Below are 56,098 nucleotides of genomic sequence, written 5' to 3' on the forward strand. Positions count from 1 at the left end.
TACCACCGGGGGCACCACCCGGACGCGGAGCGCCGGCCTGCGGACGGGGCATGCCGCCCGGAGTCGGACGGGCGCCGCCCTGACCACCCTGCGGACGCGGGGCGCCACCGGGGCCGCCCTGCGGACGCGGGCCGCCGGGGCCGCCCTGGCCGCCGCCGGGACGCGGGGCACCGCCGGGACGGGGCGCCTGGGGGCGCGCCATGCCGGTGGAGCCACCAGAGGTGAACGGGTTGTTACCGGGACGCGGGCCGGCGGGACGACCGCCGGGACGCTGGCCCTGACCCTGGCCGCCGGGGCGCGGGGCACCCTGACGGTCGCCACGGTCGCCGCGCTCGCCACGGCCCTGGCCCTGAGCACCCTGGCCGGGACCGGCCGGACGGGCGCCACCGGGCTTGGGGGCACCGGGACGGGCACCCGGACGCGGACCGGCTGCCGGGGAGGCCGCGGGGGCCTGGGCAGCGGGAGCGGCCGGAGCCGCGGGCGGCGCCGTGAACTCGGGCGCGGCCGGGGCCGGAGCCGCGGGACGCGGAGCCGGCTTCGGGCCGGGCGTCGGACGCTGACCGGCGGCCGGGGTCACCGGGGCGGCGGCAGCGGGCTTCTCCGCGGCGGCGGCAGGCTTGGGAGCCGGCGGGCGCGGAGCAGCAGGCTTTGCGGCCTGCGCCGGAGACGGGGTCGGACGGGCCGGCGAGGGCTTCGCGGGCGCGGCCTTGCGGGCGGCGGGCTTGCCGCCGCCACTGCCCTGCTGGAGGGCGTCAGTCAGCTTGCGTACTACAGGCGCCTCGATCGTCGAGGACGCCGAACGGACAAATTCACCGAGTTCTTGGAGCTTGGCCATGACGACCTTGCTCTCCACCCCGAACTCCTTGGCGAGTTCGTATACCCGGACCTTAGCCACTTCGCTCCTTTTAGGTCCGGGTTACGCCGGACCGTCGCTACTTCATGGGCGTACTCATCGCGTGCTCATCGAGTGCTCATCGCAATCTCGACCTACTTCCAACTCGCGGGGGTACCAGGACCGCACGGGGTCCCGTACGGCACGTTCTACGGTGTTACCTGCTCGACGCGGTGGCGCAGGGCCTCCGTATCGAACGGTCCAGGGGCTTTGAACGCCCGCTGGAACGCCCGGCGGCGGACCGCCAGGTCGAGACAGACCAGGGCGGGATGCACATACGCACCCCGGCCGGGCAGCGTACCGCGATGATCGGGGACACATTCACCCTCGATCACCACGATGCGCAGCAGATCGCTCTTGGCCGTTCGCTCCCGGCATCCCACACACGTGCGCTCTGGGCATGCACCGGCATGCGTCCGGCCAGACACGCTTAAGTCTACCTCCCCGCACCGACCTCACCCCTTTGGGGCAAAAATCGAACGGTTGTTGTCGTGATCTTTGTGGTGGCTACTCCGCCGACTGCTGCTCGGTGTCCGGACGGATGTCGATCCGCCAGCCGGTGAGGCGCGCGGCGAGGCGGGCGTTCTGGCCCTCCTTGCCGATGGCGAGCGACAGCTGGTAATCGGGCACGATCACCCGCGCGGAGCGGGCGGCCATGTCCACGACCTCGACCTTGGACACGCGCGCCGGGGACAGGGCGTTGGCCACCATGTCCGCCGGGTCGTCGGACCAGTCGACGATGTCGATCTTCTCGCCGTTGAGCTCGGCCATGACATTGCGCACACGGCCGCCCATCGGGCCGATGCAGGCGCCCTTGGCGTTCAGGCCGGAGCGGGTCGAGCGGACCGCGATCTTCGTGCGGTGCCCGGCCTCGCGCGCGATGGCGCAGATCTCGACGGAGCCGTCGGCGATCTCGGGGACCTCGAGCGCGAACAGCTTCTTCACCAGGTTCGGGTGCGTGCGCGACAGGGTCACGGAAGGACCGCGCACACCCTTCGCGACGCGCACCACGTACGAGCGAAGGCGCAGGCCGTGCTGGTACTCCTCGCCGGGGACCTGCTCCTGCACCGGCAGGATGGCCTCGAGCTTGCCGATGTCGACGAGCACGTTCTTCGGGTCGCGGCCCTGCTGGACCACGCCCGTCACGATGTCGCCCTCGCGGCCGGCGTACTCGCCGAGCGTCGCGTCGTCCTCGGCGTCGCGCAGCCGCTGCAGGATGACCTGCTTCGCGGTCGTCGCGGCGATACGGCCGAAGTCGGACGGGGTGTCGTCGAACTCCCGGGCCTCCTGGCCCTCTTCGAGGTCCGCCGGGTCCTCCTTCGCCCACACCGTCACATGGCCGCTCTCACGGTCGAGGCGCACGCGCGCGTGGCGACGGCTTCCCTCGGTGCGGTGGTAGGCGATGAGGAGGGCCGACTCGATCGCTTCGACCAGCAGGTCGAAGGAGATCTCCTTCTCCCGCACCAGACCCCGCAGGGCACTCATGTCGATGTCCACGGCTACGCCTCCTCTGCATTCTCTTCGTTCTTGTTCTTACGGTTGAACTCGACCTGGACACGCGCCTTGGCGATGTCGTCGAAGGTGAGCCTGCGGGCGGTGGGCTTGCGCCCCTTCACGCCGGGCACCTCGAGGTCCAGGCCCTCGTCGTCGACCTTCAGGATCCGCGCGACGAGCTCGGTGTCGGCGCCGTCGGCCAGCTGGAACTTCACCAGGCGGTCGACCGCGCGCACGTAGTGCCGGTGCTCGGTCAGCGGCCGCTCGGCGCCGGGGGTGCCCACCTCGAGGTCGTACTCGCCCTCACCCATGGCGTCCGTCTCGTCGAGCTTCGCCGAGAGCGCGCGGCTCACATCGGCGACCTGGTCCAGATCGGCTCCGGAATCGGAGTCGACGACGACTCGCAGCACTCGCTTGCGTCCGACCGATGCCACTTCGATCTCTTCGAGATCGAGGCCCTGAGAGCTCACGAGCGGTTCCAGTAGTGACCGCAGCCTCTCGCTCTGGGTGGTGCTCATCCGGGTGACTCCTCGGCCGCGTGTGCTGTTGTGGTCTCGTCGTGTGTCAGGTCAAAGGGTATCCGGTCCAGGGGGGTGTTGCCGTCCACCCGACATGGGCCGAAGGTACGGTGATCACCGGGCCTGCCGCCCGCCGCTCCTGCTGAATCCTTCCTGCCATCCTTCCTGCCGAGGACGTCTGCCGTGCCGTTGACCACTGGGGCCCCCGCGGGGCCGCGTAGAAGGAGCCTGCTGGCCTCGGTGGCCGGGGCCGCGCTCCTGACGGGCTGTTCCGACGGCGAGGACCCCGCTTCGGACGGTGCAAGGGGCGCGCACAGCGTGTCCGCCGCGCAGCGGATCAAGGCGCGCGCGGCCCGCGACAGCGGCGCCCTCCTCGACCGGTACGAAGCCGCGCTCGCCGCCCATCCGGCCCTGGCTACGCGGCTCGGCCCGCTGCGCGACGAAGTGGCCCGGCACGCGACGGGCTTCGGTGCGCCGGCGCGCCCGGCCGCACCGGCCTCGGCCTCCCCGTCGCCGTCCCCGTCGCCGTCGCCTTCCGCCTCACCGGCCTCCGAGAAGGACACCGTGCGGGCGCTGGCGGAGGCCGAGCGGCAGCTGGCCGACCGCCGTGCGGCGGCCCTGGTCGACGCCCCCGCCGAACTGGCCCGCCTGCTCGCCTCGGTGGCCGCCGCGGGTGCCGGACACGCGTATCTGCTGACGAAGGACTGACATGGCCGACAAGGACGACAGCGACAAGCAGCTCCTCACCGCGGTCCAGGCGGCACTGGCCGCCGAGCACGCGGCTGTGTACGGGTACGGCGTCGTCGGCGGCCGGATCGGCGAGAGCCGCAGGCCCGAGGCGCGCACCGCGTACGACTCCCACCGGGCGCGCCGTGACGACCTGCGGCGCACGGTCCGCGACCTCGGCGGCGAGCCCGAGCCGTCGGCAGGCGCCTACGCACTGCCCTTCCCCGTGCCGGACTCGGCGGCGGCGGCGCGGCTCGCGGCGGACATCGAGGACCGCGTCGCCGGCGTCTACGCGGACCTTGTGCGGGCCTCCGAGGGCGCCCGGCGCAGTGGCGCGGCGGACGCGCTGCGGGAGGCGGCGGTGCGCGCGGTGCGGTGGCGCGGCGGCAGCGTAGCCTTCCCTGGTCTCGCCGAGCGGTCCGCGGCGCCCCGGGCGTCCGCGACACCGCAGGCGTAGCCGCCACGGTCACACGTACCGTCCGCCGTCACGGGGACGCTCACGGGGAAGGGAGTTACTCGCACATGTCTTTCGAACCGCCGAAGCGGCTGGTCAACGCGCTCGGCGAGGTGCGGGACGACGGAGCGTCCGCGTGGCTGGCGAGGGTGCCGGATATTCTTCAGGAGGCCGTGGAACGGCTTGAGTTGACGGTCGAGCGGGTGCATGTGCCGGGCGGGCGCAGCAGTCTCGTCGTCCTGGTGCGGCGGGCCGACGGCACGCCCGCGGTCCTCAAGCTGGCCCCGGAGCGCTTCCGGCCGGAGGCCGAGCACGCCGCTCTCACGCACTGGAACGGGTTCGGGGCGGTGCAACTGCTCGGCGAGGGCGGCGACCTGCTCCTGGAACGGCTGCACCCCGAGGTGTCGGTGCGCTCGCTGCCCGAGGCGAAGGCCCTCCTCGAGGCGGCCGGCACGCTGCGCAGGCTGTGGGTGGAACCGCCGTCGTGGCGTTCCTGCGAGACGGTCGCCGACCGGACGGGCCGCCAGGCCGAGGCGATGCGCGCCACCGCCGCCGTGGAGCCGGATGTCGTGCCGCTGGTCGACGCGGCGCTCACGGCGCGGGACGAGCTGCTCGTGGCGCCGCCTGAACTGCGGCTGCTGCACGGGACGTTCCGGCAGAGCAAGGTGCTGGCCGGGGAGCGGACGCCGTGGCTCGCGGTCGGTCCCGACCCGGTGGTCGGCGAGTGCGCCTTCGACCTCGCGCGGCTCGTCAGGGACCGGGTGGAGGACCTGATCGCGTCGCCGTCCGGCGCGGCGACGACGCGGCGGCGCGTGAAGCGGCTCGCGGAGTCCCTCGACGTGGACCAGGAGCGGCTGCGCGGCTGGACGCTGTTCCGGGCGGTGGAGTCCGGTGTACGGGCACTGCGCGTGGGGCGTGAGCGGGACGCGGAGTTGTTGCTGGAGTTTGCGGGCTGGCTCTGACGGTGCTCGCGTGCGGGCCGGACGGGCCCGTCGCCGAACATGACTGAGGGCCGGGACGAAGCGTCCCGGCCCTCAGTGCTTGCGGATCAGGCCGTGAGGCGCGCGATGGCCTCTTCGACCGTCACTTCCTCGCGCTCGCCGGTCTTGCGGTCCTTCAGCTCCACGATGCCCTCGGCCGAGCGGCGGCCGGCGACGAGGATCTGCGGGACACCGATCAGTTCGGCGTCGGTGAACTTCACGCCCGGCGAGACACCGGCGCGGTCGTCGACCAGGACGCGGACGCCGGCGGCGCCCAGCTTCTGGGAGACGTCGAGCGCCAGCTCCGTCTGGAGGGCCTTGCCGGCGGCGACCACGTGGACGTCGGCCGGGGCGATCTCCTTGGGCCAGCACAGGCCCTTGTCGTCCGCGGTCTGCTCGGCGAGGGCGGCCACCGCGCGGGAGACGCCGATGCCGTACGAGCCCATGGTCACGCGGACCGGCTTGCCCTGGTTGCCGAGGACGTCGAGCTGGAAGGCGTCGGCGTACTTGCGGCCGAGCTGGAAGATGTGACCGATCTCGATCGCGCGGTCGAGGCGCAGGCCGGTGCCGCACTTGGGGCAGGGGTCGCCCGCCTCGACCACGACGACGTCGAGGTAGTCGTCGACCTCGAAGTCGCGGCCCGCGACGACGTTCTTCGCGTGCTTGCCGGGCTTGTTGGCGCCGGTGATCCACGCGGTGCCGGCGGCGATGCGCGGGTCGGCGATGTAGCGGACCTTCTCCAGGCCCTGCGGGCCCACGTAGCCGCGTACGAGGTCGTCGCGGCCCTCGAAGTCCTCGGCCGTGACGAGCTCGACGACGGCCGGGGAGAGGTGCTCGCCGAGCTTGCCGAGGTCCACCTCGCGGTCGCCGGGCACGCCCACGGCGACGATCTCGCCGTCGACCTTGACCAGGAGGTTCTTCAGGGTCTGTGCGGCCTCGACGCCGAGGTGGGCGGCGAGGGTCTCGATGGTCGGGGTGTCGGGGGTGTCGAGCTCCTCGACGGCCGGGTGCTCGGCGCTCGCGGGGGCCGGGGCGGCGAAGGTGACGGCCTCGGTGTTGGCGGCGTAGTCACAGGCAGGGCAGTCGACGAAGGTGTCCTCGCCGGCCGGGGCCGGGGCGAGGAACTCCTCGGAGGCCGAGCCGCCCATCGCGCCGGAGACGGCGGAGACGATGCGGTGGTCGAGGCCGAGGCGCTCGAAGATCTTGATGTACGCCTCGCGGTGCAGGGCGTACGACTCGGCCAGGCCCTCGTCGGAGGTGTCGAAGGAGTACGAGTCCTTCATGAGGAACTCGCGGCCGCGCAGGATGCCGGCGCGCGGGCGGGCCTCGTCGCGGTACTTCGCCTGGATCTGGTAGAGGATCACGGGCAGGTCCTTGTAGGACGAGCACTGGTCCTTGACCAGCTGCGTGAAGATCTCCTCGTGGGTCGGGCCGAGGAGGTACTCCGCGCCCTTGCGGTCCTTGAGGCGGAACAGCTCGGGGCCGTACTCCTCCCAGCGTCCCGTCGCCTCGTAGGGCTCCTTGGGCAGCAGGGCCGGGAGCAGGACCTCCTGGCCGCCCATGTCGTCCATCTCCTCGCGGACCACGCGGGCGACGTTCTCGAGGACCTTCTTGCCCAGCGGCAGCCAGGACCAGATGCCGGCGGCCGTGCGGCGCACGTACCCGGCCCGGACGAGCAGCTTGTGGTTGAGCGTCTCGGCGTCGGCCGGGTCGTCACGCAGTGTCTTGACCATCAACCGGGACATGCGCTGGACCTGGGCCATGATTTTGACTCCTGCTGCGAAAGATAGGGATGTGCAGGAGGTTAGCCGGGTCCGTCCCGCGCCCGGAAATCGGCTGCCTTCAGCGACGCAGCGGGAGCGGTGCGCCCATGACCGCGTAGGGCCGGGGAGCGCTGGGGAAGAGCACCTGCCGGGCGAGGTCCTCGTAGCCGAGCGAGTGGTACAGGCCGCGGGCCGGGCTGTCGAAGTCGATGGCGGAAAGGATCGACCTGGGCTCGGCGGCGCTGTCCGTGATGGTCGTGATGAGGGACCGGCCGATGCCGCGGTTCTGGTAGCGGGGATGGACGTGCAGCTCGGTGATCACGAAGGAGTCGTCGAGCCATCCGTCCAGCGAGCGCGAGCGCAGATAGGGCTCGACCACCGTGGACCACCAGTGGGCGCGGTCATTCGGCATGCCGTACACGAAGCCGACGAGGCGCCCGCCCGGAGTGTGGGCGCCCAGGGCGCGCGCTCCGGGGTAGGTGAGGTGCCGCAGCACGATCTGGCGGCGCACGGCGATCTCGTCGTCGCTCAGGCCGAAGGCGTACGCCTGCACGGCCAGTGCCTCGTCCACGTGTTCCGCGAGGTCGAGAGGCCCGATGGTGACGACATCGTCCTGGGTCATGACGGGGAGACTACAGGGCCGTCCGGCGGCGTTCAGCTGATCAAACAGGCAGCCTGGGGACGCTGTCGAGCAGCCGCCGCGTGTAGGGGTGTTCGGGCGATCCGAGCACGTCACGGGTCTGGCCCTGCTCGACGACGCGTCCGCGTTCGAGTACGGCGGTCCGTTCGCACAGGGCGGCCACCACGGACAGGTCGTGGGAGACCATGACGATGGTCAGGCCCCGCTCCTGCTTGAGTTCGCCGAGCAGGTCGACGACCTTGACGCGGGTGGTGACGTCGAGCGCGCTGACGGGTTCGTCGGCGAGCAGGACACGTGGGTCGCACACCGTGGCCCGGGCGATGGCGATGCGCTGGCGCTGGCCGCCGGAGAACTCGTGCGGGTAGCGCGATGCCGCGTCCGCCGGGAGTCCGACCTGTTCGAGGGCCTCGGCGACCTTCGCGTGCACGGCGGCGCCGGTGGCCACGCCGAGCGAGCGCAGCGGCTCCGCGACGATGCGGCTGACGCGCTGGCGTGGGTCGAGGGAGGCGTACGGATCCTGGAAGACGCACTGCACGGAGCGGCGGAAGCGCCGCATCTGCGCGCGGTCGCCGAGCCGCAGCGGTTCCCCGTCGAAGCGGACGGTTCCGGTGGTGGGGCGGGCGAGGCCGAGCAGCAGCCGGAGCAGGGTCGTCTTGCCGGCTCCTGACTCGCCGACGAGCGCGAGGCTGTGGCCCGCGTCGACGGTGAGGGAGACGTCCTCGACGACCGGCGCCGCGGCCCCCCGGTAGGTGTGTCCGACCGAGTCGAGTTCGAGTACGGCGGTCATCGGGGCTCTCCCAGGTCCAGGGCGGATTCGAGCTGCCGCGCGCTGTCGACGAGCGCCTTCGTGTACGCCTGCCGTGGCGCGCGCACCAGATCGCGTACCGTCCCGTCCTCGACCGCGCGCCCGCCCTTCATCACGAGGACGCGGTCGGTGACGCGTGAGACGACGGCCAGGTCGTGGCTGACGAAGAGGACGGCCATGCCGCGCTCGCCGACGAGGGTGTCGAGCAGGACGAGCATCTCGGACTGCACGGTCACGTCGAGCGCGGTGGTCGGCTCGTCGGCGATGAGCAGGTCGGGCTCGCAGGCGAGCGCCATGGCGAGGGCCACGCGCTGGCGCTGGCCGCCGGAGATCTCGTGCGGGAACGCGCGGGCGATGCGCCCGGGTTCGGGCAGCCTGACCTGTTCGAGGGCTTCGGCGACGGCCTTGCGGAGCGCGTCGCCCCTGAGGCCGCGGCGGCGTCGCAGCGGTTCGGCGAGCTGTCTGCCCACGCGCATCAGCGGGTCGAGCGCGGTCAGCGGCTCCTGGAAGACGATCGCGGCGGCGCTGCCGCGGACGCCGGCGAGCCGCTTCTCGCTCGCGCCGACGATCTGGGTGCCGTCGAGTTCGACGCTGCCCGTGGCGGTCATCCCGTCGGGGAGCAGGCCGAGCACGGCGAGGGTGGTGAGTGACTTGCCGGACCCGGACTCGCCGATGAGGCCGAGCCGTTCACCCCTCTCGACGGAGAAGCTGAGGTCGCGGACGAGGTCGTGGCCGTCGCCGGTGCGGATGGTGAGGTCGCGTACGTCGAGCAGGCTCATGCCGCCGTCCTCCTGCGCCGGGCCGGGTCGAAGGTGTCGCGCAGGCCGTCGGCGACGAGGTTGACGCCGATGACGAGCAGGACGAGGAGGATGCCGGGCGCGAGCGCTCCGGCCGGCGCGGTCGTGAACGTCGCCTGGGCCTCCTGGAGCATGCGTCCCCACGAGGCGTTGGGCGGCGGGGCGCCGAGGCCGAGGTAGGACAGGCTCGCCTCGGCGAGGACGGCGAGGCCGAACTGGAGCGCCAGGTTGACCACGAGCGTCGGCCAGATGTTGGGCAGCACGTGCGCGCCGACGATCCGCGGCCAGGAGGTGCCGGAGGTGCGGGACGCGGTGATGTAGTCCTGCGCGAGGACCCGTTTGACCAGGATCCGGGTCAGCCGCGCGACAATCGCGCTCTGCGCGATTCCGATCGCGAGGACGGCCGAGGTGAGGGTCGCCGAGCGGGCGGAGACGATCAGCATGGCGAGCAGCAGCGTGGGGAACGCGATGAGGATGTCGAGCAGGGCCGAGACGGTGTCGTCGAACCAGCCCTGCGCGAACGCGGCCATGAGGCCGAGCGTGATGCCGACGACGGCCGCGATCACGACGGAGCCGAGCCCGGCCGCGATCGCGATCCTGGATCCGGTCATGAGCTGCGTCAGCAGGTCGCGGCCGAGTTTGTCGGTGCCTATCAGGTGTCCGCCGCCGGGTCCGGCGAGCCGTCCGCCGGAGGTGTCCGAGGGGTCGTACGGCAGCCAGAAGAGGGAGACGAGCGCGATGAGGGCGATGAGTCCGGCGAGGACGCACCCCGTCCACAGGGTCGCGGAACGCTTCATCGGGCGCCTCCCGAGAGCCGGTGGCGCAGCCGTGGGTCGATGAGCCGCTGCATGAGGTCGGCGACGAAGCCGATGAGCAGCACGGCGAGGGTGGAGACGAACAGGACGCCCTGGATGACGGGGTAGTCGTGCTGGGCGATGCCGGTGGCGAGCAGGGAGCCGAGTCCCGGCAGCGCGAACACGGACTCGACGACGACCGCGCCGAGCAGGGTCGACGCCAGTTCGATGCCGAGGATCGAGATGACCGGCACGGAGGCGTTGCGCAGTCCGTGGCGCCACATGGCCTGTCCGAAGGAGGAGCCGAGGGCGCGCGAGGTGCGCAGGAAGTCGCTGTCGAGGACGTCGAGCGTCGCCGATCTGACATAGCGGATCAGGGACGCCGACATGACCAGGGCGATGGTGACGACGGGGAGCACGAGGGAGCGGATCGCCTGTGCGGGGTCGGACCAGCCGTCCTGCGGGAAGCCGCCGGACGGCAGCCAGCCCGCGTTGAGCGCGAACACGGCGATGAGGATCATGCCGAGCCAGAACACCGGGACGGCGATGCCCAGTTGGGACACTCCGCTGAGCAGGGCGCCGTACCAGGTCCGGCGCTTGTACGCGGCGACGAAGCCGGCCGGGACCGCGATCAGCACGGCGAGCACGAACGCGGACAGGGTCAGCGGCACGGTGACGCCCAGACGCTGGGTGACCTCGGGTCCGACGGGCAGGGAGCTGACGAAGGACGTGCCGAGGTCGCCGGTCGCGAGCTGCCCGATCCAGTGGGTGAACTGCTCGGGCAGCGGCCTGTCGGATCCGATGGAGTGCCGTGCCGCCGCGATCTGCTCCGGCGAGGCGCCCACGGAGGTGAGCGCGTTCGCCGGATCGCCGGGCAGCATCCTCAGGAGCACGAAGAGGACGACGCTCGCGAGCGCCAGGGAGACGACGAGGAAGGCGAGGCGGCGCAGGAGATAGCCGGTCATCAGCCCTTCTTTATGTCGTACGCGAAGAACTGCGAGTTCAGGCCGTTGAGCGGGTATCCGGACAGCTTGCTGCTCGCCACCACGATCTGCGGGTACAGGTACAGCCAGTCGCTGGCGGCGTCCTCGGCGGTCTTGCGGTTGACCTTCTTGAGGAGGTCGGTCTGCTGCCGGGTGGACGACGCCTTCTCGGCGTCCTCGACCCACTGGGTGACCTGCTTGTTGTCGTAGCCCCAGTAGAAGTCGGGGTTGCCGTACCAGACGACGTCACGGTCGTTGACGTGCTCCTGGAGCGTGGCCGAGAAGTCGTGGTTCTTGTAGACCTTCGTGTACCACTCGTCGGGCGTGATCGTGTTGATCTTGACGGTGATGCCGACCTTGGCGAGCTGCGACTTGATGAAGGTGGCGGCCGTCGGGTGCGGGTCGTAGTTCGGGGCGTCCAGCGTGAAGCTGAAGCCCTTCGCGTAACCGGCCTCCTTGAGCAGCTTCTTGGCCTCGGCCGGGTCGTACGCGTTGACCTTGGTCAGGTCCTCGTACCAGGGGTCGGTGGGCGGCACCATCGACCCGATCTCCTTGCCGTAGCCGCCCCAGACGGACTCGAGGAGCTTCTTGTCGTCGATCGCGGACGAGACGGCCTTGCGGACCTTGACGTCCGTGAAGGGCTTGGCCTTGTCGTTGAAGGCGAGCAGGAGCTTCGTCGTCGAGTTGCCGTCGTTGACCTTGTAGTTCTGGTTGGCCTTGAACTGGTCGAGGGCGTCGGGCGACTGCTCGCTGGTGACGACGTCGACGGCGTTCGTCAGAAGCGCGTTGTTCAGCGCGGTCGCGTCCTTGTAGTAGTGGAAGACGGCCTGCTTGTTCTTGGCGGCGGTGCCCCAGTAGCCGGGGAAGCGGTCGAGGCCGAGCGCGGAGCCGCGCGTCCACTTGCCCAGCTTGTACGGGCCCGTGCCGTCCTCGGTCGTCTTCAGGTTCTTCGCCTGGTCGTTGATGATCCAGACGTAGGACAAGTTGTAGACGAAGGAGATCGACTTCTGCTTCAGCGTGACCTTCACGGTCTTCGCGTCGGGGGTGTCGACCGCCTTGATGACCTCGAGGTTGCTCTTGCGCGCGGACTGCGAGTCCGGCGCGAGCACCTTCTCCAGGCTGTACTTGACGTCCTTGCTGGTCAGCGCCTTGCCGCTGTGGAACTTCACGCCGTCGCGCAGGGTGAAGGTGTAGGTGAGCCCGTCGCCGGAGACCTTGTAGTCCTTGGCGAGGAGGTTCTCGACCTTGCCGTCGTCGGTGAGCTTGAACAGGCCCTCGTAGACATTGCCGTTCAGCGCCTCGGTGACGCCCTGGCCGCCGCCCCCGGTGTTGTCCAGGTTCTGCGGCTCGTACAGGGAGCCGATGTTGACCGTGGCGTTCTTGTCGTACGCGCCACTGCCGCCGGCGCTGTCACTGTTGTCGGCGGAGCCGCCGCACGCGGCGAGGGTCACGGCGAGGGCGACGGTGAGCACACCGGCGGACAGGGGCTTCTTGGGGAGGTTCATGGGGCTGCCTTCGTACGGGCGCGGGAAGGGGAACGCGGGAGATCAGTGCTGGTCGGCGAAGCCGGCGCGGAAGACCGGGAGCTTCTCGCCGGCTTCCACCGGCAGATGGAAGCGGTTCTGCCGCGGCGGCATCGGACAGTTGTACTGATCGGAGAACCCGCAGGGCGGGACGAACGCGCGGTTGAAGTCGAGCCGCACCCGCCCCTCACCGGTGTGCTCGACGAAGAGGAACCGGCCCGCGCCGTAGGTGGCCGTCCCGTTGGTCGGGTCGCCGAAGACGAGCAGCAGCGTGCCGTCGTCGTCGAAGGCGCTGAGCGTGTAGTCGGTGCCGTCGACGGTGAGCGCGATGTCGCCGGGGACGGCGAGATCGCGGGTGCCGCCGTTGTCCCGGATGTGCTCGAAGGCGACGCGGCGGCCGTCCTCGACGGGGGTGTACGTGGCGTCCAGGACCCAGGCCGGGTCGAACGGGAACGCGTCGGTGCGCTCGAAGTTCCGTATCGCGGGCGACTCGGCGTCCCAGAAGCGCAGTGCGTACTCGGGCTCGCCGGTCACCAGGTCGGTGCGCTCGACGGTGGTGACGGTCACGCTGTCGCGCTGTCCGGCGCGGGCCGCCGTGAGGTCGGGGCGCTCACCCGCGGGCAGCCAGCGGGTCTCGACGAGGGCGAGGTTCCCGGTGGGGCCGGTGACGGAGCGGTGCCGCTCGGCACGCCACTCCTCCCAGGCCTGGGAGGGGTCACTGGCACGGTCGGGCATGGCGGCACTCATTCGCTTAGAAACTCATCAGCATCCACGCCGGTGTGCACACGGAGGTTGTTCACACTGGGTGAAGCTTGAACCAAAGGAGCTTCTTTATCTTCCATAAGGGGCGCTAATGTCAACTGGCGCCAAATATGTGAGACAGGTGCCACAGCGAGCGCGTGAGCGCGTCAGAACAGGACGCTCATGAAGGCGCCGACTTCCTCGAATCCCACCCGGCGGTACGCGGCCCGCGCCGGGGTGTTGAAGTCGTTCACGTAGAGGCTGACCAGCGGCGCGACATCCGCGAGCGCATAGCGCAGGACGGCCGCCATGCCAGGGGCGGCGAGGCCGCGGCCGCGGTGTTCGGGGGCGATCCACACGCCCTGGATCTGGCAGGCCCGCGTCGTCGCGGCGCCGATCTCGGCCTTGAAGATCACCTTGCCGTGCTCGTCGAGCCGGGCGAACGAACGCCCGGAGCCGACCAGCTCGGCCACCCGTGCCTGGTACAGCAGGCCCCCGTCACCGGCCAGCGGCGAGACGCCGACCTCCTCCGTGAACATCGCCACACACGCCGGCATGATCGTCTCCATCTCGTCCTTGCGGACGCGGCGGACGTACGGATCGGGGGCGATGTCGTCGGGGAGCCGGTCGGTGACCATGAGGGGCTGCTGGGCTCGTACGTCCCTGGCCGGGCCCCAGTTCGGTTCGAGCAGCCGCCACAGCTGGGCGGTGGGCCCGGCGGGGCCGACGATGGAGGAGCAGCGGCGCCCGGCCCGGCGGGCCCGGTCGGCGAACCCGCGCACGGCCCTCGGGGTGGCACAGATCGGGACCAGGTTCGCGCCCGCGTAGCAGAGGGACTCGAGCATCCCGTCCTCGTACCAGCCCCACATCTCGCCGCCCAGGCGCCACGGGTCGAGGCCCGCGACCTGGACGCGGGACGCGACGAAGGCATTGGTAACCGGCTCGCGGTCGAGCACGGCGAGCGCGGCGTCGAGGTCACTCGGTTCGAGGACCCGGGTGGTGGTCTGAGTCAACACGTGCGGGGGCCTCACCAAACGGTCTACTGATCTCCGCACCTTACCTGCCGGAATTGTGCGGCGCCTCTGCCTCTGCGGCAGCGGCTGTTTCAGGGGGCCTGCCCGCGGCGGCCCTGCGCCTTCCCGGCCGGCGGGGTGCTGTGTCGTGCGGGTGCGGGCGGTGTGGGGTTGCTCGCGCAGTTCCCCGCGCCCCTTCGACATGGGGCTGCGCCGCTGCCTCATCGATGAGCGACCGCACACCGTCCGCACCCGCACGACGACAGAGGCCCGTCGTCCCCGGAGGGGCGACGGGCCTCGAGGTCATCACATGGGTCAGCCGGCGACGGCCACCGTGGGCTCGCCGGAGGCGACGCCGTCCCGTTCCATCTGCTCGGCGATCTTCAGAGCCTCTTCGATGAGGGTCTCGACGATCTTCGACTCGGGGACGGTCTTGATGACCTCGCCCTTCACGAAGATCTGGCCCTTGCCGTTGCCGGAGGCGACGCCGAGGTCGGCCTCGCGGGCCTCGCCCGGTCCGTTCACCACGCAGCCCATGACGGCGACGCGCAGCGGGACCTCCATGCCGTCGAGGCCCGCGGTGACCTCTTCGGCGAGCTTGTAGACGTCGACCTGGGCGCGGCCGCAGGACGGGCAGGAGACGATCTCCAGGCGGCGCGGCTTGAGGTTGAGCGACTCCAGGATCTGGTTGCCCACCTTGATCTCCTCGACCGGCGGGGCCGAGAGGGAGACGCGGATGGTGTCGCCGATGCCCTCGGAGAGCAGCGCGCCGAACGCGACGGCGGACTTGATGGTGCCCTGGAAGGCCGGGCCCGCCTCGGTGACGCCGAGGTGCAGCGGGTAGTCGCACTGGGCGGCGAGCTGGCGGTAGGCGTTCACCATCACGACCGGGTCGTTGTGCTTGACCGAGATCTTGATGTCCTGGAAGCCGTGCTCCTCGAAGAGGGACGCCTCCCACAGGGCGGACTCGACGAGCGCCTCGGGCGTCGCCTTGCCGTACTTCTTCAGCAGCCGGGCGTCGAGCGAGCCCGCGTTCACGCCGATGCGGATCGGGGTGCCGTGGTCCTTGGCCGCCTGCGCGATCTCCTTGACCTTGTCGTCGAACTGCTTGATGTTGCCCGGGTTCACCCGGACCGCGGCGCAGCCCGCCTCGATGGCGGCGAAGACGTACTTCGGCTGGAAGTGGATGTCCGCGATGACGGGGATCTGCGACTTCCTCGCGATGGTCGCGAGCGCGTCGGCGTCGTCCTGCGTGGGACACGCCACCCGCACGATCTGGCAGCCGGACGCGGTGAGCTCGGCGATCTGCTGCAGCGTGGCGCCGATGTCGGACGTACGGGTCGTCGTCATGGACTGCACCGACACCGGTGCGTCTCCGCCGACCGCCACGGTGCCGACCTGGATCTGCCGGCTCCTGCGGCGCTCGGCGAGCTTGGTCGGAACGGACGGCATGCCGAGAGAAATCGCAGTCATCTGCTGTGCAACCCCAAGGTGTGGAATCGAGACCCGAGAAGAAGACACGGATCGGGGTCCCGTGGTGAGCGGGCTCCAGGCTTCGAGATTACGGCACCGGCCCGGCGTCGAGCACATCACGTCCGGAAGTCCACCCAAAGGCAGGCGGCCGGGCACAGAGCATGCCCGGCCGCCATGAACAGTCGGTAACTACGAGATTTTGACCGGGTTGACGACGTCCGCGATCAGTACGAGGACGGTGAAGCAGACGAAGATTCCGGCCACGACGTAGGCGACCGGCATCAGCTTCGCCACATCGAACGGTCCGGGGTCGGGCCGCTTGAAGACCTTCGCCACGTTCCGTCGCAGCGACTCCCACAGGGCGCCGGCGATGTGCCCGCCGTCCAGGGGCAGCAGCGGCAGCATGTTGAAGAGGAACAGCGACAGGTTGAACCCCGCGACGAGCATCAGGGCCATTCCGAGCTGCTGGGTCGCCGGGATGTCCAGGTTGAAGATCTCCCCGCCGACGCGGGCCGCGCCGACCACACCCATCGGCGAGTCCGGCTCACGCGGGCCGTCCCCGAAGGCGGCGTCCCACAGGGCCGGGATCTTGCCGGGCAGGGCGGCGAGCGAGTTCACGGCGTCGCCGACCCGGTCTCCCATCCAGGTCACGGAGTCGCCGAAGTCCTGGCGCACGACCCCGGTCGAGGCGCTGAAGCCGAGGAATCCGGCGTTGACGTACTCGCCCTGGACGATCTGCCCGCTGCTGTCCTTCTTCGCCACCTGGTTGGTGGCGATCTTGGCATGCAGGACCTTCTCCTGGCCGTCGCGGCGGACGACGATGTCGACCGTCCTGCCGGGGTTGGCGCGAATCTCGTCGGAGAGGGTGTTCCACTTTTCGGTCTTCACGCCGTTGAACGAGACGATCTTGTCCTTGGCCCGCAGTCCGGCCGCGGCGGCCGGGGAGTCGGGGTCGGACTTCTTGCACGTGTCGCGGTTCTCGCTCTGCTTGACCACGCACTGCTGAACCGAGCTGACCGTGGTGGTCTGCTGAGTGATCCCGAAGCCCATCAGGACGGTGAAGAAGAGGCCGACCGCGAGGATCAGGTTCATGAAAGGCCCCGCGAACATCACGATGACCCTCTTCCACGGCTTGCGCGTGTAGAAGAGGCGCGTCTCGTCGCCGGGCTGGAGCTCCTCGAAGGCCGCCGCCCGGGCGTCCTCGACCATGCTGCGGAACGGGGAGGTGGAGCGGGACTGGATCTTCCCGTCCGGGCCGGGCGGGAACATGCCGATCATGCGGATGTAGCCGCCCAGCGGGATCGCCTTGACGCCGTACTCCGTGTCGCCCTTCTTGCGCGACCAGACGGTCGGGCCGAAGCCGACCATGTACTGCGGCACGCGGATCTTGAAGAGCTTCGCGGTCGAGAGATGCCCCAGCTCGTGCCAGGCGATCGAGACGAGCAGGCCGATCGCGAAGACGACTATGCCGAGGATCATCATCAGGGTCGTCATGCACGAGCCTCCGCGGTCGATGTCGCCTGTGCCGTCAGTTCACGGGTCCGGGCGCGTGCCCAGGTCTCCGCTTCGAGGACGTCCGCGACGGTCAGGGAGGTTCCCGCCGCCGCTGCCGAAGGCGCGCCGTGTTCCTCGACGACCTTCGTGACGGTGTCCATGATGCCGTTGAACGGCAGCGCGCCGTTCAGGAACGCGTCCACGCACTCCTCGTTTGCGGCATTGAACACTGCCGGGGCCGTCCCCGCGAGCTTGCCCACGTGCCGGGCGAGCCCGACCGCGGGGAAGGCCTCCGTGTCGAGGGGGAAGAACTCCCAGCTCGACGCCTTCGTCCAGTCGAACGCGGGCGCCGCGTCGGGGATCCGCTCGGGCCAGCCCAGGCCGATGGCGATGGGTCCGCGCATGTCGGGCGGCGTGGCCTGGGCGAGGGTGGAGCCGTCCGTGAACTCGACCATGGAGTGCACGTAGGACTGCGGGTGCACGACGACCTCGATCCGCTCGAACGGGATGTCGTAGAGGAGGTGCGCCTCGATCACCTCCAGGCCCTTGTTGACGAGGGTCGCGGAGTTGACGGTGATGACCGGGCCCATCGCCCAGGTCGGGTGCGCGAGCGCGTCCTCGGGTGTGACGTGTGCGAGGTCCGCCTTCGTCCGCCCCCGGAAGGGGCCGCCGGACGCGGTGACGACGAGCTTGCGGACGTCCGCCCGCTTGCCGGCCGCGAGGGCCTGGAAGAGCGCCGCGTGCTCGGAGTCGACCGGGATGATCTGGCCCGGCTTCGCGAGCGCCTTGACGAGAGGGCCGCCGACGATGAGCGACTCCTTGTTGGCGAGGGCGAGGGTGCGCCCGGCCTCCAGAGCAGCGAGCGTCGGGGCGAGGCCGATGGAGCCGGTGATGCCGTTGAGCACCGTGTGACAGGAGGTGGCGGCGAGCTGGGTGGCCGCGTCGGGACCGGCGAGGATCTCGGGGAGCGGCTCACCGTCGGCGTACTGCGCGCTCAGGGCCTCGCGCAGGGCGGGCACGACGTCCTCGCGGGCGACCGCGACGGTCCGTACGCGCAGCTGCCTGGCCTGTTCGGCGAGCAGGCCGACCCGGCCGCCCGCGGCGGACAGCGCCGTGACCGTGAAGCGGTCGGGGTTGCGCAGCACCAGGTCGATGGCCTGGGTGCCGATCGAGCCCGTGGAGCCGAGGATGACGACGTCCCGCGGGCCGTCCGTGCCGGCGGGGTCGAAGACGAGGTGCGGGTCCGCGAGGGGGGATGCGCTGTCGCTCATACCCCCCATTGTGGCGTGGTCTCCGGGCGCCTCCGACAGCGCGTCCCCCGGCGGTTCGTCATCGCCCGCGCCGGCGACGGCCCTTCGCTCAGGCGGGCGGCCGCGGGGAGGACCCGGGCGGCCCCGCGTCGCGCGGTGCGTCCTCGTCGGGGACGGTGTCGAAGTCGCCCTCCTGTCTGCCCCCGGCGGTGTCCAGGGTGGGCGCGCTGAAGTGGAGACGGTCGGGGCGCCGGGCCGCGTCGAGAGTGTCGGGGGGCGGCGCGTCCGAAGTGGTGTCGAGGTTGAAGACGTAGCCGACCGACTCCTCCTTGATGGCTTCCATCATGGCCGTGAACAGGTCGAACCCCTCGCGTTCGTACTCGAAGATCGGCTCGCGGCCCAGGGTGTAGCGCAGGCCGATGCCGTCGCGGAGGTAGTCCATCTCGTAGAGGTGTTCGCGCCATTTGCGGTCGAGGACGGCGAGGACGACGAGGCGTTCCAGGTCGCGCAGGGCGTCGGCGCCGAGCTCGCTCTCGCGCTCCTCGTAGCGGGCGTGGATGTCCTCGGTGACGGCGTCGACGAGGATGCCGGCGGTCAGCTCGGAGCGTCCGCCGGCCGCCTCGTCGAGCTCGTCGGCGGTGATGCCGCACGGGTAGAGCTCGTGGAAGGCGGCCCAGAGCACGTCGAGGTCCCACTCCTCCGGGTAGCCCTCGGCGGTTTCCTGGGTGATGTACGCCTCGACGGTGTCGTCCATGAAGCGGAGGATCTGGGCGCGCATGTCCTCGCCCTCCAGGACGCGGCGGCGTTCGCGGTAGATGAGGGTGCGCTGCCGGTTGAGCACCTCGTCGAACTTGAGGACGTCCTTGCGGGACTCGAAGTGCTGCTGCTCGACCTGGGACTGGGCGGAGGCGATGGCGCGGGTGACCATCTTGTTCTCGATGGGCACGGAGTCGGGAACGTTCGCCATGGCCATGACCCGGTCGACGGCCTGGGCGCGGAACAGGCGCATCAGGTCGTCCTCCAGGGACAGGTAGAAGCGGGACGCCCCGGGGTCGCCCTGGCGTCCCGAGCGGCCGCGCAGCTGGTTGTCGATGCGCCGGGACTCGTGCCGTTCGGTGCCGAGGACGTAGAGCCCGCCGAGCTCCGTCACCTCGTCGTGCTCGGCTGCGGCGGCCGCGGTGACGCGCTCCTCGACGGCGCGGCGTCGCTCGGGGTCGTCCGCCTCGGTGGGGCCGCGTTCCTCCAGTGCGGCGGCGGTCATCGCCTCGGGGTTGCCGCCGAGCATGATGTCGGTGCCGCGGCCCGCCATGTTCGTGGCGACGGTGACGGCGCCCTTGCGGCCCGCCTGGGCGACGATCTGGGCCTCGCGGCGGTGGTTCTTGGCGTTGAGGACCTCGTGCCGGATGCCGTGCCTGCGGAGCTGTGCGGACAGGAGCTCGGACTTCTCCACGGAGGTGGTGCCCACGAGGACGGGCTGGCCGGAGGCGTGCCTCTCGGCGATGTCCTCGACGATCGCGTCGAACTTGGCGCTCTCGGTGCGGTAGATCAGGTCGGGCTCGTCGCGGCGGACCATCGGCCGGTTGGTGGGGATGGGCACGACGTGCAGCTTGTAGATCTGGTGGAACTCGGCGGCCTCGGTCATGGCGGTGCCGGTCATGCCGCCGAGCTTGGCGTAGAGACGGAAGAAGTTCTGCAGGGTGATCGTGGCGAGCGTCTGGTTCTCGTCCTTGATGTCCACCCCTTCCTTGGCCTCGATGGCCTGGTGCAGACCCTCGTTGTAGCGGCGGCCCAGGAGGATGCGGCCGGTGTGCTCGTCGACGATGAGGACCTCGCCGTCGATGACGACGTAGTCCTTGTCGTTCCTGAAGTGCTCCTTGGCCTTGAGCGCGTTGTTCAGGTGCCCGATGAGCGGGGTGTGGACCGCCTCGTAGAAGTTCTCGATGCCGAGCTGGTCCTCCAGGTAGGAGACCCCGCGGTCCAGGATCGCGACGGTCCGCTTCTTCAGGTCGTACTCGTAGTCGTACGTGGCCCGCAGCTCGGCGAGCCGGTCCTTGTCGGCCTGGCTGGTGAAGTGCTCCTCCTGGACCGGGACGCCCTTCATGTGCCGGACCAGGCGCGCGAATACGCCGTACCAGTGGGTGGGCTGGTCGGCCGGGCCGGAGATGATCAGCGGTGTGCGGGCCTCGTCGATGAGGATCGAGTCCGCCTCGTCGACGATCGCGAAGTGATGGCCGCGCTGCACCAGTTCGTCCTTCGACCACGCCATGTTGTCGCGCAGGTAGTCGAAGCCGAACTCGGTGTTGGTGCCGTACGTGATGTCGCAGGCGTACGCCGCGCGCCGGCCGGCCGGGTCCATTTCGGCCCTGACGACGCCGACGGTGAGGCCCATGAACCGGTAGGCCCGGCCCATCCAGGCGGCGTCGCGCTCGGCGAGGTAGTCGTTGACGGTGACGAGGTGGACGCCCTTCCCGGCCAGCGCGTTGAGGTAGACGGGCAGGGTCGCGGCCAGGGTCTTGCCCTCGCCGGTCTGCATCTCGGCGATGTTGCCGAGGTGGAGCGCGGCGCCGCCCATCAGCTGTACGTCGAAGTGGCGCATGCCGAGCGTGCGGCGCGCGGCCTCGCGGATCGCGGCGAAGGCCTCGGGCATGAGGTCGTCCAGGCTCTCGCCCTCGGTGAGGCGCTGCCGGAACTCGGCGGTGAGGGCCTGGAGCTCGGCGTCGGTGAGCGCGAGGAAATCCTCCTCGACCGAGTTGACCTGGTCGGCGACGCGCTGGAGCTTGTGCAGGATCCTGCCTTCGCCTGCGCGCATGATTTTTGAGGTGATGCGGTCGAATCCGGTACCCGGCACAGGAGCCTCCCCCCTGTACCCAATGTCCGCCTCGTCGCCCTTTGAGGCAAGGAGGCGGGACCGTTCACTGCCCGGTCATCGACCGGACGTAGTGACTGAGGTTGGCGCTGAGGACGCCGCGCACGTAGAGGATCGCGCCGGCCAGCCCGATGGGGAGCGAGAGCGCGAGGACGGCGAAGATCACCGGCCAGGGCTCCAGGACGCAGGTGTTGGAGATGCCGTCGTCGTAGCTCTGGCGGATCTCCTCGAAGAGGAGCGGGTCGTCGCAGCCGGCGCCGTGCTCGCCGCCGGAGGCGAGGAGGAAGCCCGGCGGCAGCAGGAGCCGGGCCAGCACGTACAGCCACAGCAGCGCGGCGAGGACGAGCAGCCGGAAGCCGCGGGTGCGCGTCTTCAGCGCGTGGTCGCGGAACCGTCGTTCCAGGTCGTTGCGGTACGTGCGCTCGTCGCGCATGGCTGCCATCTCCCCCGGGGCCCGTGAGACTTGCGGTGAGCAAGATACCCGCGGGCCCCGGGGTGCGGTTCAGCGGATGGGGCGGCGGACGTTCTCCCGCTTCGAGGGGCCGGGGGTCGCGTCCGCGATCCACGCGCCGTCGCCGCTGGGGTCGATGACGCCCTCCTCCAGCCAGGTGTAGGAACCGCCGAGGACGCCCTTGGTGACCTTGCGGTCCAGCTCGTCGGTGTTGTGCCACAGGCGCCCGAAGAGTTCGTCGACGCGGACGCGGGACTGGCTGCAGAACGCGTCGGCGAGCTGGTAGGCCTCGCGGCCGTGTTCGCCGGCGCCGCGCAGGTGCTCGGCCCGTACGCAGGCCGCGCTCATCGCGAAGAGTTCGGCGCCGATGTCGACGATCCGGCCGAGGAAGCCCTGCTTGGTCTCCATCTTTCCCTGCCAGCGGGACATGGCGTAGAAGGTGGAGCGGGCCAGCTTGCGGGCCGAGCGCTCCGCGTAGCGCAGATGGCCGGAGAGGTCGGCGTGGCCCGCGGGGTGGAACTCGCTGTAGGAGTTGGGGAGTTGGCCGGGTCCGGCGACGAGCTTCGGCAGCCAGCGCGCGTAGAAGCCGCCAGCCCTCGCGCCCGCCTTCGCCTTGTCGGACAGGGACTTGTCGGGGTCGATCAGGTCCCCGGCGACGGACAGGTGCGCGTCCACGGCCTCGCGGGCGATGAGGAGGTGCATGATCTCCGTCGAGCCCTCGAAGATGCGGTTGATGCGCAGATCGCGCAGGAGCTGCTCGGCGGGGACGGCGCGTTCGCCGCGGGCGGCGAGGGACTCGGCGGTCTCGAAGCCGCGGCCGCCGCGGATCTGGACCAGCTCGTCCGCCATCAGACAGCCCATCTCGGAGCCGAAGAGCTTGGCGAGGGCGGCCTCGATGCGGATGTCGTTGCGGTCCTCGTCGGCCATCTGCGAGGACAGGTCGACGACGGCTTCGAGCGCGAAGGTCGTCGCCGCGATGAACGAGATCTTCTGGCCGACCGCCTCGTGGAACGCGACCGGCTTGCCCCACTGCTCGCGGGCGCCCGACCACTCCCGGGCGATCTTCAGGCACCACTTGCCCGCGCCCACACACATCGCGGGCAGCGAGAGCCGGCCCGTGTTGAGGGTGGTGAGGGCGATCTTGAGACCGGCGCCCTCGGGGCCGATGCGGTTCGCCGCCGGGACCCTGACCTGGTGGAAGCGGGTCACGCCGTTCTCCAGGCCGCGCAGGCCCATGAAGGCGTTGCGGTTCTCGACCGTGATCCCTTCGGAGCCGGCCTCCACGACGAAGGCCGTGATGCCGCCCTTGCGCCCCTCCGCCTTCGGCACCCGTGCCATGACGACGAGCAGATCGGCGACGACGCCGTTCGTCGTCCACAGCTTCACGCCGTCGAGGATGTACGAGTCCCCGTCGGGCACCGCGGTCGTGGCGAGGCGCGCCGGGTCCGAGCCGACGTCGGGTTCGGTCAGCAGGAACGCGGTGATGTCGGTGCTGGCGCAGCGCGGCAGGAAGGTGTCCTTCTGCTCCTGCGTCCCGAAGATCTTCAGCGGCTGCGGCACACCGATGGACTGGTGGGCCGACAGGAGGGCGCCGATCGCGGGGTTCACGGAGCCGACCAGGGCGAGGGCCTTGTTGTAGTAGACCTGTGTGAGGCCGAGGCCGCCGTACTTGGTGTCGATCTTCATACCGAGGGCGCCGAGCTCCTTGAGCCCGTTGATCACCTCGTCGGGGATCTGCGCCTCGCGCTCGATGCGGGCCGGGTCGATGCGCGTCTCGCAGAAGTCGCGCAGCTTGGCGAGGAACTCCTCGCCGCGCCGGACGTCCTCGCCCGCCGGCTGGGGATGCGGGTGGATCAGGTCCAGCCTGAAGCGCCCGAGGAAGAGCTCCTTGGCGAAGCTCGGCTTGCGCCAGCCCTGTTCGCGCGCGGCCTCGGCGACCTGCCGGGCCTCGCGTTCCGATACGGATGGCTGCTGGGAAGTTGGGGCCGCCATGGGGGCTCACCTCGCCGCGAGTAGGGGCCGTTCGGTATCCACTACCGACGGGTGCTACTCGGTCGTATGTACCCGAAAACCGGCAACCCGACCACCCCTCGCGCACCGATCGGGTCTCCCGTACCGGCATTCGGGGGACAAGGGTCCGCCGGGCCTGCCGTCAAATGGAACGCGGACGGCCGGAGCCCCCGCACAGTGGGCTCCGGCCGTCCATGGCCGGCGTACGGATCAGGCGTACGCCGGAGTCTTGCCTGTCCTAGAGGGCGAGGCCCGTCAGGACGAGGACGCGCTCGTACGTGTAGTCGTCCATCGCGTAGCGCACGCCCTCGCGGCCCACGCCGGACTGCTTGGCGCCGCCGTACGGCATCTGGTCCGCGCGGTAGGACGGGACGTCGCCGATGACCACGCCGCCGACCTCGAGGGCGCGGTGGGCCCGGAAGGCGGTCTGCAGGTCGTGCGTGAACACGCCGGCCTGGAGGCCGTACTTGGAGTCGTTGACCGCGGCGAAGGCCTCGGCCTCGCCGTCGACCTTCTTGACCGTGAGGACCGGTCCGAAGACCTCCTCGCAGGAGATCGTCACGTCGGCCGGCACGTCGGCGAGGACGGTCGGGGCGTACGTGGCGCCCTCGCGCTTGCCGCCCGCGAGCAGCGAGGCGCCCGCGGCGACGGCCTCGTCGACCCAGGACTCCACGCGCTTGGCGGCGTCCTCGCTGACCAGCGGGCCGACGTCGGTGGCGTCGTCCGCGGGGTCACCGGTGACCTGCGCCTCGACGGCCGCGACGATCTTCGGCAGGAGCCGCTCGTACAGGGAGGCGTCGGCGATGACGCGCTGCACGGAGATGCAGGACTGGCCGCCCTGGTAGTTGGAGAAGGTGGCGATACGGGTCGCCGCCCAGTCCAGGTCCTCGTCGGAGGCCCAGTCACCGAGGACGACGGCCGCGCCGTTGCCGCCGAGCTCCAGCGTGCAGTGCTTGCGCGGCACGCTGTCCATGATCGCGTAGCCGACGGGGCCCGATCCGGTGAAGGAGATGACCGGCAGGCGCTCGTCCTGGACCAGGGCGGGCATGCGGTCGTTCGGGACCGTCAGGACGGACCAGGAGCCGGCCGGGAGGTCGGTCTCGGCGAGCAGCTCGCCGAGGATCAGCGAGGAGATCGGCGTGGCCGGGGCCGGCTTCAGAATGATCGGGGCGCCGACGGCGATGGCCGGTGCGACCTTGTGGGCGCTGAGGTTCAGCGGGAAGTTGAACGGCGCGATGCCGAGGACCACGCCGTGCGGAATGCGGCGGGTCAGGGCGAGCCGGCCGGTGCCGCCCGCGTCGGTGTCGAGGCGCTGGGCCTCGCCGCCGTTGAAGCGGCGGGCCTCCTCGGCGGAGAAGCGGAAGACGGAGACGGCACGGCCGACCTCGCCGCGCGCCCACTTGATGGGCTTGCCGTTCTCGGCGGAGATCAGCTGGGCGATCTCCTCGGTGCGCTCGGTCAGCCGGTCGGCCACGTGGTTGAGGGCCTTGGCCCGTACGTGGGCGGGGGTGGCGGCGAACTCGTCGCGGACGGCGTACGCGGCGGCGACGGCCTCCTCGACCTGCGCGTCCGTGGGCACGCTGACCTTGCCGACCAGCCGACCGTCGTAGGAGTTGGTGACGTCGAAGGTGGCGTCACCGGTGGCCTCGCGGCCCGCGAGCCAGAAGGCGTGAGTGGCGGTCATAGTCGGTCCCGGCCCTTCCGCAGTGGGTGTGTACTGGGGTCTTTCCGGACCAACGGTAGGCGGGCGGGGGCGGAGCCGTGTTTGTCCGACGTGTCGGAGTCCGCGAGTGCGGCGCGCCGCTTTGGCAGAGGCGGGCGCCGGTTCGCTCCTGAAGGGCGGGCCGGGCGGGCCTATTCGCCGCCCGCGCCCGTCGCCTTGAGGGCCAGCCACAGCTCCATGCGGACGTCCGGATCGTCCAGCGAGCGGCCGAGGATCTCCTCGACGCGCCGCATCCGGTAACGCAGGGTGTGCCGGTGCACACCGAGGTCGGCGGCGGCCGCGTCCCACTGGCCGTGCCGCGAGAGCCAGGCGCGCAGCGACGCCACGAGGTCGCCGCGGCCGGTCGCGTCGTGGTCCTTGAGGGCCCGCAGGAGACCGTCGGCGAAGGCGCGTACGGCGTCGTCGGCGAGCAGCGGCACGACGGAGCCCGCCGCGACCTCCTCGTGCTCGACGAGGGCGCGCCCGCGCCGCCGGGCGACGGAGAGTGCCTGTTCGGCCTGCTTGTAGGCGGTCGCGGCGGCGATCGGTCCGGCCGGTGCGGACAGGCCCACCACGAGTTCGTCGTCCTCGCCCGCGCCGCCCTGCTCGCGCTGCGTCAGGCGGGCGCTCTCCAGGACTTCGGCGTACTGGGTGCAGGCGCCCGTCGCCGCGCCGCCGTCGGCGGCGAGCAGCACGAGCCGGTCCCCGTCGGGCACCACGAGGACGGCCTCGCCGGAGCGGGCCGCGGCGGCCTCCACGACGTCGGCGAGCCCGGTGAGCGGGTCGCCCGGGGCGGCGACGGCCGCCGCCCCCGTGCCGGGCGCGGGCCGCTCCGGCTTGTCGAGGGCCACGCGCGCGTGGCCCTCGGCGTGCGCGCGGCCCGCCGACGCGGACGCGACCTCGGCGACGATCATCCGGAACGGCGCGTCGAGCAGCCCTCCGTACAGGTCACCGGCGACGGTCCTGGCGTGCTCGGGCTCCCCCGCGAGGAGCATCCGCAGGACCGCCGCGCCGATGCGCTGCTCGGCCGCGTGCAGCGAACGGGAGCGCTCGGTGGTGAGGGTGAGCAGCGCGATGGCGGAGTGCAGCGCGTAACGCTCGGCGGTACCGAGGGCCGCGGCGGTGCCCACGGCGAGAGCGGCGCGGGGCCTGCGTCCGGTGCCGAGGGAGTGCAGCTCCACGCGGTCCTCGTCGCCGCCGCCCGGCTGCTCGCTGCCGCCGACCACGGCGCTGGCCGGGGCGGGCCGCTCACGCAGCCGCTCGACGTCGCCGACCAGCCGGGCCGCCCGGCGCCCGGCCCACTCCGGCGCGGCCGCGACCACGGCGCCCGAGGCGTCGTACAGCGCGGCCCAGCCGTCGACCTGGCCGGCGAGCGCGCCGAGCAGCCCCTCGGGCCCGCCGCTCAGCGCCTGCTTGGTCAGCTCGCGCTGGGCGGCGAATCCGGCGGTGACGGCGCGGTACTGGTCGGCGGCGATGGCGGCGGAGACGGCCTTGCTGATGGCGATGAAGGGGGTGCGGCGCGGCACTTCGAGGAGCGGGAACTCCTCCTCGCGCGCCGCGTCGACGAGGGCCTGCGGGACGGCGTCGTAGTTGACGCCGACGGCGAAGCCGAGCCCGACGACCCCGGCGCCCGCGAGCCGCTTCACATAGCGGCGCATCGTCTGCGGGTCCTCCGCGTCCAGCTTGAGCGCGGTGCACAGCAGCAGCTCGCCGCCCTCCATGTACGGCACGGGGTCGGCGAGCTCACTGACGTGGGCCCAGCGCACGGCGGTGTCCAGCCGTTCCTCCCCGGCGCGCACGGTCAGCTTGAGCGCGGAGTGATGGACGAGGGAGGCGAGCGTGGGCGGCATGAGGCCTTCAGGTGTGCGACAGGTGGTGCTCGGGTGAGGGGTGGATCCTGTGGATCTTTTGGCCGCTACGTATGAACGACCAGTGTCGATTCTGCCTCACCGTACGTACGTCTGCGGCCTCCCCGCACACCGGGCCGCCTCAGTCGCGCAGGTCCACCAGGAGCGGGGGCGCGTGCTCGCCCCGCACCGTCGTCAGGGACAGGACGGCGTGGCCGGGCGGCACGGCGTGCGCCAGTTCGGAGGCTGACCAGCGCTCGCGCTCGACCTGGCGGACGGTGACGGCCCGTGCGGTCGGGGCGTTGCCCGTGATGACGCGGCGCAGCATGTGGACGGTCTTGCCGAGGGGGGTCTCCGCGATGATCTGCCGGTCGGTGACGTCCCGGGTCTCGGTCCACTCCTTGCCCCACACCTCGGCGAAGTCCTGGCCGTCCCACGGGGTGAGGCCGGACAGCGCCATGCGGCAGCCGACGGCGCCGAGGAGCGGTCCGCGCAGGGGCCGCGGCACGTCGTCGAGGGTGCGCAGGGTCAGGACGGCGCCCGCGTTCGCGGACCGCAGCCGCTGGATGCCGCGCACGGCCTGCGGGGTCACGGCACCGGTCGCGTCGTCCAGGACCAGGCAGGCGAAGAGCGAGCGGTCGTCGCGGACGGACGCGCTGGCGACGAACTGGGCGAGCACGAGGCGCGCGAGGATCCGCGACGCGTCGGCGTGCCCGCGTTCGGGCAGGTCGATGCGGACGCGTACGGGGTGGTCGAGGGCGCGCAGGGAGAACGGCCTGCCCCGGCCCGTCGTGTCGAAGAACGAGGCGAACGCGGGCCGGTCGAGGAGTGCCACCCGGTCGGCGAGCACCGCGCCCACGTCCCCCGGGTGCCCCAGCTGCCGCTCGCGGGCGTCGAGTTCGCGGATCATCGCCTCGTGACCCGCGTCGGTGAGCGCCTGCCGCAGCGCGGCGAGCGGCTCCGGGGCGCCGTCGAGGAGGCGGCGCAGCTCGGGCACGGAGGGGAAGCGGCCGTGGACGGCGTGGTACGGCCCGATGAGCTGGGCGATGACGGTGGTGGAGCGGCGGCTGTCGCCGCCGGGGTGCGGGTCGGCGAGGTCCCCGACGAGGGCCTCGGCGAGCACCGCCGCGGCCTCGTCCGGGTCGCTCGTGCCGCCGTACAGGTCCAGGTCGTGGACGGACTCGGGGTGGCCGATGCGGATGACGACGTCGTAGCCGTCGGCGGCGCCGAGGCCGGACCCCGCGGGGCCGACGACCACGACGGCGGCGCGGCCGGCCAGGGCGCCCAGGCACAGGGACTCGGCGAGCGGCCAGACGACGCTGCCGGTCTTGCCGGCGCCCGCGGGGCCGACGGCGAGCAGCGAGGTGCCGAGCAGATCGGGCCCGAACGCGAGGCCCGTGCCGCGGTAGGCGTAGGGGTTGCGCGGGTCGTCGGCGGTCGTGCCGATCCTGACCTGGGCGGTGGCGAGGTCGTGGCGGGCGCTGCGGGCGGGCAGGTCGCGCGCGCCGGAGGGGTGCAGGCAGGCGGCGGCGCCGTCCTTCACGACGGCCGCGCTGAACGAGGCGAGGGGGTGGCTGCCACGGCGCACGCCCTGCCAGGCGCGGGCGATCCGGGCCTGGTCCACGTCGCGCATCAGTCCGGCGCGGGCGTCGGCGGCGAGCCGGTCGGCGGCGTCGGCGGCGCCCGCGGCCCGGAGCTGGGGCCAGCGTGCCGGGTCCTCCTCGGGCGCGGGCGGGCGTTCCTGGGCGACGGGGACGGCCTTGCGCCACGCCGGCAGGCCGTAGCGGCGCCAGACCTCACCCCAGCGGCCGAGCCGGCCGACGGCGATCATGATGCCGACGGCGAACACGGCGTAGTACAGGTAGACCACGACGACCGAGCCGACGGAGTGCGGCTGGGCCCAGGAGTCGGGGACCATCGCGTACAGCGGGAGCAGCCACCAGCCGCCGAGGTAGCCGTTCCAGAGCAGCGACCAGACGAGCCACCCCACGAGGAACGCGATCACCGCTCCGCTGAGGAGCTGCCGGGCCGGGGTCACTTCGGGCTCCTGCGCGGGCCGGGGCCGGTGCGCGAACCGCCAGATGCCCGGTTCGGCGGCGGGCCGCGGGGCTCTCAGCCACCCGAGGAAGGCGGCCCCGACAGCCCCGTCGGACGCTCCGGCGGCGCCGGGGGCGTGCGTGGGGCGGGGCGGCGGGGCGCTGGGGCGGGCGGGCGAACCGATGCCCGCTCCCCCGCCGGTTCCCCCATTGGCCGACACCGCCGATGGCGTCGGCGGCCCCGCGGGGCGCGGCACCGGTGTGGCGTGTGTGCCACGAGCGTCGTGCGTGCCGCCAGCGCCCTGCGTGCCGTCGGTGTCCATTGCCCTTGCCCCCTGACCTGCCGGTCTGTGTGTCCGCGGGTCAATCTAGTGCCCCCGCCTGGGGAGTTCACCGGTTACGCGCCCGGACCTGGCGCGATCCCGGCGGCACCGTCCTATGTCCACGACGGACAACGCAATCCGCGAACCGCGCCCGGATGGAGCATGCCCCACCCCGCCCTTCGCCCCTAACCTGCGAAGAAAGCACCCGAAACACCCCCAGGAGCCCCGCATGAGCGCAGTCCCGCAGGAGCGCCGCGTCGTCACCGCCATCCCCGGTCCGAAGTCGCAGGAGCTGCAGGCCCGACGTACCGCCGTGGTCGCGGCCGGCGTGGGCTCCACGCTGCCGGTCTTCACCGCCCGCGCGGGCGGCGGCATCATCGAGGACGTCGACGGCAACCGCCTGATCGACTTCGGTTCCGGCATCGCCGTGACCTCGGTCGGCGCCTCCGCCGAGGCCGTCGTGCGCCGCGCCTCCGCCCAGCTGCAGGACTTCACCCACACCTGTTTCATGGTCACGCCGTACGAGGGCTACGTCGCCGTCGCCGAGGCGCTGGCCGAGCTGACGCCGGGTGACCACGCCAAGAAGTCCGCGCTGTTCAACTCGGGCGCCGAGGCCGTCGAGAACGCCGTCAAGATCGCCCGTGCGTACACCAAGCGCCAGGCCGTCGTCGTCTTCGACCACGGCTACCACGGCCGTACGAACCTGACGATGGCGCTGACCAGCAAGAACATGCCGTACAAGAACGGCTTCGGCCCGTTCGCGCCCGAGGTCTACCGCGTGCCGGTGGCTTACGGCTACCGCTGGCTGACCGGCGCGGAGAACGCGGGCGCCGAGGCCTCCGCCCAGGCGATCGACCAGATCACCAAGCAGATCGGCGCCGACAACGTCGCCGCGATCATCATCGAGCCGGTCCTCGGCGAAGGCGGCTTCATCGAGCCGGCGAAGGGCTTCCTGCCCGCGATCCGCCAGTTCGCCGCGGACAACGGCATCGTCTTCGTCGCGGACGAGATCCAGTCCGGCTTCTGCCGCACCGGCCAGTGGTTCGCGTGCGAGGACGAGGGCATCGTCCCCGACCTCATCACGACCGCCAAGGGCATCGCGGGCGGTCTGCCGCTCGCCGCCGTGACGGGCCGCGCCGAGATCATGGACGCCGCGCACGCGGGCGGCCTCGGCGGCACCTACGGCGGCAACCCGGTGGCCTGCGCCGGTGCGCTCGGCGCCATCGAGACCATGAAGGAGCTCGACCTTAACGCCAAGGCGAAGAACATCGAGGCCATCATGAAGGCCCGCCTCGCCACCATGGCCGAGAAGTTCGACATCATCGGCGACATCCGTGGCCGCGGCGCGATGATCGCCATCGAGCTCGTCAAGGACAAGGCCACCAAGGAGCCGCACCCGGCCGCCGCCGCCGCGCTCGCCAAGGCCTGCCACGCCGAGGGTCTGCTGGTCCTCACCTGTGGCACCTACGGCAACGTGCTGCGCTTCCTTCCCCCGCTCGTCATCGGTGACGACCTGCTCAACGAGGGCCTGGACATCATCGAGACCGCGTTCGCGGGCGTCTGAGCCGCACCGGCGACTTCGGACAAGGGTCAGGGCGTGTGAAGAACGTGTGCGAGGCCGATGTCGGGTTGCTGTTCCCGCTGTCGGACACCCACGCCCTGCCGTACGGTTTCTGCAGATGAGAGAAACACCCCGCCCACAGGGGACTGTGGGCGAAACCGGGACGGAGCCTCCCCAGCCCCGCCCTGGTCGTGCCCTCGCGCACACACCCGGAGCTTCCGGCTCCGGAACTCCTCACCGATCGGATGGCCGCCCGCCCCAAACCCCCCGGGGCGTGCGGCAAACCGATCAGATCGGCCGCCCCGGAACTACCCCCCCTGTTCCGGGGCGGCCGATCGTTTTCCGCTGGGCCGCCGTTCTGAGCGCCCTGCTCTTCCTCTTCCTCACCTGGCAGATCGCCGTCGGCGGTGCGCTGCGCCGCGCGGACGAACGCCTCGGTGACGCGATCGGATCCAGCCGCCTGCCGAACCGGGCCGCCGAACTCCTCGCCGACCTCGGCGGCATCGCCGTCGCGCTCCCGGTCCTCGCCGCAGTCCTCGGCTACACCGCCTGGCGCGCCCGTCGCGACGGCGTGCCCCGCTGGTGGAAGCCCCCTGTCACCGCCGCGCTGACGATGGCCGCCGTCCCGCTCCTGGTCGTCCCGATCAAGGAGACCGTCGCCCGGACGGGCCCGGCCGTGATGGGCCCCGGCACCGGCTTCTACCCGTCGGGCCACGCCACGACGGCGGCGGTCGCGTACGGCGCCTGCCTGCTCCTTCTGCTGCCGTACGTGCGTGGCGCCTACGCACGCCGCGAACTCGTCATCGGCTACACGGCCTTGAACGCGGCGGTCGGCCTCGGTCTGGTGCGGCGCGGCTACCACTGGCCGCTGGACGTCGCCGGCGGCTGGTGCCTCTCGGTGGTCCTGCTGTACGTCATGTGCGCGGTGTGGGCGGGCCGGGCGCCCCGCGGCTGACCCGGCCGGCCCGTCGGGCTAGTCGTGCGAGTCGTCCCGCGCGAGCTGCGCCGCCGCCTCGTGCATCGCCAGTTCCAGGACCGTCGGGTCGGTGAGGGTGCCCGAGCCGTCGGGCGGGATCAGCCAGCGGACCCCGCCGACGGCGCGGCCGGGAAGGGGATGCGGCACGACGATCCAGGTGCCGCGACCCGCGCCGCGCACCCCCGTGCCGAGCCAGCGGGCGGCCGTGCCGGAGGGCACGAAGAAGCCCATGCGGGCGTCACCGAAGTCGGCGAGCACCGGGCCCGGCCGGTCGATGACACGGGTCAGCACGTCGAGCGTCGGATACCCGAGGCCGCCGGGCAGTATCAGTACGTCCCAGAGCCTGCCCGCGGGAAGGAGCGCGACCCCGAGGGGGTTGCGCTCCCATTCCCCGCGGCAGGCATCCGGATCAGGTGCCACGGACGCCAGCCACTCGACCGCCGACTTCGCCCCCGAGCCAGTCATGGCGGGACCTCCTCTTCCTGGTACGCAGCTGCCGAAAGCTGTGCGTGTCACCAGGGAGAGGAGGCCGGGGCGCGAGCATTACGCGGGTTCGGCCCACGAGTTGTCGCGGAGTCGGGTCAGCTGTCGAAGCCGAGGCCCACCTTGTCCATCGCCTTCAGCCACAGGTTGCGCCGGCCGCCGTTGTCGTCGGCGCGCGCCAGGGACCACTTGGTGAGCGCGATCCCGGTGTAGGCGAACGGCTCGGGCGGGAAGGGCAGCGGCTTCGTACGGACCATCTCCAGCTCCGTACGCTCCGTGCGCTCACCGGAGAGCAGGTCGAGCATCACGTCCGCGCCGAAGCGGGTCGCGCCCACGCCGAGGCCGGTGTACCCGGCGGCGTACGCGACGCGGCCCTTGTGGGCCGTGCCGAAGAACGCCGAGAAGCGTGAGCAGGTGTCGATGGCCCCGCCCCACGCGTGACTGAAGCGCACCCCCTCCAGCTGCGGGAAGCAGGTGAAGAACTGGCCGGCGAGCTTCGCGTACGTCTCGGGCCTGTGGTCGTGCTCGGCGCGCACCCGGCCGCCGTAGGGATAGATCGCGTCGTAGCCGCCCCACAGGATCCGGTTGTCCGCGGAGAGCCGGAAGTAATGGAACTGGTTGGCCGAGTCGCCGAGGCCCTGGCGGTTCTTCCAGCCGATGGAGGCGAGCTGGTCGTCGGTCAGGGGCTCGGTCATCAGCGCGTAGTCGTAGACCGGGACGGTGTACGAGCGCACGCGCTTGACCAGGGACGGGAAGACGTTCGTGCCGAGCGCGACGTGCTGGGCGAAGACGCGCCCGTAAGGGGTGCGGACCGCGGTCCCGGCGCCGGACGAGGAGAGTTCGAGCGCCGGGGTGTGCTCGTACAAGCGCACACCGAGGTCGAGGCAGGCCTGCTTGAGGCCCCAGGCGAGCTTGGCGGGGTGCAGCATCGCGACACCGCGCCGGTCGTACAGGGCGCCGAGGAAGGTCGGCGAGTCGACCTGTTCGCGGGTCGCGTCGGCGTCGAGCAGCTCGGTGCCGCCGGCGAGGCCCGCCTCGGTCAACTCCTGGTGGAATTCCTGGAGTTCGGTGACCTGATACGGCTCGGTGGCCACGTCCAGTTCGCCGGTGCGCTCGAAGTCGCAGTCGATGGAGTAGCGGGCGACCGCCTCCTCGATCGCGTCGAGGTTGCGGTTGCCGAGCTCCTCCAGCCTCGCGATCTCGCCGGGCCAGCGGGCCAGCCCGTTCGCGACGCCGTGTGTCAGGGAGGCGGCGCAGAATCCTCCGTTGCGGCCGGACGCCGCCCAGCCCACCTCCTGCCCTTCGAGCAGGACCACATCGCGCCCGGGGTCGCGCTCCTTGGCGAGGAGCGCGGTCCACAGGCCGCTGTAGCCGCCGCCGACGACGAGCAGGTCGCAGCGTTCGTCGCCGGTGAGCGCCGGCCGGGCCTCGGGCCTGCCGGGGTCGTCCAGCCAGTAGGACAGCGGCTTGGCGTCCGCCAGTGACTTGATCCAGTCGGTACCACGGTTCATGGCACGTGCGGCCATGATTTCAACTCCCTCAAACTGCCTTGTTCTTACGCTTGCCGATCAGCATCGCGGCAAGGACCAGCAGCACGGCGACGATGAACATCGCCGTACCGATGACATTGATCTGAACGGGCGTACCGCGCTGCGCCGATCCCCAGACGAACATGGGGAAGGTCACGGTCGAGCCCGCGTTGAAGTTGGTGATGATGAAGTCGTCGAAGGAGAGCGCGAAGGCGAGCAGCGCGCCCGCGGCGATGCCCGGCGCGGCGATCGGCAGGGTGACCCGCACGAAGGTCTGGACGGGACCGGCGTAGAGGTCCTGGGCGGCCTGTTCGAGGCGCGGGTCCATCGACATGACGCGCGCCTTGACGGCCGTCACGACGAAGCTGAGGCAGAACATGATGTGGGCGATCAGGATCGTCCAGAAGCCGAGCTGCGCGCCCATGTTGAGGAAGAGCGTGAGCAGCGAGGCGGCCATGACGACCTCGGGCATCGCCATCGGCAGGAAGATCAGCGAGTTCACGGCGCCGCGGGCCCGGAAGCGGTAGCGCACCAGGGCGAAGGCGATCATCGTGCCGAGGACGGTGGCGCCGATCGTCGCCCACAGCGCGATCTGAAGGCTCAGGGACAGCGAGCCGCACATGTCGGCGACGCCGCACGGGTTCGTCCACGCGTCGAGCGAGAACGCCTGCCACTCGTAGTTGAAGCGTCCCTTCGGCTTGTTGAAGGAGAACACCGTCACGATGACGTTGGGCAGGAGCAGATAGCCGAGGGTGACCAGACCCGCGATGACGACGAGATTGCGGCGCAGCCAGCGTACGAAGGGCATCAGACCAAGTCCTCCGTTCCGGACCGGCGGATATAGACGGTGACCATGATCAGGATCGCGGCCATCAGGATGAAGGAGAGCGCCGCCGCCGTCGGGTAGTCCAGGATCCGCAGGAACTGCGTCTGGATGACGTTGCCGACCATGCGGGTGTCGGTGGAGCCGAGCAGGTCCGCGTTGACGTAGTCACCGGCGGCGGGGATGAAGGTGAGCAGCGTTCCCGAGACGACACCCGGCATGGAGAGCGGGAACGTCACCTTGCGGAAGGTGGTGGCGGGCGAGGCGTACAGGTCGCCCGCCGCCTCGTGCAGCCGGCCGTCGATGCGCTCCAGCGAGGTGTAGAGCGGCAGGATCATGAACGGCAGGAAGTTGTACGTGAGTCCGCAGATCACGGCGAGCGGCGTCGCGAGGACGCGGTCGCCGTCCGTCATGCCGATCCAGCTCGTGACGTCCAGGACGTGCAGGGCGTTCAGCGTGCTGACGACCGGGCCGCTGTCGGACAGGATCGTCTTCCAGGCCAGCGTGCGGATCAGGAAGCTGGTGAAGAACGGCGCGATGACGAGGATGAGGACGACATTGCGCCAGCGTCCCGCTCGGAAGGCGATGAGGTAGGCGAGCGGGTAGCCGAGCGCCAGGCACAGGATCGTGGCGGCGCCCGCGTAGAGCACCGAGCGCAGGAACTGCGGCCAGTAGTCGGCGAGCGCGTCCCAGTAGGTCGCGAAGTGCCAGGTGACCTTGAAGCCGTCCTCCAGGGAACCCGTCTGGATCGACGTGGACGCCTGGTAGATCATCGGCAGGGCGAAGAAGACGACCAGCCACAGGAGGCCGGGCAGCAGCAGCCAGTACGGGACGAGACGGCCGCGCTTGCGCGGCGGGCGCGCGGTCTTGCCGGCCGGCGCCGCGGGGTTGTCCGCCGGCGCCGCGGGGGTGTCGGTGACGGTCGTCATGCGGCGGCGTCCTCCTCGACCTTCGCGGCGCCGGCCTCGATGTCCTGGGCGGCGTCGAGGCCGAACGTGTGCGCGGGGTTCCAGTGCAGGACGACCTCGGTGCCGGGGGTGAGCCGGGTGTCGCGCTCGATGTTCTGGGCGTAGACCTCGAAGGCGTCGCACAGCGGGCTGTCGACGACGTACTGCGTGGAGACGCCGATGAAGCTGCTGTCGGCGACGCGGCCGGTGATGCGGTTGCGGCCGTCGGGTATGGAGCCCGCGTCATCGGCGTGGGTGAGGGAGATCTTCTCGGGGCGCACCCCGACGAGGACCTTCCCGCCCGTGGTGGTGGCGGCCGTACACCGGGCGGCGGGCAGTACGAGCTTGCCGTCGCCGGCCTTCAGGGTGAGGTCCTCACCGCTGCGGCCGGCGACCTCGGCCTCGATGAAGTTGGACGTGCCGAGGAAGTTGGCGACGAACGTGGACCCCGGGTTCTCGTACAGGTCCGCCGGGGCGCCCAGCTGTTCGACACGGCCCGCGTTCATCACGGCGACCGTGTCGGCCATGGTCATGGCCTCCTCCTGGTCGTGCGTGACGTGGATGAACGTGATGCCCACCTCGGTCTGGATGCGCTTGAGTTCGAGCTGCATCTGGCGGCGCAGCTTGAGGTCGAGGGCGCCGAGCGGCTCGTCGAGGAGCAGCACCTTGGGGTGGTTGATCAGGGCGCGCGCCACGGCGACGCGCTGCTGCTGGCCGCCGGAGAGCTGGTGCGGCTTCTTGCGGGCCTGCTCGCCGAGCTGGACCAGGTCGAGCATCTCCCCGACCTGCTTCTTCACGGACTTGATGCCGCGACGGCGCAGGCCGAAGGCGACGTTCTCGAAGATGTCGAGGTGCGGGAAGAGCGCGTACGACTGGAAGACGGTGTTCACCGGGCGCTTGTAGGGGGGCAGCGCGGTGACGTCCTGGTCGCCGAGCATGACCGTGCCGGAGCTGGGCTCCTCCAGCCCGGCGATCATCCGCAGGGTCGTGGTCTTGCCGCAGCCCGAGGCGCCGAGGAGCGCGAAGAAGGAGCCCTGCGGCACGGTCAGGTCGAGCGGCTTGACGGCGGTGAAGGAGCCGTAGGTCTTGCTGATCCCGGCAAGGCGGACGTCGCCGCCGTTTTCTGTCGTCATGGTGCAGTCCAGGGAGTCGTGGGGTCAGGGGGCTCGGTGCTGCGGCTCTCACGCGCCGGTGAGCTGGGCGAACTTCTCCTCGAACGCCTTGTCTTCCTTGGACGTGAGCGAGCGGAAGCCGTGCGCCTTGGCACTCATGGTCTTGTCGGGAACGATCAGCGGGTCGTTCGCGATCTTCTTGTCGATCTTGGCGAGTTCGGGCTTCACGCCGTCGACGGGGGTGACGTAGTTGATCCAGGCGGCCAGCTCGGCGGCGACCGGAGGCTCGTAGTAGTAGTCGATGAGCCTTTCGGCGTTCGTCTTGTGACGGGCCTTGTTGGGGATCAGCATGTTGTCCGTCCCGTACATGAAACCGCTGTCGGGGATGTGGAACTTGATGTCGGGGTTGTCCACCTGGAGCTGCACGATGTCGCCCGACCAGGCGAGACAGGCCGCGAGGTCGCCCTTGCTCAGGTCGGAGATGTAGTCGTTGCCGGTGAAGCGGCGGACCTGCTTGCTGTCGACGGCCTTCTGCATCCGGGCTATCGCCGCGTCGAAGTCGTCGGCGGTGAAGGTGCCCGGGTCCTTGCCCATGTCGAGCAGCGTCATCCCGACGGTGTCGCGCATCTCGGAGAGCAGGCCGACCTTGCCCTTCAGCTTGGGGTCGTCGAGCAGCTGCGAGACCGAGGTGACCTCCCTGCCGTTCGTGGCCTTGGTGTTGTACGCGACGACCACGGCGATGCCCTGCCACGGGTACGAGTAGGCGCGGCCCGGGTCCCAGTCGGGGCTGCGGAACTGCGGGGACAGGTTCGCGTACGCGTGGGGCAGGTTGGCGGGGTCGAGCTTCTGGACCCAGCCGAAGCGGATCAGCCGCGCGGCCAGCCAGTCGGTCAGGACGATGAGGTCCCGGCCGGTGTCCTGACCCGCCGCGAGCTGCGGCTTGATCTTTCCGAAGAACTCGACGTTGTCGTTGATGTCCTCGGTGTACTTGACCTGGATCCCGGTGCGCTTGGTGAACGCGTCCAGGGTGGGCCGGTGCTTCTCGTCGTCGCTGAGGTCGATGTACTCGGTCCAGTTGGAGAAGTTGACCACCTTCTCCTTGTCCGAGTGGTCCTCGGACGAGACGCCGCCCTGGGTCTTGCTCGCCGCGGGGATGCCGCAGGCGCTCAGCGACCCGATCCCGCCGACGGCGAGCGCGCCGCCCGCGGAGGCGCGCAGCAGGGAACGGCGGGTCATGGCCGCCCTGCCGTTGCGGAAACTGCGCCGCATGGCGGCGAGTTGTACCGGGGACAGGCTGTCGGGCTCGTACTGCTCCATGCGCTTGGATGCCCTTTCGGGAGGGTCCCTTGCGGGAGGGTGTGCGGCCGCCCCTGGGGGGCGGCCCGATGACTATCGGTCCCCGAAGATCGTGCGGTGCCAGTCCTTCCGGGCGACCGCGGTGTTGTCGAACATGACGTGCTTGATCTGCGTGTACTCCTCGAAGGAGTAGGCAGACATGTCCTTGCCGAAGCCGGACGCCTTGTAGCCGCCGTGCGGCATCTCGCTGAGGATCGGGATGTGGTCGTTGACCCAGACGCAGCCCGCCTTGATGTCGCGGGTGGCGCGGTTCGCCCGGAACACGTCCCTGGTCCAGGCCGAGGCGGCCAGGCCGTAGGGGGTGTCGTTGGCGAGGCGGATGCCCTCGTCGTCGCTGTCGAAGGGCAGCACGACGAGCACCGGGCCGAAGATCTCGGCCTGGACGATCTCACTGTCCTGGGCGGCGTCCGCGACGAGGGTCGGCCGGTAGTACGCGCCCTGCTCGAGGTCACCCCGGGGGATGACGCCGCCGGCGACCACGCGCGCGTAGGAGCGGGCGCGGTCGACGAATCCGGCGACACGGTCGCGCTGGGCGTGCGAGATCAGCGGGCCGAGGTCGGTGTCCGGCGCGAACGGGTCGCCCACCCGGATGCTCTCCATGAGGTCCGCGACGCCCTGCACGAAGGCGTCGTAGAGGGGGCGCTGCACGTACGCGCGCGTGGCGGCGGTGCAGTCCTGGCCCGTGTTGATCAGGGCGCCCGCGACCGCGCCGTGCACGGCGGCCTCCAGGTCGGCGTCGTCGAAGACGACGAACGGCGCCTTTCCGCCGAGCTCCAGATGCAGCCGCTTCACGGTGGAGGTGGCGATCTCGGCGACGCGCTTGCCGACGCCCGTCGACCCGGTGAAGGAGGTCATGGCGACGTCGGGGTGGGCGACGAGGTGCTCGCCGGCGTCCCTGCCCGCGCCCGTGACGATGTTGACGACACCGTCGGGGATGCCCGCCTCGGTCGCGGCCTGTGCGAACAGGAGGGAGGTGAGCGGGGTCAGCTCGGCGGGCTTGAGCACGATGGTGTTGCCCGCGGCGATCGCCGGAAGGACCTTCCAGGCGGCCATCTGGAGCGGGTAGTTCCAGGGGGCGATGGACCCGACGACGCCGATGGGCTCGCGCCGCACGTACGAGGTGTGGTCGCCGCTGTACTCGCCGGCGGACTGGCCCTGGAGGTGCCGGGCGGCGCCCGCGAAGAACGCGGTGTTGTCGACGGTCCCGGGGACGTCGAACTCGCGGCTCAGCTTGAGGGGCTTGCCGCACTGCAGGGACTCGGCCTGGGCGAGGTCCTCGGCGCGCTCGGCCAGGACGCCCGCGAAGCGGTGCATCGCGTCGGAACGCTCGCCCGGCGTGGCGCCGGCCCAGCCGGGGAAGGCCTCGCGGGCGGCCGCGACGGCGGCGTCGACGTCCTCGGTGCCGGCCAGCTCGTAGGTGTAGACGTCCTGGCCCGTGGCCGGGTCGACGACTGCGTGGGTGCGGCCGGATGTGCCCTTGGTGAGGCGGCCCGCGATGTACTGGGCGCCTTCGGCGAACCGGTCCTGGGCCTGGAAGCGGGTGCTGTTGCCAGGGTTGTGCATTATCGCTCTCCTCCGCCGGAGCCCCGTCCCGCGGGGCCGGCGTAGCTCCAGCTCGATTTGAGTGCCGATCCTGGCAGAGGCGATGTACTGCAACAAGTGATTCCGTTGTTGCCTTTTGGTTACGCGACGGAATCTGTCGACCAGGTGTCGAGTCCCCCTGAAAAAGCAGGGACGGAGTGTCAGTGGTGCGTGCCACACTCGCGTGCATGGGGAAGATCGACAAGCCTGAGGGGAACGCGTCCATCCACGATCGGGACTCGCTGGTCAGGGCGGTGGAAGCGGGTGTACGGGTCAAGTACCTGTACTTCTGGGGGCACACACCGCGGGCCGACGGCACGGTCGGGGCGAGCTGCCTGAGTCAGTGGTGGGTCGCGCCGTTCACGGTGGACGGGGTCGAGTACGCGACGGCCGAGCACTGGATGATGGCCGCGAAGGCCCGGCTGTTCGGTGACGCCGAGGCCGAGCGCAGAGCCGTCGGGGCGGCGCATCCCTCGCAGGCGAAGAAAGCCGGGCGCCTCGTGCGCGGCTTCGACGAGGACGTCTGGGCGCGCGAGCGGTTCGGGATCGTCGTCGAGGGCAGCGTGCACAAGTTCGCGGCGCACGCGGATCTGCGGGAGTTCCTGCTCGGGACGGGCGGGCGAAGCGAGATGGGGGTCCCCCCGGCCGAAGGCTGGGGGCGCGTCCTGGTCGAGGCCAGCCCGCTCGACCGCGTGTGGGGCATCGGCCTCGCGGCCGACGCGCCTGCGGCCGCCGATCCGAGACGGTGGCGCGGCGCCAATCTGCTGGGGTTCGCGCTGATGGCGGCGCGTGAGCGGCTGGCGGACCGGGCCTGACGGCCCGGCCCCGCCCGCGGTGTCCTACAGGGCGGCGGAGTAGCCGCTGTCGTCGCCGCTGTCGCTGTCGCTCGACGAATCGCCGTATGCGATGACGAAGAACATCATGATCAGCGCGAGCACCAGACCGCCGATGCCGCAGATCAGTCCGGCCAGGGCCTGGCCACGGTTGGTGGCCTCGCCCCGGTGCGCCTTCGCGCGGCCGATCGCGCCGAAGATGATGGCGAGGATGCCGACGATGATCGCGATCGGCCACAGGATGAAGCCGGCGGCCGAGATGATCCCGAGCGTCAGAGCGGCGACGCCCATGCCGTTGGCGGGTTGCGGCTGCATCCCGGGCCAGCCGTAGCCGGGAACGCCGTGGGCCGTCGAGGCCGGGCCGGTCGCCGCGTGCCGGCCGTAGCCGTAGCCGTACGGGGCGGCCGGGTAGCCGTACTGCATCTGCCCCGGCCCGTCGGGCGAGACGGGCGGCGGGGGCACGGGCTCACCCGGCGGCGCGAAGGGGTTGGCCCCCGGCGCCCAGGGGGCCCCGGCCTGCGCCGCCGGATAGCCGGGGGGCATGCCGTAGGGGGCACCCGGCGGCTGTGCGTGCGGGTGCTGGTGCGGCTGTTGCGACCAGCGGCCGGGAGCCGTCGCGGCGCCCGGGGAAGGCGGGGCGAACGGGTTGTACGGCTCGCTGGGCGAAGTGGGTGCGGAGGGCGCTGCGAAGGGGTCCACCTGCGTTTCGGCGGGGGACGGCGGCGCGAACGGGTTCACCGGCGCCGGAGCAACGGCCCCGGCCTCCCCCTGTGCCACATCCCCCGGCACGGCGTCCCGCGGGCCCGACTCCGCCGGAGCCGCCCACGGGTCCGGTTCCCGCTTCCCCAGGGACACCCCCTCCCCAGGCTGCTCCCCCGGCCCCCGCTCCGGCGCAGCCGCCGAACCGTAGCCGCCCTCAGCGCGCTCGGCGCCCTCTCTGCCTTCTGTGTCCTCGGACATCGCTCGCTCGTCCCCCTTCTGCTCCCACCCGGACGTCCCGTCATGCTACGGCCGCCGCCGGGTCGCGGACCTGGCCCGCCTACGATGACTGCGACCCACCCGATCAGTCGATCATCCAAGTTCCTGGGGAGGAATCCGTGACCGATCTGCATGCCTTCATCGCCGGACTGCCAAAGGCAGAGCTGCATGTGCACCATGTCGGCTCGGCGTCCCCCCGGATCGTCTCCACGCTCGCGGCCCGCCACCCGGACTCCAAGGTCCCGACGGACCCCGAGGCACTGGCCGACTACTTCACGTTCACGGACTTCGCGCACTTCATCGACGTATACCTCTCGGTCGTCGACCTCGTGCGCACGCCGGAGGACGTCCGCCTCCTCACGTTCGAGGTCGCTCGGGACATGGCCCGGCAGAACGTGCGCTACGCCGAACTGACCCTCACCCCGTACTCCTCCGTCCGCCGCGGCATCGACGAGTACGGCTTCATGGAGGCGATCGAGGACGCCCGCAAGGCGGCCGAGGCCGAGTTCGGCACCATCCTGCGCTGGTGCTTCGACATCCCCGGCGAGGCCGGGCTCGAGTCCGCCGAGGAGACCGTGCGGCTCGCGACCACCGACACGATCCGTCCGGAGGGCCTCGTCTCCTTCGGGCTCGGCGGGCCCGAGATCGGCGTGCCGCGGCCCCAGTTCAAGCCGTACTTCGACCGGGCGATCGCCGCGGGCCTGCACTCCGTACCGCACGCCGGCGAGACCACGGGCCCCGGCACGGTCTGGGACGCCCTGGTCCACCTCGGCGCCGAACGCATCGGACACGGCACGACGTCCGCCCAGGACCCGGAGCTCCTCGCCCACCTCGCCGAGCACCGCATCCCGCTCGAGGTCTGCCCGACGTCGAACATCGCGACGCGCGCCGTGAAGACCCTGGAGGAGCACCCCGTCAAGCAGTTCGTCGACGCCGGGGTCGTCGTCACCGTCAACTCCGACGACCCGCCGATGTTCGGCACGGACCTCAACAACGAGTACGCCGTCGCGGCCCGCCTCCTCGACCTCGACGAGCGGGGCGTGGCCGCGCTCGCCAGGAACGCGGTGGACGCGTCGTTCCTCGACGAGCCGGGCAAGGCCCGTATCGCCGCGGAGATCGACGCGTACACGGACACGTGGCTCGCCGGAGCCTGACCGGCTGACCACAATGGGCCCATGCGTACCGTGACTGCCGTGGCCCACCGGGGTGACCCCTACCGCGTCCGTGAGAACACCCTCGCCTCCCTGCGCTCCGCGCTGGAGCAGGGGGCGGACGCGGTCGAGATCGACGTCCGTCTGACCCGCGACGGCGTGCCCGTGCTGCTGCACGACTCCACTCTCAAGCGGCTGTGGGACCACGACCGCCCGCTCTCCGCGCTCTCGTACGACGAGGTGCGCGGCCTCACCGCGGGCGGCGTGCCCACCCTCGAACAGGCCTTGGAGGTACTGGCCGAGCGGCGGGTGATGGTGGACCTGCCGGGCGCGGACGCGCGCGTGGTCCGTACGGTCATCGGGGTCATCCGGGACTGCGGCGCCGACGAGCGTGCCTACTACTGCGCGGGCGCGGAGACGATGCTGGCGGTGCGGCGCGCGGACCCGGCCGCCGAGATCGCGCTGACGTGGACGACGCTGGCCCCGCCGCGGCCCGGGCTGCTCGAAGCGGTCGGGCCGGCCTGGCTCAACTACCGTTTCCCGCTGGTCAGTCGGGAGCTGGCGGCCCATGTGCACCGCCAGGGCCTGCTGGTCTCCGCGTGGACCCCGGACACGAAGTCGGCGATGCGCCGCCTCCTCGGCCTCGGCGTCGACTCGATCACGACGAACCGCATCGACGTGCTGTGCGGACTGCGCGGCAACTGACCGCCGGACCCCGCCCCTTAGGGGTGAACCCCCACAACTTCCTTTCCTCCGGGGTCGGTTGGCCCTGGCCGACTCCAGGGACGGTGCCCTCCTCACCGACGATCCGGTGCTCTTCGGGCCGCCGCAGGATGGCCGTGTCCGCAAAGCCGCCTCACCTCGCCCGGAGCGCCGCATGCCCGCACGCACCCGCCGTACCGTCCTTGCCTCCGCCCTCGTCCTCGGCCTCGCCGCGGGCCCGCTCGCCGTACCGGCCCTGGCGGACGCGCCCGCCCGGGCCTCGGCCACGGCGCACCGCCCGGACCAGGCCGCGCTGCGCGAGGCGATCTCCGGGCTGCCGAACGCGGACGCGACTGCCGCGCTCGTGCGCGTCGGCGGCACGGACGGCACCTGGCGCGGCAGTTCCGGCGTGCGTGACCTGGCCTCGGGACGTGCCGCGCTCGACGAAGGCCGGTTCCGCGCGGGCTCGACGACGAAGGTCGTCACGGCGGCGGTCGTGCTCCAGCTCGCCGCCGAGCGCCGCGTGAATCTGGACGCGCCGGTGCAGCACTATCTGCCGGACCTCTTCGAGGGGAAGGGCTTCCGGCCCATATCCGTACGCCGGCTGCTGAACCACACCAGCGGCATCCAGGCCGGTGACGGCTTCGGCGACGACTTCGAGGACGCGTACGCGCACCGCTTCGACACCCTCACCCCGCAGGCCGTCGTGGCGTCGGCGCTCGCGAAGGGCCCGTCGTTCGACCCGGGCCGGCGGCAGCAGTACCTCAACATCAACTACACGGTTCTCGGCATGCTGATCGAGAAGGTCACTGGTCACACGTACGCGGACGAGGCCACCCGGCGCGTCCTGCGTCCCGCCGGGATGCGCGCCACGTCGTTCCCGGGCGCCGATCCCGTGATCCACGGCCCGCACAACCGCGGCTACCAGCTGGACCGCGGCCGGTTCGTCGACGTGACCGAGTGGAACCAGTCCGACCGGTGGGCGGCCGGCGACATGATCTCCACGACGGAGGACCTGGAGCGGCTGCTGCGGGCGCTCTTCGGCGGCCGCCTCGTGCCCGGGCCCCAGCTCGAGGAGATGTTCACGGTGCCCTCGGACGTGCCGGGGGCGACCATGAGCGCGGGGCTCCAGCGCCTCGAGGCCGGCGGCACGGTGTACTGGGGCAAATCCGGATCCCGCTACGGGTACGTGACCGGGCTCGCCGCGACCCGCGATCTGTCACGGACCGTGGTCTACTCCGTCGGCGCGACGGACGCCAAGGGCGACGCGATGAATCCCGTCGCCGAGCGCATCATCATGGCGGCGGTCAAGGGCTGACCGGCCCGCCAGTACCCCGTCCGGGCGGTGCTGGGCCGTTCGAGTGGCGCATCTCACGGGACCCCTTTAGCGTCGGAACGAGCACCACGGGGCCCAGGGCCCCCCGATCTGCCGGGAGGGTACTTTGCGGAGCAAAACACTGAAGGCGGCGCTCACACTCAGTGCTGCCTCATCCCTCGCAGCAGCCATGGTTCCGGCCTCCGCCTCCACCGCGGCGCCGAAGCCACAGCCACAGCACTCCGACACGGTGCTCGTCGACTGCACCTGGCAGCCACAGGTGCGGCCCACCGACTTCATGCTCGCGTGCGGGGACGGCAACAGCCTCCTCACCTCGCTCAAGTGGTCGCAATGGGGTCCGTCCTCGGCGGTGGCCACGGGCAATAGCGTGGTCAACGACTGCAAGCCGTACTGCGCGGCGGGCAAGTTCCGCACGTACCGCGTCACGGTCCGCCTCGACCAGCCGCGGTCCTGGACCAAGCACCACGACCGCCGGCACTACTCGCGCATCACGCTCACCTATCCGGACGGCCACCCGGAGGCGTTCCGGCGGGTCATGACCACGCCCCTGTGGAACTGACCGCGCCGAAGCCGGCCGGTCCCCTCACAGCCCCGCGATCGCGTTCCACCGCTTGGCGAGTTCCGGGCGTTCCTTCGACGTGATGTCGCGTGCGATGGCGAGCCGCGCGCGCATCGTGGCGTCGGGGAAGATCAGCGGGTCCTCGGCGAGGGCCGCGGTGTCCTTGTCCTTGGAGTCGGCGAGGATCTCGCGGGCGGCCGGCACGGGGCTCACGTAGTTGACCCAGGTGGCCAGCTCGGCGGCGACCTCCGGCCGGTAGTAGAAGTCGATGAGGCGCTCGGCGTTGCGCTTGTGGTCGGCGAGGTTGGGGATCATCAGCGACTCGGCCCACAGCTCGCCGCCCTCCTCCGGCACGACGAACTCGATGTCCGGGTCGTCGGCCTGGAGCTGGATGACGTCACCGCTGTAGGCCTGGCAGGCGAGGACATCGCCGCTGGAGAGGTCCTTGATGTAGTCGTTGCCGGTGAAGCGGCGGATGTGGTGGCTCTTGACGAGCTTCTCGACCTGGTCGCACACGTGGTGGAAGTCGTCCGGGGTCCACCGGGTGATGTCGACGCCGTTGCCCTGCATGAGCAGCGCGAACGACTCGTCGAGCCCGGACAGCAGCGTGACCTTGCCCTTGAGGTCGGCCGCCCACAGATCGGACACGTGCTTGATCTCGCGGCCGACCCTGCGCTTGTTGTACGCGATGCCGGTGATGCCGGACTGCCACGGCACGGTGTACTTGCGGCCGGGGTCGAAGTGCGGTGAACGCAGCAGCGGGTCGAGGTACTTGGCGACGTGCGGCTGACGGGCGCGGTCCATCTCCTGGACCCAGCCGAGCGTCACGAACTTGGCGCACATCCAGTCGCTGATGACGATGAGGTCCCGGCCGGTCTTCTGGTGGTTCATCAGGGACGGGCTGATCTTGCCGAAGAACTCGTCGTTGTCGTTGATCTCTTCGGTGTACTTGACGTCGATCCCGGTCTGCTTCTGGAAGGCGTCGAGCGTGGGCCGCTTCGACGGATCGTCGTCGTCCACGTCGATGTAGAGCGGCCAGTTGGCGAAGACGAGCCGCTTGTCGGTGCCGGACCGGTCGGTCGCGGCGCGGTCGCCCGGCGCGACGTACGCGGCGGGCACACCGCATCCCGAGGCGAGCGCGCCGACCGCGGCGGCCGCGGCGCCACCGCCCAGGGCGCGCATCAGGGAACGGCGGGACAGGGACTGCTTGGGGTTCCTCGAGGTCGCTCGCACCTGTGCAGGATGCCCGCGGCCGGCGGGCCCGGACAATGGACGCTGCGTCAAGCCGACGGGGTGAGAGCCGACACACTGTCGATCACCCGGCGCCCGCCGTGCGGTGGCGCTCCCCGGACACGCCACCGCCCCCGCGCGGCCGGAGCCATGCGGGGGCGGTGGAGCGGATCGGTGCCGCCGATCAGCCCTCGATCGACGTCATGACGTGCTTGATGCGCGTGTAGTCGTCGAAGCCGTACGCCGACAGGTCCTTGCCGTAGCCGGACTTCTTGAAGCCGCCGTGCGGCATCTCGGCGACCAGCGGGATGTGGGTGTTGATCCACACGCAGCCGAAGTCGAGGATCTTGGACATGCGCATCGCGCGCGCGTGGTCCTTCGTCCAGACCGAGGAGGCCAGCGCGTACTCCACGCCGTTCGCCCACTCGACGGCCTGCGCCTCGTCCGCGAAGGACTGGACGGTGATGACCGGGCCGAAGACCTCGTTCTGGATGATCTCGTCGTCCTGCTTGACGCCCGAGACGACGGTCGGGGCGTAGAAGTAGCCCTTGTCGCCGACGCGGTGGCCGCCGGCCTCGACCTTGGCGTGCGCCGGGAGGCGCTCGATGAAGCCGGTGACCTGGGCGAGCTGGTTCGGGTTGTTGAGCGGCCCGTAGAGCACGTCCTCGTCGTCCGGCTGGCCGGTCTTCGTGTCGGCCGCCGCCTTGGCGAGGGCCTGGACGAACTCGTCGTGGATGGACTCGTGGACGAGGACGCGGGTGGCGGCGGTGCAGTCCTGGCCCGCGTTGAAGAAGCCCGCCGTCGAGATGTCCTCGACGGCCTTGGCGATGTCGGTGTCCTCGAAGACGACTACCGGAGCCTTGCCACCGAGCTCCAGGTGGACGCGCTTGACGTCCTTGGCGGCGGACTCGGCGACCGAGATGCCGGCGCGCACGGAGCCGGTGATGGAGGCCATCGCCGGGGTCTTGTGCTCGACCATCGCGCGGCCGGTCTCGCGGTCACCACAGATGACGTTGAAGACGCCCTTGGGGACGATGGAGCCGATGATCTCGGCGATCAGGACCGTGGAGGCCGGGGTGGTGTCCGACGGCTTCAGGACGACCGTGTTGCCGGCGGCGAGCGCCGGGGCGAACTTCCAGACGGCCATCATCATCGGGTAGTTCCACGGCGCGACCTGGGCGCAGACGCCGATGGGCTCGCGGCGGATGATCGAGGTCAGGCCCTCCATGTACTCGCCGGCCGAGCGGCCCTCGAGCATGCGCGCCGCACCCGCGAAGAAGCGGATCTGGTCGACCATGGGCGGGATTTCCTCGGACCGGGTCAGGCCGGTCGGCTTGCCGGTGTTCTCGACCTCGGCGGCGATGAGTTCCTCGGCCCGCTCCTCGAACGCGTCCGCGATCTTGAGGAGGGCCTTCTGGCGCTCACTGGGCGTGAGGTCGCGCCAGGCCGGGAACGCGGCCTCGGCGGCGGCCATGGCGGCGTCCACATCGGCGTCGCCGGACAGCGGGGCGGTCGCGTACGCCTCACCGTTGGCCGGGTTGACCACCTCGGTGGTCCGTCCGTCGGCGGCGTCCCGGAACTCACCGTCGATGTAATTGCGCAGACGACGCAGCTCGCTGGTCACTGAGGCGGCCCTCCTGGTCGGATGTCCATTGGATGAGATACCACCCTAATCTGTCGCCCCACGCTTTCAACACCCCCCACCCCGCCAGATCTGCGAAATCCGTGAACTTCGAGCCCTCAAACAACGAATTTCATCGATCCAGGCTTGCGGAACTGTCGACTCCTCGTGCATGGTGGGGGACGTGGCCAGTCGCAGCGCAGACCCAAAGGGATCGAGGAACGGCACCGGCACCCCGCCGCTCGACGCCGTTTCCCTCGCCATCATCGAACAGCTCCAGGAAGACGGGCGTAGGCCGTACGCCGCCATCGGCAAGGCCGTCGGCCTCTCCGAAGCGGCCGTGCGACAGCGCGTCCAGAAGCTGCTCGACCAGGGCGTGATGCAGATCGTCGCCGTCACGGACCCGCTCACCGTGGGATTCCGCAGGCAGGCGATGGTCGGCATCAACGCGGAGGGCGACCTCGATCCCGTCGCCGAAGCGCTGACGGCCATGCCGGAAGTCGAGTACGTGGTCATGACCGCGGGCTCGTTCGACCTCCTCGCGGAGGTCGTGTGTGAGGACGACGACCAGCTCCTGGACGTCATCAACAAACGCATCCGGGCCCTTCCCGGCGTGCGCTCCACCGAGAGCTTCGTCTACCTCAAGCTCAAGAAGCAGACCTATATGTGGGGAACCCGATAGCCGTGAGCAAGGACCTCAGCCGAACCGCGTACGACCACCTGTGGATGCACTTCACCCGCATGTCGTCGTACGAGAACGCGCCCGTTCCCACCATCGTGCGTGGCGAGGGCACCTACATCTACGACGACAAGGGCAAGAAGTACCTCGACGGGCTCGCGGGCCTGTTCGTCGTGCAGGCCGGCCACGGACGCAGGGAGCTCGCCGAGGTCGCCGCCAAGCAGGCGTCCGAGCTGGCCTTCTTCCCCGTGTGGTCGTACGCCCACCCGAAGGCTGTGGAGCTGGCCGAGCGCCTCGCCCACTACGCCCCGGGTGACCTCAACAAGGTCTTCTTCTCCACCGGTGGTGGCGAGGCCGTCGAGACCGCCTGGAAGCTTGCGAAGCAGTACCACAAGCTGAACGGCAACCACACCAAGTACAAGGTGATCTCCCGCGCGGTGGCCTACCACGGCACCCCGCAGGGCGCGCTGTCCATCACCGGCCTGCCGGGCCTGAAGGCCCCGTTCGAGCCGCTGGTGCCGGGCGCGCACAAGGTCCCGAACACCAACATCTACCGCGCCCCGATCCACGGCGACGACCCCGAGGCCTTCGGCCGCTGGGCCGCCGACCAGATCGAGCAGGAGATCCTCTTCGAGGGCCCCGAGACCGTCGCCGCGGTCTTCCTCGAGCCCGTGCAGAACGCCGGTGGCTGCTTCCCGCCGCCGCCCGGCTACTTCCAGCGCGTGCGCGAGATCTGTGACCAGTACGACGTGCTGCTCGTGTCGGACGAGGTCATCTGCGCCTTCGGCCGCCTCGGCACGATGTTCGCCTGTGACAAGTTCGGCTACATCCCGGACATCATCACCTGCGCCAAGGGCATGACCTCGGGCTACTCCCCGATCGGTGCGACCATCGTCTCCGACCGGATCGCCGCGCCGTTCTACAAGGGTGACAACACCTTCCTGCACGGCTACACCTTCGGTGGCCACCCGGTCTCCTCGGCCGTGGCGCTCGCCAACCTCGACCTGTTCGAGCGCGAGGGTCTCAACCAGCACGTGCTCGACAACGAGGCCAACTTCCTCAAGACGCTGCAGAAGCTGCACGACCTGCCGATCGTCGGCGACGTCCGCGGCAACGGCTTCTTCTACGGCATCGAGCTCGTCAAGGACAAGGCCACCAAGGAGTCCTTCACGGACGAGGAGTCGGAGCGCGTGCTCTACGGCTTCGTGTCCAAGAAGCTCTACGAGTACGGCCTGTACTGCCGCGCCGACGACCGTGGTGACCCGGTCATCCAGCTGTCGCCGCCGCTGATCTCGGACCAGTCCACGTTCGACGAGATCGAGGGCATCATCCGCCAGGTCCTCACGGAGGCCTGGAGCAAGATCTGAGCCTGACGGCTCCCGCGGCCCGGCTGCGCCCATCCGAGTGAGATGGGGGCGGCCGGGCCGCGTCATTTCCCGACCCGCGCCGGCGAATACCTAGCGTGCCCAGTGACCGATCGGCCCTGCCTTCGTTCCCCCGTAAGGGGGACGGCTCGTCTACGGCATTTCTGATCTGCAGTCTCTGAACGAGGTGTTCGCCATGGTGGCCCCGCCGGACAACGACGTGCTCTGGGCACGTGCCCTGCACTTCTCCCACAACGGCTCGCCCGCGCTCACCGGCGTTTCGCTCGGTGTCCGCGAGAGCGAGATCCTCGCCGTCACAGGACCGCGTGGCAGCGGCAAGACGACGCTCCTGCAGTGCCTCTCCGGCCAGCTCCTGCCGCAGCAGGGCGAGGTCTGGTTCAACAGCACCCCCGTGCACACCATGGGCCCGCTCGTCCGGGAACGGCTGCGCCGCGACCGCTTCGCCTGGATCGACCCCGAGCCGCACCTCGTGCCCGAGCTGAACGCCTGGGAGAACACGGCGCTCGCCCTGATGATGCGCGGCGGCAGCCGCCGCGCCGCCAAGGCCTCCGCCCTGGAGTGGCTGGAGCGGCTCGACATCGGCATGTGCGCCCGCAAGCGCCCGCACGCCCTGCTCCAGTCGGAGCGCCAGCGCGTGGCCATCGCCCGCGCCCTGGTCACCGCACCCTCCGTGCTCTTCGCCGACGAGCCCACGGCGCCCCTGCACCGAGCCGACCGCGCCCACGTCCTGCGCACCCTGATGGCCGCGGCCCGCTCGCACGGCATCACCGTCGTCCTCGCCACGCACGACACCGAGGTGGCCGCCCTGGCCGACCGCTCGGTGTCGCTCCTCGACGGGCGCCGCGTGAACACGGTCCATCTGCCCGGGGTACCCGGCGGCACCGACGCGGAAGGCCGGGCCGCGTGCTCGCTCTCCGTCTAGCCCGCGGGGGCCGGCCCCTCGTCCAGTTCCGCAGGCTCCTGGTCGCGGCCGCCTCCGCCGGCACAGGATTCCTCCTGCTGTGCACGCTCGGCTACGCGATGGGCCACCCCGACGCCTCGACCGGATCCGTACTGCGCCTCGCCTGGTGCCTGGTGCCCATCGCCGCGACCGTCCACCTCGCCGTCGCCGTCGCCCGCACCGACCCGGGCACCCGGCCGCGTCCGGGCCTGTCCGCGGTCGGCCTGGGGCCCGCGCGCCTCACCCTGATCTCGGCGGTCTCCACCGCGGCCGCCTGCACGCTCGGCTCGATGCTGGCGCTGCTGTTCTTCCTGCACCTGCGCGGCGACTTCTCCGGGCTGCCCTTCGACGGCGCCGCCCGCGACCTCCTCGCCGCCGACCGGCCCCTGCCCCTGGCCGCCACCCTGACCCTGCTCGCCCTGGTCCCGCTCGCCGCGTCCACCGCCTCCGCCGTCGTGCTGCGCCCGCGCGCCGTCAAGGCCGGCGAGCCGCAGCCGGATCCGCGCGATCCCGCCGCCCCGGTACCCGCGCCGACCGGTCTGCCCTGGGGCGTGGCCCTGCTGGCTGCGGGCCTCGCCGTGGAGACGTACGCCTCCCGCGCGCAGGGCACCGCGGGGTTCCCCATGCCGGGCGGTCTGGGCGGCAGCCCGGCAGGCGTGCTGGCCGGCTGGACGCTGACGGCCCTCGGCCTCGCGCTCGCGGGTCCCGGGCTCACGTACCAGTGCGGCCGGGCCCTTCAGGCGGTGCGGCCCGGAGCGGCGCGGCTCCTGGCGGGCCGGGTGCTCCAGGAGGAGGCCCGCCGCATCGGCCGCCCCCTGGGCGTGGTCTGCGCAGTGGCCTCCGGTGCGTACGCGGGGCTCACCCTCTGGTCGGGGCGTCAGCCCGACCTCGGTCCGATGTCCGCGCTCGGCGCCGTCCTCGTCATGGGCTGTACGGTCGCCACGCTCCTGACGGCCGCGATCGAGGCCAAGCACGCCCGCTCCGACACCACGGCCGCCCTGCTCCGGCTCGGCGCCCCCGTGAGTCTCCTGCGGAGTGCGGCCGGGCTGCGCGCGGCCGCACTGCTCGCCGTGTTCGGGCCGCTGACGTGGGTGGTCGCGGAACTGGCGGCGCTCCCGCTCGCCGGCTGAGCGGAGCCCGCACAAGGAAATCCAAGGAGAGTGCGCGGCGGGCGATGAGTTACCGGTCGGCGGCCCGTCTAACTCTGCGTACGGCACAGCGACGCCGCACCGACACCAGCGAGCGAAAGAGACGGACCGCCATGTACCAGCAGATGATCTTCCCGAACCTCGCCGTGAACGACCTCGACGCGTCGAAGAAGTTCTTCACCGAGCTCGGGTACTCGATCAACCCGCAGTTCTCCGACGAGACCTGCGCCTCCGTGGTCGTCAGCGAGCACATCGTGGTCATGCTGCTCACCAAGGAGAAGTACGCCGCCTTCACGAAGAAGACGATCGTCGACTCGACCAAGAGCACCGAGGTGCTGCTGTGTCTGAGCGCCGAGAGCCGCGAGAAGGTCGACGAGCTCGTCGACAGGGCGATCGCCGCGGGCGGCACCGAGACCGGCGAGAAGCAGGACCACGGCTTCATGTACGGTCGCGCCTTCGACGACCCGGACGGCCACACCTGGGAGATCATGTGGATGGACCCGGCGGCCGTCCAGGGCTGATGGCCCTGGGTACCGCGGCCTGGCACGGGCGGGTGCAGACCCCTGAACCCGCCCCGCGCAGGCCCGCGATCCCGCACACCGAAGCCGGCTGTGCGATCGGGACGCTCGACGGGTTCGACGAGGTCGTCGCCGCGCACGGCTCGCTCGCGGGCCGCAGCGTCGGGCCCTTGCCGGGCTGAACTCTCTGGTGGGCTTGCCGGAGCCGCCTCGGCTACCCGAACGTCGCCCATGCGAGCCAGAGGTCCAGCAGCTCCCGCTCCCCCAGCACCTCCACGTGTCCGCCGTCGAGGGGTGCGCGCCGATAGAACGCGAGCAGTACGTCGGTCAGCGGCCCCCGCAGCGCGACGGTCGCCTTCTCGTGGCCGCGGCGCCACGTGAAACCGTCCTCGCCCAGCTCGACCAGCCATTCGGCGTTCAGCTCGGGCGGTGTGCCGGTGGCGTGGAGGTGCAGGCTGCGCCCGCCGCCACGCAGCTCCGCCGCGCTGCCGGACGGGTCGGACCGCTGGGCGTGGGCGACGATCTGCAGCCACTCGTCGATCGCGTCGGCGGCGAGCTCGGGCGCCACCTCGTACGCGGCCCGCGCCGTGAGCGCCGCGTCCGCCCGGTGGATCACCGTCTCGTGCGTCATGCGGCGGGCCCAGAAAGCGGCGGTGCGATCCCAGGACCAGGTCCACAGGCGCGTGCCGGGGCCCGCGGCGCGCAGCGCCCGCGCGGTCAGCTCGGCGCCTTCCACGAGCCAGGCCGCGAGCGCGGCCGGGTCATCGCTCCCGGGTCCGTCGAAGCCCGGAACCTTTTCCTCGGGGACCTCCTCGGTGGCCCCGGTCCGCACGATCGTCTCGACCCAGCGGTGCGCGCCTCCGAGGTGCACGACGAGATCACGCAGGGTCCAGTCGGGGCAGGTCGGCACGGTCGCCGTGAGGTCGGCACCGGCGAGATGCCCCGCCAGCAGAGCGGTCTGCTCGACGACTTCGTCGCAGTAGCGGTCATGGGCGAGCTGTCCGGGTGCCGCGGTCTCCGTCATACGGCGGACCCTATGCGGCGGACGCGCCGTCCAGCACCACGATTTCGCCCGCGTCGAACGCCACCCCGACCTCGCCCCCCGGGTCCGGCGCGTCCCGCAGCGCGCAGGCCGCTTCGAGGCGGGGTGCCTGCCCGGCCTGGAGGTGCACGGCGACATGCGTGCCGCGGAAGGTGCGCGCGGTGACCGTGCACGTCAACTGGGCCTCGGCGGCGGGTACAAGGCGTACACCCGCGGGCCTGACCAGAATCCGGCCCGGGCCCTGCGGGGAGCCCGCGGGGACGGGGACCTTGCCCCACGGCGTGTCCGCGGCCTCGCCGGCGACCGTGGCCTCGACCACGTTGTCGAAGCCGAGGAAGCGCGCCACGAACTCGTCGGCAGGGTGCTGCCACACCTCAAGTGGTGTACCGGACTGGGCGATCCGTCCGTCACGCATCACCACGACGCGATCGGCGAGCGCGAAGGCCTCGCCCTGGTCGTGCGTCACGGCGAGCACGGTCGTACCCAACTCGCCGAAGAGTTCCCTGAGTTCGACGACCAGGCGCTCCCGCAGCGAGCGGTCGAGCTGACCGAGCGGCTCGTCGAGCATGAGCAGACGAGGGCGGGGAGCGAGCGCCCTGGCGAGAGCGACGCGCTGCTGCTCGCCGCCGGACAGCGAGGCGACGGCACGCCGCCCGGCTCCGGGCAGCCCGACGAGCTCCAGCAACTCCCCTACACGATCCTGCTGTTCGGCGCGGGAGGCGCCGTGCATCCGCAGCCCGAAGGCGACGTTGCCGCCCACGTCACGCTGCGGGAACAGCTGGTGGTCCTGGAACATGAGGCCGACGCCCCGCCGGTGCGCGGGCACGCCCGCCTGATCGCGGCCGTCGAGGAACACGCGGCCTCCGTCGAGCCCCTGGAGCCCGGCCACGACCCGCAGCAGCGTCGACTTGCCGCTGCCGCTGGGGCCGAGCACGCACACGATCTCGTGCTCGGCGACCTTCAGACCGACCCGGTCGAGCGCCGCATGCGCCGTTTCGGACGGGCCACCGAAGCGTACGGTCGCGTCGTCCAGAGTCAGCAGGGCCATCAGAACTCCCCCGTCGTACGGTCCGTGCGGATGCGTTCGAGCAGCAGCAGCGACACCGCGCACACCACCATGAGAATCGTCGAAAGGGCCATCGCCTGGCCGTAGTTGAGGTCACCGGCGCGCCCGAGGAGCCGGGCCACGGCGACGGGCAGGGTCGGGTTGTCCGGGCGGGCGATGAACACGGTCGCCCCGAACTCGCCGAGCGACACGGCGAACGCGAACCCGGCCGCGATCAGCAGCGCCCTGCGCACCATCGGCAGATCGACCTCGCGCCAGGCCCGCAGCGGCGAGGCGCCGAGGACGGCGGCGGCCTCGCGCAGCCGCCCGTCGACCGCGCGCAGGACCGGCAGCATGGTGCGGACGACGAAGGGCACCCCGACGAGGGCCTGGGCCAGCGGCACCAGGATCCACGCGCCGCGCAGGTCGAGGGGCGGCTTGTCCAGCGTGATCAGAAATCCGAAGCCGACGGTGACGGCCGAGACGCCGAGCGGCAGCATGAGGAGCGCGTCGAAGCCCCGCACGAGACGGCCGGCCATGGGGGTCCCCCCGCTCGAGCGGAGCCGAGAGTGGGGGAGCGTCAGGGCCGCGGCGGCGAGGCCGCCGATCACGACGGCGACGGCGGTCGCGGCGAGCGCGTACATGAGGGAGTTCCCGACGGCCTCGATCGGCGGCACCAGGAACACGCCGCTGTCGGACGAGGTCAGTGCCCTGTAGTAGGCGAACCCGAAGCCGTCGGGACCGTCGAACGAGCGCTGGATGAGCACGCCGAGCGGCAGCAGGACCAGCACCGCGACCGTGGCGACCACCCCGGCGAGCAGCGCCCACTGGCTCGCGCCGCGCGGGCGCCGCGCGGTGTGCGCCACGTCGACGAGACGCAGCGCGCTCTCCCGGCGGCGCACGCTCCAGGCGTGCACGGCGAGGATGATCCCGACGGCGGCGAACTGCACGATCGTGAGGACGGCCGCCGTGGAGAGGTCGAAGATCT

At 71.2% G+C, this 56,098-nt stretch carries 51 protein-coding genes (2 of these 51 only partly in view); 16 read left to right on the forward strand and 35 right to left on the reverse strand.

The window, feature by feature from the left end; translation table 11 throughout:
* The 4 genes from infB to rimP form a co-directional block, all read right to left on the reverse strand.
* Positions 1 to 895: the start of a translation initiation factor IF-2 gene (infB, locus tag ACZ67T_RS19890; protein ID WP_469985607.1), read on the reverse strand. Its footprint begins 2,222 nt before the window's first position; only the first 895 of its 3,117 coding nucleotides appear in the window; its start codon is at positions 893 to 895; its stop codon lies off the left edge, out of view.
* 146 nt (positions 896 to 1,041) lie between these two features.
* Complete coding sequence (locus tag ACZ67T_RS19895; RefSeq protein ID WP_266743885.1) at positions 1,042 to 1,320, reverse strand: YlxR family protein; 279 nt, start codon at positions 1,318 to 1,320, stop codon at positions 1,042 to 1,044.
* Positions 1,321 to 1,399: 79 nt separating this feature from the next.
* Positions 1,400 to 2,389 carry a transcription termination factor NusA gene (gene nusA / locus ACZ67T_RS19900; protein WP_469985609.1) on the reverse strand — a complete coding sequence of 330 codons (990 nt, stop codon included), beginning with the start codon at positions 2,387 to 2,389 and terminating at the stop codon, positions 1,400 to 1,402.
* Positions 2,390 to 2,391: 2 nt separating this feature from the next.
* Complete coding sequence (gene rimP, locus ACZ67T_RS19905; RefSeq protein ID WP_227297568.1) at positions 2,392 to 2,904, reverse strand: ribosome maturation factor RimP; 513 nt, start codon at positions 2,902 to 2,904, stop codon at positions 2,392 to 2,394.
* 318 nt (positions 2,905 to 3,222) lie between these two features.
* On the opposite strand from rimP, the gene ACZ67T_RS19910 reads away from it, so the two are divergent.
* From ACZ67T_RS19910 to ACZ67T_RS19920, 3 genes are all read left to right on the forward strand, one after another.
* A complete protein-coding gene (locus tag ACZ67T_RS19910) occupies positions 3,223 to 3,612 on the forward strand; it encodes a hypothetical protein (protein ID WP_469985611.1) in 390 nt (129 codons plus the stop codon).
* A 1-nt stretch (position 3,613) separates the two neighbouring features.
* Positions 3,614 to 4,087, forward strand: coding sequence for a ferritin-like domain-containing protein (locus ACZ67T_RS19915; RefSeq protein WP_469985613.1), 474 nt, complete (start codon positions 3,614 to 3,616; stop codon positions 4,085 to 4,087).
* Between the two features lie 65 nt (positions 4,088 to 4,152).
* Positions 4,153 to 5,046, forward strand: coding sequence for an aminoglycoside phosphotransferase family protein (locus ACZ67T_RS19920; protein WP_469985615.1), 894 nt, complete (start codon positions 4,153 to 4,155; stop codon positions 5,044 to 5,046).
* Positions 5,047 to 5,132: 86 nt separating this feature from the next.
* Here the strand turns inward: ACZ67T_RS19920 and ACZ67T_RS19925 are convergent, their stop codons facing one another.
* The 18 genes from ACZ67T_RS19925 to ACZ67T_RS20010 all read right to left on the reverse strand — a co-directional run bounded on the left by ACZ67T_RS19925 (position 5,133) and on the right by ACZ67T_RS20010 (position 29,575).
* Complete coding sequence (locus tag ACZ67T_RS19925; protein ID WP_469985617.1) at positions 5,133 to 6,827, reverse strand: proline--tRNA ligase; 1,695 nt, start codon at positions 6,825 to 6,827, stop codon at positions 5,133 to 5,135.
* A 79-nt stretch (positions 6,828 to 6,906) separates the two neighbouring features.
* Positions 6,907 to 7,449, reverse strand: coding sequence for a GNAT family N-acetyltransferase (locus ACZ67T_RS19930; RefSeq protein WP_453777169.1), 543 nt, complete (start codon positions 7,447 to 7,449; stop codon positions 6,907 to 6,909).
* Between the two features lie 40 nt (positions 7,450 to 7,489).
* A complete protein-coding gene (locus ACZ67T_RS19935; protein WP_469985619.1) occupies positions 7,490 to 8,254 on the reverse strand; it encodes an ABC transporter ATP-binding protein in 765 nt (254 codons plus the stop codon).
* Positions 8,251 to 9,051, reverse strand: a complete 801-nt coding sequence (locus ACZ67T_RS19940) for an ATP-binding cassette domain-containing protein (RefSeq protein ID WP_469985621.1) — start codon at positions 9,049 to 9,051, stop codon at positions 8,251 to 8,253. The genes ACZ67T_RS19935 and ACZ67T_RS19940 overlap by 4 nt, the downstream gene beginning before the upstream one ends.
* Entirely contained in the window at positions 9,048 to 9,866 is an 819-nt protein-coding gene (locus tag ACZ67T_RS19945; RefSeq protein ID WP_469985622.1) for an ABC transporter permease, read from the reverse strand. The genes ACZ67T_RS19940 and ACZ67T_RS19945 overlap by 4 nt, the downstream gene beginning before the upstream one ends.
* Complete coding sequence (locus ACZ67T_RS19950) at positions 9,863 to 10,828, reverse strand: ABC transporter permease (protein ID WP_469985624.1); 966 nt, start codon at positions 10,826 to 10,828, stop codon at positions 9,863 to 9,865. Before ACZ67T_RS19950 ends, ACZ67T_RS19945 begins: the two co-directional genes overlap by 4 nt.
* Positions 10,828 to 12,351 (reverse strand): ABC transporter substrate-binding protein, encoded by a 1,524-nt coding sequence (locus ACZ67T_RS19955; RefSeq protein ID WP_469985626.1) that lies wholly within the window; start codon positions 12,349 to 12,351, stop codon positions 10,828 to 10,830. Before ACZ67T_RS19955 ends, ACZ67T_RS19950 begins: the two co-directional genes overlap by 1 nt.
* A gap of 42 nt (positions 12,352 to 12,393) precedes the next feature.
* Complete coding sequence (locus ACZ67T_RS19960; RefSeq protein WP_469985627.1) at positions 12,394 to 13,116, reverse strand: DUF1684 domain-containing protein; 723 nt, start codon at positions 13,114 to 13,116, stop codon at positions 12,394 to 12,396.
* Between the two features lie 161 nt (positions 13,117 to 13,277).
* Positions 13,278 to 14,126, reverse strand: a complete 849-nt coding sequence (locus ACZ67T_RS19965; protein WP_469985629.1) for a GNAT family N-acetyltransferase — start codon at positions 14,124 to 14,126, stop codon at positions 13,278 to 13,280.
* 312 nt (positions 14,127 to 14,438) lie between these two features.
* Entirely contained in the window at positions 14,439 to 15,596 is a 1,158-nt protein-coding gene (gene ispG, locus ACZ67T_RS19970) for a flavodoxin-dependent (E)-4-hydroxy-3-methylbut-2-enyl-diphosphate synthase (protein WP_469985631.1), read from the reverse strand.
* Positions 15,597 to 15,785: 189 nt separating this feature from the next.
* The gene (locus tag ACZ67T_RS19975) at positions 15,786 to 17,078 is read right to left on the reverse strand and encodes a M50 family metallopeptidase (RefSeq protein WP_469985925.1); all 1,293 of its coding nucleotides are present in this window, start codon (positions 17,076 to 17,078) and stop codon (positions 15,786 to 15,788) included.
* Positions 17,079 to 17,086: 8 nt separating this feature from the next.
* Positions 17,087 to 18,361: a 1-deoxy-D-xylulose-5-phosphate reductoisomerase gene (dxr, locus tag ACZ67T_RS19980; RefSeq protein ID WP_469985634.1), complete on the reverse strand. Its 1,275-nt coding sequence runs from the start codon at positions 18,359 to 18,361 to the stop codon at positions 17,087 to 17,089.
* A gap of 88 nt (positions 18,362 to 18,449) precedes the next feature.
* Positions 18,450 to 21,149, reverse strand: a complete 2,700-nt coding sequence (gene secA / locus ACZ67T_RS19985; protein ID WP_469985926.1) for a preprotein translocase subunit SecA — start codon at positions 21,147 to 21,149, stop codon at positions 18,450 to 18,452.
* A 103-nt stretch (positions 21,150 to 21,252) separates the two neighbouring features.
* Entirely contained in the window at positions 21,253 to 21,639 is a 387-nt protein-coding gene (locus ACZ67T_RS19990) for a hypothetical protein (protein ID WP_469985636.1), read from the reverse strand.
* A gap of 69 nt (positions 21,640 to 21,708) precedes the next feature.
* Positions 21,709 to 23,649, reverse strand: a complete 1,941-nt coding sequence (locus tag ACZ67T_RS19995; RefSeq protein ID WP_469985638.1) for an acyl-CoA dehydrogenase family protein — start codon at positions 23,647 to 23,649, stop codon at positions 21,709 to 21,711.
* 256 nt (positions 23,650 to 23,905) lie between these two features.
* On the reverse strand, positions 23,906 to 25,351 hold the full coding sequence (locus tag ACZ67T_RS20000; protein ID WP_100595112.1) for an aldehyde dehydrogenase family protein: 1,446 nt from the start codon (positions 25,349 to 25,351) through the stop codon (positions 23,906 to 23,908).
* A 170-nt stretch (positions 25,352 to 25,521) separates the two neighbouring features.
* A complete protein-coding gene (locus ACZ67T_RS20005) occupies positions 25,522 to 27,219 on the reverse strand; it encodes a PucR family transcriptional regulator (protein ID WP_469985640.1) in 1,698 nt (565 codons plus the stop codon).
* Between the two features lie 139 nt (positions 27,220 to 27,358).
* Positions 27,359 to 29,575, reverse strand: a complete 2,217-nt coding sequence (locus ACZ67T_RS20010; protein WP_469985641.1) for a type IV secretory system conjugative DNA transfer family protein — start codon at positions 29,573 to 29,575, stop codon at positions 27,359 to 27,361.
* A 229-nt stretch (positions 29,576 to 29,804) separates the two neighbouring features.
* On the opposite strand from ACZ67T_RS20010, the gene gabT reads away from it, so the two are divergent.
* Both gabT and ACZ67T_RS20020 read left to right on the forward strand, forming a co-directional pair.
* The gene (gabT, locus tag ACZ67T_RS20015) at positions 29,805 to 31,139 is read left to right on the forward strand and encodes a 4-aminobutyrate--2-oxoglutarate transaminase (protein ID WP_326773881.1); all 1,335 of its coding nucleotides are present in this window, start codon (positions 29,805 to 29,807) and stop codon (positions 31,137 to 31,139) included.
* A gap of 271 nt (positions 31,140 to 31,410) precedes the next feature.
* Complete coding sequence (locus ACZ67T_RS20020; RefSeq protein ID WP_469985643.1) at positions 31,411 to 32,091, forward strand: phosphatase PAP2 family protein; 681 nt, start codon at positions 31,411 to 31,413, stop codon at positions 32,089 to 32,091.
* Positions 32,092 to 32,109: 18 nt separating this feature from the next.
* On the opposite strand, the gene ACZ67T_RS20025 is transcribed toward ACZ67T_RS20020, so the two are convergent.
* From ACZ67T_RS20025 to ACZ67T_RS20055, 7 genes are all read right to left on the reverse strand, one after another.
* Entirely contained in the window at positions 32,110 to 32,577 is a 468-nt protein-coding gene (locus ACZ67T_RS20025; RefSeq protein ID WP_469985645.1) for a hypothetical protein, read from the reverse strand.
* Between the two features lie 116 nt (positions 32,578 to 32,693).
* On the reverse strand, positions 32,694 to 34,121 hold the full coding sequence (locus ACZ67T_RS20030) for an NAD(P)/FAD-dependent oxidoreductase (protein ID WP_469985646.1): 1,428 nt from the start codon (positions 34,119 to 34,121) through the stop codon (positions 32,694 to 32,696).
* A 13-nt stretch (positions 34,122 to 34,134) separates the two neighbouring features.
* Complete coding sequence (locus ACZ67T_RS20035) at positions 34,135 to 34,932, reverse strand: ABC transporter permease (RefSeq protein ID WP_469985648.1); 798 nt, start codon at positions 34,930 to 34,932, stop codon at positions 34,135 to 34,137.
* On the reverse strand, positions 34,932 to 35,876 hold the full coding sequence (locus ACZ67T_RS20040) for an ABC transporter permease (RefSeq protein WP_469985650.1): 945 nt from the start codon (positions 35,874 to 35,876) through the stop codon (positions 34,932 to 34,934). The genes ACZ67T_RS20035 and ACZ67T_RS20040 overlap by 1 nt, the downstream gene beginning before the upstream one ends.
* Positions 35,873 to 37,027: an ABC transporter ATP-binding protein gene (locus ACZ67T_RS20045; protein ID WP_469985652.1), complete on the reverse strand. Its 1,155-nt coding sequence runs from the start codon at positions 37,025 to 37,027 to the stop codon at positions 35,873 to 35,875. The genes ACZ67T_RS20040 and ACZ67T_RS20045 overlap by 4 nt, the downstream gene beginning before the upstream one ends.
* 48 nt (positions 37,028 to 37,075) lie before the next feature.
* Complete coding sequence (locus tag ACZ67T_RS20050; RefSeq protein WP_469985654.1) at positions 37,076 to 38,323, reverse strand: polyamine ABC transporter substrate-binding protein; 1,248 nt, start codon at positions 38,321 to 38,323, stop codon at positions 37,076 to 37,078.
* A 72-nt stretch (positions 38,324 to 38,395) separates the two neighbouring features.
* Positions 38,396 to 39,925: a gamma-aminobutyraldehyde dehydrogenase gene (locus tag ACZ67T_RS20055; RefSeq protein WP_469985656.1), complete on the reverse strand. Its 1,530-nt coding sequence runs from the start codon at positions 39,923 to 39,925 to the stop codon at positions 38,396 to 38,398.
* 206 nt (positions 39,926 to 40,131) lie between these two features.
* Here ACZ67T_RS20055 and ACZ67T_RS20060 point away from each other — a divergent pair, with 206 nt between their 5' ends.
* Entirely contained in the window at positions 40,132 to 40,758 is a 627-nt protein-coding gene (locus ACZ67T_RS20060) for an NADAR family protein (RefSeq protein WP_469985658.1), read from the forward strand.
* A 24-nt stretch (positions 40,759 to 40,782) separates the two neighbouring features.
* Here the strand turns inward: ACZ67T_RS20060 and ACZ67T_RS20065 are convergent, their stop codons facing one another.
* Entirely contained in the window at positions 40,783 to 41,736 is a 954-nt protein-coding gene (locus ACZ67T_RS20065; protein ID WP_469985957.1) for a DUF4190 domain-containing protein, read from the reverse strand.
* Positions 41,737 to 41,846: 110 nt separating this feature from the next.
* Here ACZ67T_RS20065 and ACZ67T_RS20070 point away from each other — a divergent pair, with 110 nt between their 5' ends.
* The 4 genes from ACZ67T_RS20070 to ACZ67T_RS20085 all read left to right on the forward strand — a co-directional run bounded on the left by ACZ67T_RS20070 (position 41,847) and on the right by ACZ67T_RS20085 (position 45,502).
* A complete protein-coding gene (locus tag ACZ67T_RS20070; protein WP_469985928.1) occupies positions 41,847 to 42,908 on the forward strand; it encodes an adenosine deaminase in 1,062 nt (353 codons plus the stop codon).
* Between the two features lie 21 nt (positions 42,909 to 42,929).
* Positions 42,930 to 43,610, forward strand: coding sequence for a glycerophosphodiester phosphodiesterase (locus ACZ67T_RS20075; RefSeq protein ID WP_469985659.1), 681 nt, complete (start codon positions 42,930 to 42,932; stop codon positions 43,608 to 43,610).
* Between the two features lie 172 nt (positions 43,611 to 43,782).
* Complete coding sequence (locus ACZ67T_RS20080) at positions 43,783 to 44,925, forward strand: serine hydrolase domain-containing protein (RefSeq protein WP_469985660.1); 1,143 nt, start codon at positions 43,783 to 43,785, stop codon at positions 44,923 to 44,925.
* A gap of 187 nt (positions 44,926 to 45,112) precedes the next feature.
* Positions 45,113 to 45,502 carry a hypothetical protein gene (locus ACZ67T_RS20085; protein ID WP_469985661.1) on the forward strand — a complete coding sequence of 130 codons (390 nt, stop codon included), beginning with the start codon at positions 45,113 to 45,115 and terminating at the stop codon, positions 45,500 to 45,502.
* Between the two features lie 24 nt (positions 45,503 to 45,526).
* Here the strand turns inward: ACZ67T_RS20085 and ACZ67T_RS20090 are convergent, their stop codons facing one another.
* Together ACZ67T_RS20090 and ACZ67T_RS20095 are read right to left on the reverse strand one after the other, a co-directional pair.
* On the reverse strand, positions 45,527 to 46,684 hold the full coding sequence (locus ACZ67T_RS20090; protein WP_469985929.1) for a polyamine ABC transporter substrate-binding protein: 1,158 nt from the start codon (positions 46,682 to 46,684) through the stop codon (positions 45,527 to 45,529).
* 232 nt (positions 46,685 to 46,916) lie between these two features.
* Entirely contained in the window at positions 46,917 to 48,356 is a 1,440-nt protein-coding gene (locus tag ACZ67T_RS20095) for a gamma-aminobutyraldehyde dehydrogenase (protein ID WP_469985663.1), read from the reverse strand.
* Between the two features lie 181 nt (positions 48,357 to 48,537).
* Here ACZ67T_RS20095 and ACZ67T_RS20100 point away from each other — a divergent pair, with 181 nt between their 5' ends.
* From ACZ67T_RS20100 to ACZ67T_RS20125, 6 genes are all read left to right on the forward strand, one after another.
* A complete protein-coding gene (locus tag ACZ67T_RS20100; RefSeq protein ID WP_206302065.1) occupies positions 48,538 to 49,035 on the forward strand; it encodes an Lrp/AsnC family transcriptional regulator in 498 nt (165 codons plus the stop codon).
* Positions 49,020 to 50,399, forward strand: a complete 1,380-nt coding sequence (locus tag ACZ67T_RS20105; RefSeq protein WP_469985664.1) for an aspartate aminotransferase family protein — start codon at positions 49,020 to 49,022, stop codon at positions 50,397 to 50,399. Before ACZ67T_RS20100 ends, ACZ67T_RS20105 begins: the two co-directional genes overlap by 16 nt.
* A 193-nt stretch (positions 50,400 to 50,592) precedes the next feature.
* Positions 50,593 to 51,339: an ABC transporter ATP-binding protein gene (locus ACZ67T_RS20110; RefSeq protein WP_469985666.1), complete on the forward strand. Its 747-nt coding sequence runs from the start codon at positions 50,593 to 50,595 to the stop codon at positions 51,337 to 51,339.
* Complete coding sequence (locus ACZ67T_RS20115) at positions 51,321 to 52,487, forward strand: hypothetical protein (RefSeq protein ID WP_469985667.1); 1,167 nt, start codon at positions 51,321 to 51,323, stop codon at positions 52,485 to 52,487. The genes ACZ67T_RS20110 and ACZ67T_RS20115 overlap by 19 nt, the downstream gene beginning before the upstream one ends.
* 131 nt (positions 52,488 to 52,618) lie before the next feature.
* Positions 52,619 to 53,026 carry a VOC family protein gene (locus ACZ67T_RS20120; RefSeq protein ID WP_469985668.1) on the forward strand — a complete coding sequence of 136 codons (408 nt, stop codon included), beginning with the start codon at positions 52,619 to 52,621 and terminating at the stop codon, positions 53,024 to 53,026.
* Complete coding sequence (locus ACZ67T_RS20125; protein ID WP_469985670.1) at positions 53,026 to 53,205, forward strand: hypothetical protein; 180 nt, start codon at positions 53,026 to 53,028, stop codon at positions 53,203 to 53,205. Before ACZ67T_RS20120 ends, ACZ67T_RS20125 begins: the two co-directional genes overlap by 1 nt.
* A 32-nt stretch (positions 53,206 to 53,237) precedes the next feature.
* On the opposite strand, the gene ACZ67T_RS20130 is transcribed toward ACZ67T_RS20125, so the two are convergent.
* The 3 genes in view from ACZ67T_RS20130 to ACZ67T_RS20140 are tightly spaced (at most 10 nt apart) and all read right to left on the reverse strand, a layout consistent with a single transcriptional unit that may run on beyond the window.
* Positions 53,238 to 54,047 (reverse strand): maleylpyruvate isomerase family mycothiol-dependent enzyme, encoded by an 810-nt coding sequence (locus ACZ67T_RS20130; protein WP_469985672.1) that lies wholly within the window; start codon positions 54,045 to 54,047, stop codon positions 53,238 to 53,240.
* A 10-nt stretch (positions 54,048 to 54,057) separates the two neighbouring features.
* A complete protein-coding gene (locus tag ACZ67T_RS20135; RefSeq protein ID WP_469985673.1) occupies positions 54,058 to 55,113 on the reverse strand; it encodes an ABC transporter ATP-binding protein in 1,056 nt (351 codons plus the stop codon).
* Positions 55,113 to 56,098, reverse strand: the 3' portion of a protein-coding gene (locus ACZ67T_RS20140; RefSeq protein WP_469985931.1) for an ABC transporter permease. Its footprint extends 661 nt past the window's final position; 986 of the gene's 1,647 nt are visible here — the last part of the coding sequence; the start codon falls outside the window, past its right edge; it ends in the stop codon at positions 55,113 to 55,115. The genes ACZ67T_RS20135 and ACZ67T_RS20140 overlap by 1 nt, the downstream gene beginning before the upstream one ends.

Source organism: Streptomyces sp. NPDC107517, from assembly GCF_055582645.1.

What these genes read in the sequence shown, in the direction of transcription:
- ACZ67T_RS20000 (WP_100595112.1), bottom strand. Translation starts at nt 25,351, where the DNA reads ATGACCGCCACTCACGCCTTCTGGCTCGCGGGCCGCGAGGCCACCGGT.
- ACZ67T_RS20040 (WP_469985650.1), bottom strand. Translation starts at nt 35,876, where the DNA reads ATGACGACCGTCACCGACACCCCCGCGGCGCCGGCGGACAACCCCGCG.
- ACZ67T_RS20135 (WP_469985673.1), bottom strand. Translation starts at nt 55,113, where the DNA reads ATGGCCCTGCTGACTCTGGACGACGCGACCGTACGCTTCGGTGGCCCG.
- ACZ67T_RS20075 (WP_469985659.1), top strand. Translation starts at nt 42,930, where the DNA reads ATGCGTACCGTGACTGCCGTGGCCCACCGGGGTGACCCCTACCGCGTC.
- gabT (WP_326773881.1), top strand. Translation starts at nt 29,805, where the DNA reads ATGAGCGCAGTCCCGCAGGAGCGCCGCGTCGTCACCGCCATCCCCGGT.
- ACZ67T_RS19930 (WP_453777169.1), bottom strand. Translation starts at nt 7,449, where the DNA reads ATGACCCAGGACGATGTCGTCACCATCGGGCCTCTCGACCTCGCGGAA.
- rimP (WP_227297568.1), bottom strand. Translation starts at nt 2,904, where the DNA reads ATGAGCACCACCCAGAGCGAGAGGCTGCGGTCACTACTGGAACCGCTC.
- ACZ67T_RS20005 (WP_469985640.1), bottom strand. Translation starts at nt 27,219, where the DNA reads ATGCCGCCCACGCTCGCCTCCCTCGTCCATCACTCCGCGCTCAAGCTG.
- ACZ67T_RS20090 (WP_469985929.1), bottom strand. Translation starts at nt 46,684, where the DNA reads ATGCGCGCCCTGGGCGGTGGCGCCGCGGCCGCCGCGGTCGGCGCGCTC.
- ACZ67T_RS20130 (WP_469985672.1), bottom strand. Translation starts at nt 54,047, where the DNA reads ATGACGGAGACCGCGGCACCCGGACAGCTCGCCCATGACCGCTACTGC.
- ACZ67T_RS20045 (WP_469985652.1), bottom strand. Translation starts at nt 37,027, where the DNA reads ATGACGACAGAAAACGGCGGCGACGTCCGCCTTGCCGGGATCAGCAAG.
- dxr (WP_469985634.1), bottom strand. Translation starts at nt 18,361, where the DNA reads ATGAGCGACAGCGCATCCCCCCTCGCGGACCCGCACCTCGTCTTCGAC.
- ACZ67T_RS20030 (WP_469985646.1), bottom strand. Translation starts at nt 34,121, where the DNA reads ATGGCCGCACGTGCCATGAACCGTGGTACCGACTGGATCAAGTCACTG.
- ACZ67T_RS20120 (WP_469985668.1), top strand. Translation starts at nt 52,619, where the DNA reads ATGTACCAGCAGATGATCTTCCCGAACCTCGCCGTGAACGACCTCGAC.
- ACZ67T_RS19945 (WP_469985622.1), bottom strand. Translation starts at nt 9,866, where the DNA reads ATGAAGCGTTCCGCGACCCTGTGGACGGGGTGCGTCCTCGCCGGACTC.
- ACZ67T_RS20085 (WP_469985661.1), top strand. Translation starts at nt 45,113, where the DNA reads ATGGTTCCGGCCTCCGCCTCCACCGCGGCGCCGAAGCCACAGCCACAG.
- ACZ67T_RS19920 (WP_469985615.1), top strand. Translation starts at nt 4,153, where the DNA reads ATGTCTTTCGAACCGCCGAAGCGGCTGGTCAACGCGCTCGGCGAGGTG.
- ACZ67T_RS20065 (WP_469985957.1), bottom strand. Translation starts at nt 41,736, where the DNA reads ATGTCCGAGGACACAGAAGGCAGAGAGGGCGCCGAGCGCGCTGAGGGC.
- ACZ67T_RS20010 (WP_469985641.1), bottom strand. Translation starts at nt 29,575, where the DNA reads ATGGACACCGACGGCACGCAGGGCGCTGGCGGCACGCACGACGCTCGT.
- ACZ67T_RS20080 (WP_469985660.1), top strand. Translation starts at nt 43,783, where the DNA reads ATGCCCGCACGCACCCGCCGTACCGTCCTTGCCTCCGCCCTCGTCCTC.
- ACZ67T_RS20055 (WP_469985656.1), bottom strand. Translation starts at nt 39,925, where the DNA reads ATGCACAACCCTGGCAACAGCACCCGCTTCCAGGCCCAGGACCGGTTC.
- ACZ67T_RS19960 (WP_469985627.1), bottom strand. Translation starts at nt 13,116, where the DNA reads ATGAGTGCCGCCATGCCCGACCGTGCCAGTGACCCCTCCCAGGCCTGG.
- ACZ67T_RS19940 (WP_469985621.1), bottom strand. Translation starts at nt 9,051, where the DNA reads ATGAGCCTGCTCGACGTACGCGACCTCACCATCCGCACCGGCGACGGC.
- ACZ67T_RS20025 (WP_469985645.1), bottom strand. Translation starts at nt 32,577, where the DNA reads ATGACTGGCTCGGGGGCGAAGTCGGCGGTCGAGTGGCTGGCGTCCGTG.
- ispG (WP_469985631.1), bottom strand. Translation starts at nt 15,596, where the DNA reads ATGACTGCGATTTCTCTCGGCATGCCGTCCGTTCCGACCAAGCTCGCC.
- ACZ67T_RS19975 (WP_469985925.1), bottom strand. Translation starts at nt 17,078, where the DNA reads ATGATGATCCTCGGCATAGTCGTCTTCGCGATCGGCCTGCTCGTCTCG.
- ACZ67T_RS19915 (WP_469985613.1), top strand. Translation starts at nt 3,614, where the DNA reads ATGGCCGACAAGGACGACAGCGACAAGCAGCTCCTCACCGCGGTCCAG.
- secA (WP_469985926.1), bottom strand. Translation starts at nt 21,149, where the DNA reads ATGCGCGCAGGCGAAGGCAGGATCCTGCACAAGCTCCAGCGCGTCGCC.
- ACZ67T_RS19990 (WP_469985636.1), bottom strand. Translation starts at nt 21,639, where the DNA reads ATGCGCGACGAGCGCACGTACCGCAACGACCTGGAACGACGGTTCCGC.
- ACZ67T_RS19925 (WP_469985617.1), bottom strand. Translation starts at nt 6,827, where the DNA reads ATGGCCCAGGTCCAGCGCATGTCCCGGTTGATGGTCAAGACACTGCGT.
- ACZ67T_RS19935 (WP_469985619.1), bottom strand. Translation starts at nt 8,254, where the DNA reads ATGACCGCCGTACTCGAACTCGACTCGGTCGGACACACCTACCGGGGG.
- ACZ67T_RS20035 (WP_469985648.1), bottom strand. Translation starts at nt 34,932, where the DNA reads ATGCCCTTCGTACGCTGGCTGCGCCGCAATCTCGTCGTCATCGCGGGT.
- ACZ67T_RS20060 (WP_469985658.1), top strand. Translation starts at nt 40,132, where the DNA reads ATGGGGAAGATCGACAAGCCTGAGGGGAACGCGTCCATCCACGATCGG.
- ACZ67T_RS19950 (WP_469985624.1), bottom strand. Translation starts at nt 10,828, where the DNA reads ATGACCGGCTATCTCCTGCGCCGCCTCGCCTTCCTCGTCGTCTCCCTG.
- ACZ67T_RS19955 (WP_469985626.1), bottom strand. Translation starts at nt 12,351, where the DNA reads ATGAACCTCCCCAAGAAGCCCCTGTCCGCCGGTGTGCTCACCGTCGCC.
- ACZ67T_RS20110 (WP_469985666.1), top strand. Translation starts at nt 50,593, where the DNA reads ATGGTGGCCCCGCCGGACAACGACGTGCTCTGGGCACGTGCCCTGCAC.
- ACZ67T_RS20125 (WP_469985670.1), top strand. Translation starts at nt 53,026, where the DNA reads ATGGCCCTGGGTACCGCGGCCTGGCACGGGCGGGTGCAGACCCCTGAA.
- ACZ67T_RS19995 (WP_469985638.1), bottom strand. Translation starts at nt 23,649, where the DNA reads ATGGCGGCCCCAACTTCCCAGCAGCCATCCGTATCGGAACGCGAGGCC.
- ACZ67T_RS20050 (WP_469985654.1), bottom strand. Translation starts at nt 38,323, where the DNA reads ATGGAGCAGTACGAGCCCGACAGCCTGTCCCCGGTACAACTCGCCGCC.